The organism is Streptomyces sp. NPDC046909, from assembly GCF_040644695.1.
Taxonomy (GTDB): Bacteria; Actinomycetota; Actinomycetes; order Streptomycetales; family Streptomycetaceae; genus Streptomyces.
This window is the reverse complement of record NZ_JBEYXC010000031.1, coordinates 1-57,671: the sequence shown is the minus strand read 5'-3', so window position 1 is coordinate 57,671 and position 57,671 is coordinate 1. Positions and strand designations below refer to the sequence as shown.

The window sequence follows — 57,671 nt, the reverse complement described above, 5'->3', positions numbered from 1 at the left end:
CCGCCGGTTACGAGAAGGAGGCGGCATCGCTGCTGCGCGGCACGCTCGCGGCGGGCGAGGCCTTCGGGCACCGGCTGCCCGAGATGTACGCGGGGGAGCAGCGCACGGACGGGAGCGCTCCCGTCCCGCATCCGGCGGCGTGCCGACCGGCCGCCACCGCGGCGGCGGCCGGCGTACTGCTGCTGACCACGCTCGCCGGGATCCGCCCCGACGCCCCCGCCGGGACGGTCACCCTGCGCCCCATGCGCAGCGCACCGCTCGGCGAGCTCGTCCTGACCGGGCTGCGAGTCGCCGGCGCCCCCTTCTCCGTGCGGGTCAGCCGGCTCGGCCTCGCCATGGTCGAGGAGGCCGCCGACGGGCTGCAGCTGGGAGCGTGACCTCGTACGACGAGCCACCGCACGACGGCCGGGAGCACATGGTGAGACCTGTACCGGACCGCAGTGGATCAGCCACCGTTGCGACCGACGAAGGGAGTGTTTATCGTCAGGCAGACGACTATGATCGCCGCATGCCCTACGACCCGTCAGCCTTTCCGCCCTTCGCCGTCACCGTGGACTTGGTCGTGCTGACCGTGCGCCGCCATGCCCTGTGCGCGCTGGCGGTGCGCAGGGGTGAACCGCCGTTCCAGGGACGCTGGGCGCTCCCCGGCGGGTTCGTACGGGCCGACGAGGACCTGTCCCAGGCCGCCGCCCGCGAACTGGCCGAGGAGACCGGGCTGCGCGCCCACGAACCGGCCGCCCCGGCACAGGACAACGGTGCCCATCTGGAGCAGCTCGCGACGTACGGCGATCCCAAGAGAGACCCCCGGATGCGCGTCGTCAGCGTCGCGCACCTCGCGCTCGCCCCCGACCTGCCCGCGCCCCGGGCGGGCGGTGACGCCAGCAACGCGCGCTGGGCGCCGGTCGAGGAACTGCTGCAACAGGGCGGATACGGGCGCGACGGCGAACCGGTGGCGCCGCTCGCCTTCGACCACGCCCAGATCCTGTCCGACGGGGTGGAGCGCGCGCGTTCCAAGATCGAGTACTCGTCGCTGGCCACGGCGTTCTGCCCCACCGAGTTCACCGTCGGCGAGCTGCGCCGCGTCTATGAAGCGGTGTGGGGCGTGGCGCTGGACCCGCGCAACTTCCATCGCAAGGTGACCGGCACGCCGGGCTTCCTGGTGCCCACCGGAGGTACGACCACCCGCCAGGGCGGCCGCCCCGCGCAGCTCTTCCGGGCCGGCGGCGCCACGCTGCTCAACCCGCCGATGCTGCGGCCCGAAGTGTGACGGTCACTCAATCTCCCTGGACGTGCCCCGAGATGTGATGCCGCTCCCCGGAACGCGGGCGGACGGGACATGAGCAGCGGAGGCGAACACGGGTCCGTCCGGGCCGACTGCCGCCCGCCGAACGGGCCTTGCGGTGCCCGAAAAAACGGACATAGCGCGCTATCTTGCTTCGGGTGATCCAGGCCTTCGGACTGACCAGCAACCCCCGCAAGGAGCTTCCGCCCGCCGTCGACGACGTCTCCTTCGAGGCACACGCGGGCCGCGTCACCGCGCTGCTCGGCGCGCCGGGGGCGGGCAAGACGACGGCACTCAGACTCCTGCTCGAACTCCAACAGGGCCGCGGGGTCGCCTACTTCAGAGGCCGCCCGCTGCATCGGATCGCCCATCCGGCGCGTGAAGTCGGCGTGCTCCTCGGCGATGTCCCGGGCCACCCGGCCCGTACCGTCCGCGGCCATCTGCGCATGCTGTGCGCCGCTGCGGGCGTTTCGGTGCGCCGGGCCGACGAAGTGCTCGAAGTCGTCGGACTCGTGAGTCTGCGCGAGGAGCGCCTCGGCACCCTCTCGCGCGGCATGGACCGCCGCCTCGGCCTGGCCTGCGCCCTGCTGTCCGACCCGCACACGCTCGTCCTCGACGACCCGGCCGACGGACTCTCCGCCCGCGAGAGCCGCTGGTTGTACGGCATGCTGCGCGCCCACGCCGGGCAGGGCGGCACGGTCCTGATCACCACGGCCGACCCCAAGGAGGCCGCCCGTACCGCGGACCGGGTCGTCACGCTGGAGGAGGGCAGACTCGTCGCCGACCAGGAGGCCGCCGACTTCTCCCGCACCCGGCTGCGCCCCCGCGTCGCCGTCCGCACCCCGCACGCCGGCCGCCTCGCCGCCCTGCTCACCAAGGAGGCCCGCACGGCACAGCGCTCCGTCGAGGTCGTACGGGAGGGCGGCAACCGCCTCTCCGTGTACGGCAGTACCTGCGCCGACGTCGGCGAGACGGCCTTCCGCCACGGCATCCTCGTACACCAACTCGCGGACGAGATCGGCGACATGGGGCCGGGAGCGCGGGAGGCGGCGGAGGAACCGTGCACCACAGGCGCACTGCACGGGGCCAGTACGGCAGTGCGGGCTACGCCCGGGGGCCTGGACACCGATGGCGGTCCAGAGGCGCAGGCGGACCCGTCCCGTCCATGCGACGCTGACGCCGGGCCGCAAGCCGACGCAGCGCAGCAGCCGGGCCTTGGCCATGGGAGTGCACTCGAAGCGCACCCCGAGGGCTCGGACCTCCCTGTCCGTGGTTCGGGTGCAGCACAGCGACCCGCCGAGTCCGCGGTCCCCACCCCCACCCCTGCCCCCGCCAATCAACCCCTCGCGAGGAACCCCCGCCCCGCGCGAGCCGTCACGCTCGACGCCCTCCCCGAGCTTCCGCCCCCCATCTCCGTCCGCCCCGCTCCCAGCCCCCTGCGCCCGCTGCGGTATGAGCTGCGGCGTGCCGCCGGCATCGGGACCGGGTTTCTCACGGGGGCCGCCGTGCTCGTCGTCTCCGCCCTGACCGCCGTACTCCTCGCCCGCGTCGGGCACACCCCGCAGCACCGTCTGCTGGCCGCGTGGCCGCGGGATCTGCCGCTGCCGCCCGCTGCGCTCGGCGCGGGGCTGCTCGGGGCGCTCGCCTTCGGTGAGGAGTTCCGCCACCCCGCCCTGGCGGCGGACCGCGGTACCGTGCCCCGCCGACTGGGGCTGCTCGCGGCCAAACTCGTCGTCGCCGCGGCCACCGCGCTGCTGCTGGCGTTCCTGACGGTGGGCTGTGACGCCGAAGTGCTCTATCTCCTCTACGGACGGGAGCTCGCGCAAGTTCCCGCCGACTGGCTTCCGGTGAGCGCGAGTTGGATCGCACTCGTGGTCGGGTGCGCCTGGGCCGGCGTGCTGGCGGCCGGCGTCTTCCGGTCCACCACGGCCGGGCTCGCGGCGGTGGTCGCCGTGCCCGTCGTCGTCGTACCCCTCGTACAAAAGGCCTTGGAGGGACCGGCTGTGCGGACGGCGGCCGGATTCCCGATGCGGCTGCGTGAGGTGTTCCTCCTGCAGTGGCCGTTCGGTGGAGAGCGCTATCTGGCGGCCGCGGCGCGCATGATCGCTCAACCCGTGGGTGGAGCGCTGACGTTGTCGTTGATGGCCCTGCTCTGCGCATATCTGCTCACGACCCTGCGAAGCAGGGTCCGATGACGACCGTCCGCGTCCGTCCGGTCCCGCTCTGCGCACAACTCCCCGTGGAAAGCCCATTTCTTTCCGATAAGGCGTCAATTGCGACGGGGTGAGCGATCACCCTTTCGTGTGCTTTTCACCAAAGACCTCAAGGCAGTTGAGGACGGCGCCGACAAAGGATCCGTGAGTACCCTTGCGCACACCATGATGACCGCCGCCCGCTCCGCAGACTCCGGCCTCGCCGGCCCGGGCGAACTCGACCGCTACCCCTACGCCGAGGCGCCCGCCGCCGACCGTGTCGGGGTCTCCGCCTGGGACGCCGCGGACCCCGAGCTGGGCCGCGTGGGCCGGCGCGCCGCGGGCAGCCGTGGACGCGGACTGCACGGCCAACTCGTCCAGCAGCTGGGCCAGATGATCGTCTCGGGCGACCTGGGCGCGGACCGCCCGCTGGTGCCCGAGGAGATCGGCCAGCGTTTCGAGGTCTCCCGCACCGTCGTCCGTGAGTCCCTCCGTGTCCTGGAGGCCAAGGGCCTGGTCAGCGCCCGGCCGAACGTCGGCACGCGCGTGCGCCCCGTCAGCGACTGGAACCTCCTCGACCCGGACATCATCGAGTGGCGGGCCTTCGGGCCGCAGCGCGACGACCAGCGCCGCGAGCTGAACGAACTGCGCTGGACGATCGAGCCGCTCGCCGCGCGCCTCGCCGCCGGGCACGGGCGCGACGACGTCCAGCAGCGGCTCTCGGACATGGTCGAGATCATGGGGCACGCCATGGGGCAGGGTGACGCGCTCACCTTCTCCCGTGCCGATGCCGAGTTCCACTCCTTGCTCATCCAGGTCGCGGGCAACCGGATGCTGGAGCACCTCTCGGGGATCGTGTCGGCCGCCCTCCAGGTGTCCGGCGGTCCGGTCACGGGCTGTGAGCGGCCGAACGAGGCCTCTCTGGTGCAGCACGGCAGGATCGTCGACGCCCTCGCCACCGGTGACGGGACGGCGGCCGAGGCGGCCGTGCGCCAGCTGCTCACCGTCCACCCCGAGGTGGAGCGTGTGGTGCCGGCACCACGCGAACACTGACCGCGCACCGCGGGCGGCAGGGCCGGAGGGTGCCTCCCCCTCCTGGGTATCGTCCGGCCGGCGAGCCGTCCCCCGTCGGACCCCGCAGGATCCTTCGGAATCCTGCGGGGTCCGACGGTGCGACCAGGGTGGCTCCTCCCTCGAAGCGCCCGCTGCTTACCTCCTCTGCCCGTGTCTGACCGTTTTTGAGCGCTTACGGGGTGTGACTCGGGCCACGCAGATTGGGCGTAACGCTCGTGGAAACAACGCGATGACCTAAGAGGTGACAGCCGCGGAGGGAATACGGACGCCATGAATGGCGCTGTGCATCTTCCCGGCCCCCGCCCGCACCGTCGGCCCATCTCCACGGCCGGTGGTCGGTTCCTGTCCATCCCGGACGGGGCCGGAAGCCGTTTTCCAACGTTCCGAGAGGTTGTTCGTGTCGGCCAGCACATCCCGTACGCTCCCGCCGGAGATCGCCGAGTCCGTCTCTGTCATGGCTCTTATTGAGCGGGGAAAGGCTGAGGGGCAGATCGCCGGCGACGATGTGCGTCGGGCCTTCGAAGCTGACCAGATTCCGGCCACTCAGTGGAAGAACGTACTGCGCAGCCTCAACCAGATCCTCGAGGAAGAGGGTGTGACGCTGATGGTCAGTGCCGCGGAGCCCAAGCGCACCCGAAAGAGCGTCGCAGCGAAGAGTCCGGCCAAGCGCACCGCCACCAAGACGGTCGCTGCGAAGACGGTGACCACCAAGAAGGCCACCGCCACCGCCACCCCGGCGGCACCCGCCGCCGAGGCCTCCGTCGAGGACGAGGCGCCCGTGAAGAAGGCCGCCGCCAAGAAGACGACGACCGCCAAGAAGGCCGTCGCGAAGAAGACCGTGGCCAAGAAGACCGTGGCCAAGAAGACCGCCGGCAAGGACGACGCCGAGGTCGTCGAGGACGAGGTTCTCGAGGACATCAAGCCCGGTGAAGAGGAAGAGGAGGGCGGCGAGAGCAAGGGCTTCGTCCTCTCCGACGACGACGAGGACGACGCGCCGGCCCAGCAGGTCGCCGTCGCCGGCGCCACCGCCGACCCCGTCAAGGACTACCTCAAGCAGATCGGCAAGGTCCCGCTGCTCAATGCCGAGCAGGAGGTCGAGCTCGCCAAGCGCATCGAGGCCGGTCTGTTCGCCGAGGACAAGCTGTCCAACGCCGACAAGCTCGCCCCCAAGCTCAAGCGCGAGCTGGAGATCATCGCCGAGGACGGCCGCCGCGCCAAGAACCACCTCCTGGAGGCCAACCTCCGTCTGGTGGTCTCCCTGGCCAAGCGCTACACCGGCCGCGGCATGCTCTTCCTGGACCTCATCCAGGAGGGCAACCTCGGTCTGATCCGCGCGGTCGAGAAGTTCGACTACACCAAGGGCTACAAGTTCTCCACGTACGCCACCTGGTGGATCCGTCAGGCGATCACCCGCGCCATGGCCGACCAGGCCCGCACCATCCGTATCCCGGTGCACATGGTCGAGGTCATCAACAAGCTCGCGCGCGTGCAGCGTCAGATGCTCCAGGACCTGGGCCGCGAGCCCACCCCGGAGGAGCTGGCCAAGGAACTCGACATGACCCCGGAGAAGGTCATCGAGGTCCAGAAGTACGGCCGCGAGCCCATCTCCCTGCACACCCCGCTGGGCGAGGACGGCGACAGCGAGTTCGGTGACCTCATCGAGGACTCCGAGGCCGTTGTCCCGGCCGACGCGGTCAGCTTCACGCTCCTTCAGGAGCAGCTGCACTCCGTCCTGGACACCCTGTCCGAGCGCGAGGCCGGCGTGGTCTCGATGCGCTTCGGTCTCACCGACGGTCAGCCGAAGACCCTCGACGAGATCGGCAAGGTGTACGGCGTCACGCGCGAGCGCATCCGCCAGATCGAGTCCAAGACCATGTCGAAGCTGCGCCACCCGTCGCGTTCCCAGGTGCTGCGCGACTACCTCGACTAGGTCGAGGTCGTACGACGTCGAAGGCCCGGTTTCCTGCAAGGGGAGCCGGGCCTTCGTGCTGAGCGGGTGCGGGCCGCCCCACCGTGGATCACTCTGGGTTTCCCATGACCACCCCAGAGTGAGGAGCGTGCATGCGCCGTCCCTTTGCCCGGGCGCTGACCCGGCCGTTGGTCCTGGCGGCCGCGGCGGGAGCCATACCGCTGGCGTCCGCCGCCCCTGTGGCCGCCGACAGCATCGTCGTCGGCGGTTTCCCCGTCGACATCTCCGAGGGTCCCTGGACCGTCGCACTGTCCAGCCGTGACCGGTTCGGGGGTACCCGCGCGGGGCAGTTCTGCGGTGGTGTCGCCATCGGCCGGACCACGGTGCTCACCGCGGCCCACTGTGTGGGCGAGGACGTCCTGGGGACGCCGCCGAACCAGGTGCGCGATCTCAAGGTCATCGCGGGCCGCACGGACCTGCTGTCGGACCAGGGGCGGGAGATCCGGGTGCGCGACATCCGGGTGAACCCGGACTACGACCGCGTCACCAACGCCGGAGACTTCGCGGTGCTCCGTCTCGTCAGGCCGCTGCCGCGCGGCTCGGCCATCGCCATGGCGCCCGCCGGAGACTCGGCGTACGAGCCGGGAACGGCGGCGACGGTCTACGGATGGGGTGATGTCTCGGGCGGCGGGGACTACGCGCAGAGCCTGCGGGCGGCACGCGTGCACGTGCTCTCCGACGCCCTCTGCGAGCGGGCCTACCCGGGCAGTGCCGACGGCACCTATCTCGCCGACACGATGCTGTGCGCCGGGGAGGAGGAGGGTGGCGTCGACGCCTGTCAGGGGGACAGCGGCGGGCCGCTGGTCGCCGAGGGGAAGCTTGTCGGGCTCGTGTCCTGGGGGAGCGGCTGCGCTCTTCCGGGGAGTCCTGGCGTCTACACGCGCGTGTCCGACGTCGTGCGAACCCTTGGATGGAGCGGCGGGCCGGGAGGACCGCACTCGGGCTCCTGACGGGGCCTGAGAGCCCGTTACGGGCTATGGCACGGGCGGCCGCCCCTGGGAACAGGGGCGGCCGCCCGTGTGCCGGCCTGTGCCGGCGCTGGCTCGTCGTGGATGCGAGGTGTCAGCGCTCTTCTTCGGAGGCGGATGCCGGAGCGGTCGTCAGTCGCTCCGTCTCGTCCTGTATCTCAGCGGCGATCTTCTTGAGTTCCGGCTCGAACTTGCGGCCATGGTGGGCGCAGAAGAGCAGTTCACCGCCACTGAGCAGGACGACGCGCAGGTATGCCTGGGCGCCGCAGCGGTCGCAGCGATCGGCGGCCGTCAACGGGCTCGCGGGGGTCAGAACAGTAGTCACGTCGCCTCTTCTCTAGCTCGACGAGCTGTCGTACCAGGGTCAACATCCAACCAGCCCTAAAACGTTCCCGCTCGGGGCTTTCCCTCGAAAAAATCTTTCGAGTCCGGCTGTCTGCTGCCGGTTGGCGGCGAATGTGCCGTATTGCGTGTCTTTGTGTCTTACGGGTTCGCTCTTGCTGTCAATGTCCGTCCTCCCGGCTGGGTTGCCGGTTGTTCATGAGGACGTGCCCGGAGCCTAAATGGTTCATGCCTCGAAGGGAACGTGATATGTACTTCACTCCATCGAGGGATCGAACATGCATGCGACTCTGGACTATCGTGAGTTCAGACGAGGGTGGCGTTACAACGGCTCTACCAGGCCTCGGTACCCTCTTGGCGGCGACCGAAGCCGCGCCCTTACCCACAAGGGCGACATCTGAAATTCAGCGAGGAGCGAACCGCGTGACCGCCGAGACGTCCGTGCCGTCCACAGCGCTGCTGGCAGGAGCAGACCGGGACGGTTCCAACTACACCGCGCGGCACCTGCTCGTCCTCGAGGGGCTCGAGGCCGTGCGGAAGCGCCCGGGCATGTACATCGGGTCGACCGACAGCCGCGGTCTGATGCACTGCCTCTGGGAGATCATCGACAACTCCGTGGACGAGGCCCTCGGGGGCTACTGCGACCACATCGACGTCATCCTCCACGACGACGGATCGGTGGAGGTCCGGGACAACGGCCGGGGCATCCCGGTCGACGTCGAGCCCAAGACCGGTCTGTCCGGCGTCGAGGTCGTCATGACCAAGCTGCACGCCGGCGGCAAGTTCGGCGGCGGCTCCTACGCCGCCTCCGGCGGTCTGCACGGCGTCGGCGCCTCCGTGGTGAACGCGCTGTCCGCGCGGCTCGACGTGGAGGTGGACCGGGCCGGGAACACCCATGCGATCAGCTTCCGGCGCGGCGTCCCCGGCGCCTTCGCAGCGGCCGGTCCCGAGGCCAAGTTCGAGACGGGCGGCCTGCGCAAGACCAAGCGGATCCCCAAGACCCGTACCGGCACGCGCGTGCGGTACTGGGCCGACCGGCAGATCTTCCTCAAGGACGCCAAGCTCTCCCTGGAGCACCTGCACCAGCGCGCCCGTCAGACCGCGTTCCTGGTGCCCGGACTGACCATCGTCGTCCGCGACGAGTTCGGTCTCGGCGAGGGCGGCAGCAAGGGCGAGGAGTCCTTCCGTTTCGACGGCGGAATCAGCGAGTTCTGCGAGTACCTGGCCACCGACAAGCCCGTCTGCGACGTCCTCCGATTCTCCGGCCAGGGCACCTTCAAGGAGACGGTTCCGGTCCTGGACGAGCACGGGCAGATGACGCCCACCCAGGTCACCCGGGAGCTCGACGTCGACGTCGCGCTGCGCTGGGGCACGGGCTACGACACGACCCTGAAGTCGTTCGTGAACATCATCGCCACCCCCAAGGGCGGCACCCACGTCGCGGGCTTCGAGACGGCCGTGACCAGCACCATGCTCGAAGTGCTGCGCGCCAAGAAGCTGCTGCGGGTCGCCGAGGACGACATCGTCAAGGACGACGCTCTCGAAGGCCTCACCGCCGTGGTGACGGTGCGACTGGCCGAACCGCAGTTCGAGGGCCAGACCAAGGAGGTGCTCGGCACCTCGGCCGCCCGTCGCATCGTGAACACCGTGATCTCCAAGGAGCTCAAGGGGTTCCTGACCTCCACCAAGAGGGACGCTGCGGCCCAGGCCCGGGTCGTCATGGAGAAGGTCGTCGCCGCCGCCCGTACGCGTATCGCGGCCCGGCAGCACAAGGACGCACAGCGCCGGAAGACGGCCCTCGAGTCCTCGTCGCTGCCCGCCAAGCTGGCCGACTGCCGCAGTGACGACGTCGACCGCAGTGAGCTGTTCATCGTCGAAGGCGACTCCGCGCTCGGTACGGCGAAGCTGGCCCGGAACTCCGAGTTCCAGGCGCTGCTGCCGATCCGCGGCAAGATCCTCAACGTCCAGAAGTCGTCCGTGACCGACATGCTCAAGAACGCCGAGTGCGGCGCGATCATCCAGGTCATAGGAGCGGGGTCGGGCCGGACCTTCGACATCGACGCGGCCCGCTACGGCAAGATCATCATGATGACCGACGCCGATGTGGACGGCTCCCACATCCGGACCCTGCTGCTGACCCTGTTCCAGCGCTACATGCGGCCCATGATCGAGGCGGGCCGAGTGTACGCGGCGGTGCCGCCGCTGCACCGCATCGAGCTGGTCCAGCCCAAGAAGGGGCAGGACAAGTACGTCTACACGTACTCCGACCGCGAGCTGCGCGACAAGCTCATGGAGTTCCAGACCAAGGGCATCCGCCACAAGGACTCCATCCAGCGGTACAAGGGTCTCGGCGAGATGGACGCCGACCAGCTGGCCGAGACGACCATGGATCCGCGCCACCGCACCCTGCGCCGGATCAGCCTGACCGACCTGGAGGCCGCCGAGCAGGTCTTCGATCTGCTGATGGGCAACGACGTGGCGCCACGCAAGGAGTTCATCTCCAGCTCGGCGGCGACGCTGGACCGGTCGCGCATCGACGCGTAGCCGCCGCGCCGGGCTCGGGCCGGGTTTCGCTCCGCGAATGCGTGGGGCGAGGCCCGGCCTCGTCGGTTCCCGCCGGGCCGCTGGCGATGTTTCTCCACCCGTGGGTGGATCCCGCGGCACTCGCGTATCCACCCACGATCCACCCCTGCTCCGATCTCCTGACCTGCGAATTTCCGTAGCTTCGAAGGCGTCGGCAGCACTCGCTGTCGGCATCGTCCTTCTTCGCTCACGGAGGCTCTGATGTCCGGGCTGGTCGACGCCTTTCTGATCGTGGCCGTGGTCGCCCTGGTGATCGCGCGCCAGTTCCGCGCGCAGCAGTTGGACACGGCACGGCGCTGGTGGGTGCTGCCCGTCGTCCTCGCGGTCGTCGCCTGCCGCGAGCCCGGCCTCGTCGACGCGCACCATCACACGGCGTCGGTCCTGCTGCTCGCCGCGGAGCTGCTCATCGGTCTCGCCACCGGAGCCGCCTGGGCCTGGACCACCCGCATATGGACGGAGCCGGACGGAGCGGTGTGGAGCAGGAGCACCAGGGCGAGCGGGCTCGTCTGGTTCATCGGCATCGCCCTCCGCGCCGGCCTCTACGGTCTCGGCGCCGCGCTGGGCATCCACCAGGACTCGTCCGCCCTGCTCCTCGCCCTGGCGGCCACGCTGCTCGTCCGCTCGGGAATCCTCGCCTGGCGTGCCCGGTCCTCGCACCCGGCCTCGGTACGGAGCTGGGCATACGGTGACGGCATGCCCCGGCCCGCCTGGAAGGAGCGCGTGTGACGGAGAACGCCTGGACACGCTGGCCTCCCCGGGAGGCGCTCGGGCGCGAGGGGCTTTCCCGACCCCGGCGCCTGATCGCCTGGGCCGTGCGGCTGCTGGTGCTCGGCCTGCTGATGTGGGGTGCGTTCACGACCGGCACGACCAGCGGCTGGAAGGTGCTCGCCGGCCTCGGCGGTGTCGTCCTCGCGGGGGTGCTCGCCTGGGGGTTCTACCGCACCACGTTCCACCACCGGCTGTGGCCGTCACTGGTCTGCCTGGCGCTGCTGCAAGGCATCGCGATCGTGGGCCACGCCTCTGGATTCCGGGTCCCCGCCCTCGTGATGTGGTGCGGCGTCGGCATCTCGGCACTGGAGCGGCTGCCCCTGGCTGCCGCCCTTCCCGCCGCAGGCGTGGCGCTCGGCTCCTACGGGGCCGTCAGCGACGACGCCGTGCTGACGGCGGCGGTCACCGGCCTCGGTCTGGCCCTGGCCGGGTACACCCTGCGTCTGGACGCCGAGGCACGCGGCAACGCCCAGCGTCTGCTCGCGCAGGAGCGGGCCGCACGGGCCGCCGAGGCGGAGTCGGCGGCGCTCGCGGAGCGGGCCCGGATCGCCCGGGAGATCCACGACGTGCTGGCGCACAGCCTCTCGGCGCAGCTCGTGCACCTGGAGGCCGCCCGGCTGCTGATCGAGCGGGGGGCCGAGCGGGACCAGATCCTCGAACGGGTGGTGGCGGCACGGGGCATGGCGCGTGACGGGCTCGCGGAGACCCGGCAGGCACTCTCCGCGCTGCGGGGTGAGCTGACGCCGTTGGAGGAATTCCTGGCCCAGCTCGTGGACATCACCGCCGGTGCCGAGGTCACCATTACGGGTGAGCGCAGGGTCCTGCCGGCCGAGGCGTCGCAGGCGGTGCGCAGGGTGGCACAGGAGGCCCTGACCAACGTCCGCAAGCACGCCCCGGGCGCCAAGGTGCGGCTCCGCCTGGAGTACGGCGAGCATCAAGTGACCCTGGCCGTACGGGATTCGGGGGGCTCGCCGGGCGAACTCGCGGCAGAGGGAGGCGGGTACGGTCTGCTGGGCATGCGGGAGCGTGCCGAACTGCTCGGCGGTTCGCTGGAGGCCGGGCCGGACGAGGAGGGGTTCGCGGTGACATTGAAGGTGCCCGCATGACGGAGGAGGGGCGGCGCGAGCCCGCGCGGGTGGTGGTCGCGGACGACCAGACCGTGGTCCGGGAGGGCATCGTCATGCTGCTGGGGCTGCTGCCCGGGGTCGAGGTCGTCGGCGCTGCCGGAGACGGGGACGAGGCGGTGCGGCTGGTCGCGGAACTCGCCCCGGACGTGGTGCTGATGGACCTGCGCATGCCCCGCTGCGACGGGGTCGAGGCGACCCGGCGGATCCGGACCGAGCACCCGGGTACCCAGGTCGTGGTGCTGACGACGTTCGCGGACGACGATTCGCTGTTCCCGGCGCTGAGAGCCGGGGCGCGGGGCTATCTCACCAAGGACGCGGGAGGTGACGAGATCGTGCGGGCGGTGCACAGCGTGCTGTCCGGGGACGCCGGGCTGTCGCCGAGTATCCAGCGGCGGCTGCTGGAGCGGCTGTCGGACCCCGAGCCGCGGCCGGCCGAGCCCGCGGAGGCGCCGGACGGGCTGACAGGGCGGGAGACCGAGGTGCTGGTGCTGATCGCCGACGGTCTCAGCAACCAGGAGATCGCCCGCAGGCTGCATGTCTCCACCGCGACGGTGAAGACCCACATCAACAACCTGTTCGCCAAGACCGGGCTCAAGGACCGTGCGCAGGCGGTGCGTTACGCCTATGCGAAGGGGCTTGTGCGGCCTCCGACGGGTTGAGTCACCTGATGGGGTGAAGCGAGAGGAGAAGAAGAGTCGGGGATCTTCCCGTTCTGTCCATCCTTGGGCATGCAGTCAAGCAACGGTCGTCCCCGCGGAGACGGGGGTGGTCCCGAAAGTGCGGCCGAACATCACGACGGTCACGCCCCGGCGCTCACCGAGGCGGCCGGAGCCGTGAGGTACGACGACCCCTGGTACGACGCACTCGCCTCCGGCTGGGGCGAGTTGGGCGGTGCGGGCGTGCCCGCGCCGGTGCCCGTCGCCCGCTCCGGGCGGGCGGAGCACGAGGACGCGGCCGCGGAGGTGTACCTCCAGGTGCAGCGCAGCGCGGCGTTCCAGGAGGTGCGCAGCCGGTACCGGAGGTTCGTCGTGCCGGCGTGTGTCGTGTTCTTCGGCTGGTACGTGGGGTACGTCGTGACCGCGACGACCGCGCCCGGGCTGATGGCACGGCCGGTGGCGGGCGCGGTGAATGTGGCGATGCTCGCGGGGCTGGGGCAGTTCCTGACCACGTTCGTGCTGACGTGGGCGTACGCCCGGCACGCACGACTGCGCAGGGACCGGGCCGCGCTGGAGCTGCGCTGGGACACCCAGGAACTGACGCGGGGCATCCGGGGCGGTGCTTCGTGACGGGCGACCACCAGACGCTGGCGTTGCTGCTGTTCAGTGCGTTCGTCGCGGTCACGCTGGGGATCACGACGTGGGTGAGCCGTAACCGGCATGGTTCGGCGGAGGAGTTCTACGCGGGCGGGCGGCTGTTCTCGCCGATGGAGAATGGTTTTGCCATCGCGGGCGACTACATGTCGGCGGCGTCCTTCCTGGGTATCTCCGGGCTCATCGCGCTCTTCGGGTACGACGGGATGCTGTACTCGGTGGGCTTCCTCGTGGCGTGGCTGGTGGTGCTGTTCCTCGTCGCCGAACTGGTGCGCAACTGCGGGCGGTTCACGCTGGCCGACGTGGTGGCGGCGCGGATGAACGAGCGGCCGGTGCGGATCGCGGCGGGAACCTCCTCGGTGACGGTGTCCGTTCTGTATCTGGTGGCGCAGATGGTGGGCGCGGGGAGTCTGGTCGCCCTGCTGCTCGGCGGCACCGGCGAGGCGGCGCAGACATGGACGGTCATCGGGGTCGGCGCGCTCATGGTGATCTACGTGTCGTTGGGAGGGATGCGGGCCACCACGTGGATTCAGATCGTGAAGGCGGTCATGCTCCTCGGCGGCACGATCGTGCTGACCGTGCTCGTCCTGGTGCGGTTCCACGGCGACTTCGACCAGTTGCTGCTCACCGCGGCCGACCGCAGCGGGCACGGGGAGAAATTCCTGGCGCCGGGGCTCAAATACGGCGAGAATTGGACGGCGCGCTTCGACTTCATCAGCCTGGGACTCGCGCTGGTGCTGGGCACGGCGGGGCTGCCGCACATCCTGTCGCGCTTCTACACCGTGCCCACGGCCAGGGCCGCGCGGCGTTCGGTCGTCTGGTCGATCGGGCTCATCGGCGGCTTCTATCTGATGACCATCGTGCTCGGCTTCGGGGCGGCCGCGATCGTGGGGCCGGAGGCCGTGCGCGGATCCAACGCGGCCGGCAACACGGCGGTCCCCCTGCTGGCCCTGGACCTCGGCGGGGGCGCGAACTCCACAGGCGGAACGGTTCTGTTCGCGGTCGTCGCGGCTGTCGCCTTCGCCACGATCCTCGCGGTGGTCGCCGGGATCACGCTCGCCTCCTCCGCGTCCGTCGCCCACGACCTGTACGCGTCCCTGCGGCGCCGACGCTCCAAGCCGCGCAGTGAGGTCGCCGTGGCGCGGGTCGCCGCCGTCGGCATCGGGGTGGTGGCGATCGGACTCGGTCTGCTGGCCCGCGATCTCAACGTCGCGTTCCTGGTGGGCCTCGCCTTCGCGGTCGCCGCGTCCGCGAATCTGCCGGTGCTGCTCTACTCGCTGTTCTGGCGCGGCTTCACCACCCGAGGGGCGGTGTGGGCGGTGTACGGCGGGCTGATCCCGGCGGTGCTGCTCGTCCTGCTGTCGCCGGTGGTGTCGGGCAGCCCCGCGTCACTGTTCCCGGGCGTCGACTTCCAGTTCTTCCCGCTGCAGAACCCCGGTCTCGTCTCGATCCCGCTGGGCTTCATCGCGGGCTGGCTCGGCACGGTCACCTCCGCCGAGATGCCGGACGAGGCCAAGCATGCGGAGACCGAGGTGCGGTCGTTGACGGGGGCGGGGGCCGCGTAGACGTACGGGCGGCGCCCTGACCGTCGTACGGGCTCTTCATCGTCGTACGACCGGCGGGCCGCGAGCCGGGCGGCTAGGGCGCCACCCATGCGTACCGGTGCTCGGGGCGGCCTGTGTCGCCGTACTTGAGGGAGAGGCGGAGGCGGCCGGCCTGTTCGAGGTGGCGGAGGTAGCGCTGGGCGGTGGAGCGGCTCAGGCCGGTCTCGGCGGCGACCTCGTGGGCGGAGAGCGGGTGGTCGGCGCCGTGCAGGACGCGGCAGATCAGGTCGGTGGTCGGTTCGGAGTGGCCGCTCGGGAGGCCTGGTGACGGGGGTGCCGGGGTGGTGCGCAGGGCGCCGAAGATGCGGTCGACCTGTTCCTGGCCGGCGATGCCGCGGCCGCCGCCGACGCGGTCGACGGTGCGGCGCAGGGCGGCGTAGGAGTCGAGGCGGGTGCGGAGCGCGGCGAAGGTGAACGGTTTGACCAGGTAGTGCAGGGCGCCGAGGCGCATCGCGGTCTGGACGGTCGTGACGTCGCCGGCGGCCGTGATCATGATGACGTCGGTGCCGTGGCCCTGTTCCCGCATCCGGTGGACGAGTTCGAGGCCCGTCTGGTCGGGCAGGTAGTGGTCGAGCAGGACCAGGTCGATGGTGCCGCGCTGGACGGCGGCCAGGGCCTGTGCGGCGGTGTGGGCGCGGGCGGCCACCCGGAAGCCGGGAACCTTTCCCACGTACTTGGCGTTGATCTCGGCGACACGGAAGTCGTCGTCCACGACCAGGACGTCAATCATCGGGCCTCTTTCCGCGGCGGCCGGGCGGGTGTTGCGCCCGTGTTTCGGCTCCGTTGTTGTAGCGCGCGCAAAACGAGCACAACAGGCTGTTGCAAGCAAAAGAACGGCATGCGCCCAGAAGGCTGATGCCGTCTCCCGGGTCGCCTCTACCGTCCCCGGCCATGAGCGCAGAAACCAGCCCCGCCATTGAGCTGCGGGGCGCGAGCAAGACGTTCAGGACCCCGTCGGGGGGCCTGCACACGGCGGTCCTGGGGCTTGATCTCACGGTCCGGCGTGGCGAGTTCGTGGCGGTCGTCGGGCCCACGGGATGTGGGAAGTCGACCACACTGACCCTGGTCAGCGGTCTTGAGGAGCCGACCGAGGGCGAGGTCATGGTCGCCGGGGCGCCCGTTCGGGGGGTCGGGGACAAGGTCGGGTTCGTCTTCCAGCAGGACGCCACTTTTCCTTGGCGCACGGTGCTGTCGAACGTGATGGCGGGGCCGCGCTTCCGTGGCGTGCCCAAGGCGGAGGCGAGGGGGAAGGCGCGGGAGTGGCTGGCCCGGGTCGGGCTCTCCGCGTTCGAGGACCGTTATCCGCACCAGCTGTCCGGCGGGCAGCGCAAGCGCGTCGCGCTCGCCGCGACCTTCGTCAACGATCCCGAGATCCTGCTGATGGACGAGCCGTTCTCGGCACTCGACGTGCAGACCCGGGCCCTGATGTCGGACGAACTTCTGGAGCTGTGGGAAGGCACGGGCGCCTCCGTCGTGTTCGTCACCCACGACCTGGAGGAGTCCATCGCGCTGGCCGACAGGGTCGTGGTGATGACGGCAGGGCCCGCCACCGTCAAGCACGTCTTCGACATCGATCTGCCGCGCCCGCGCAAGGTCGAATCGGTGCGCCTGGAGCCGCGGTTCATCGAGATCTACCGCGAGATCTGGGAGTCCCTCGGCGAAGAGGTCCGCATCACCCGCGAGAGGGGTGCCGCCCATGCCGCCTGAAGTGCTCAGTCAACCTGTGGTCAACACGGTCAAGGCACCGGACCGCGCGCACTCACGCGCGCGTGCCGCCCGTAGACGCAAGGCCGTCGTCGCGGCCTCCCGCGTGCTGCTCCTGGTCGCCGTCCTGGGGCTGTGGGAGGTGCTCGCCCGCGCCGAGGTCATCGATCCGTTCAACTTCTCCATGCCCACGAAGATCTGGGACCAGATCTGGACCTGGGTGACGCACGGGACCGCCCTCGGTTCGCTGGGCGAGCAGATCTGGTACACGCTCCACGAGGCGCTGCTCGGCTGGGTGATCGGGGTGGCGGCGGGTGTCGTGTTCGGTATCGCCCTCGGGCGGATCACCTTTCTCGCCGATGTCCTTGGTCCATACATCAAGGTGCTCAACTCGATACCCAGGATCGTCCTGGCGCCCATCTTCGTGATCTGGTTCGGGCTGGGGCCCGCCTCCAAGGTCGCGTCGGCCGTCGTCCTCGTCTTCTTCCCGGTGTTCTTCAACGCCTTCCAGGGCGCCCGCGAAGTCGACCGCAATCTGGTCGCCAACGCACGCATCCTCGGGGCGAGCGACCGCAGGGTGACGCTTCAGGTCGTCATCCCGTCCGCCACCTCGTGGATCTTCACCAGCCTCCATGTCAGCTTCGGCTTCGCCCTCATCGGCGCGATCGTCGGCGAGTACATCGGGGCCACGAAGGGCATCGGGCTGCTCGTGGCGCAGTCGCAGGGCACGTTCAACGCGGCCGGTGTGTATGCCGCGATGGTCATCCTCGCCGTCGTCGCGCTCGTCGCCGAAGGGCTGCTCACCTTCGCCGAGCGCCGCATCTTCCGCTGGAAGCCGACGAGTTCGGACAGCTGAACGCCGCGTTGGGACGGCCGGCGTCGAGTCCGGCCGGTTGACGTTCCGTTCGGACGGCTGACGTCGCGTTCGCCCGGTTGATGTCGAGTCCCGTCATCTCTCCCCACCCCGCTTTCACAAGGACGTGAACCCTCATGCGCAAGACCGCCAGACACCTCGCCCTGGCCGCCGCCGGCCTTCTCGCCCTCTCCTCGCTCACCGCCTGTGCCAATGACGCGGCCACCACCGCCTCCTCCGGCAGCAAGGGCGACGGCAAGGGGACGAAGGTCAAGATCATGGTCGGCGGCCTGGACAAGGTCATCTACCTGCCAGCGATGCTCACCCAGCGGCTCGGCTACTTCGACGCCGAGGGCCTCGACGTCGAGCTGCTGAGCGAACCCGCCGGTGTCCAGGCCGAGACCGCGCTCGTCTCCGGCCAGGTCCAGGGGGCCGTCGGCTTCTACGACCACACGCTCGACCTCCAGGTGAAGGGCAAGCACGTGGAGTCGGTCGTGCAGTTCTCGCACGCGCCCGGCGAGGTCGAGATCGTCTCGAACAAGGCTGCGGGCGACATCACCTCGCCCAAGGACTTCAAGGGGAAGAAGCTCGGCGTCACCGGCCTCGGCTCGTCGACCGACTTCCTCACCAAGTACCTCGCCGTCAAGAACGGTGTGAAGGTCAGCGAGTTCACACCGGTCGCCGTGGGCGCGGGACCCACCTTCATCTCCGCGCTGGAGAAGGGCGCCATCGACGGCGGCATGACCACCGACCCGACCGTCGCCACGATCCTGGACAAGAAGGCGGGCCACATCCTTCTCGACATGCGCACGCCCGAGGGGTCCCAGGAGGCGCTCGGCGGTCCGTATCCGTCGTCAAGTCTGTACATGCAGACGGACTGGGTGAATGCACACAAGGACACCGTCCAGAAGTTGGTCAACGCATTCGTCAAGACGCTCAAGTGGATGTCCACACACAGCGCGCACGAGATCGCGTCGAAGATGCCCGCCGACTACTCGCAGGGCAACAAGATCGTCTACGCCTCCGCCATCGAGAGCACCCTGCCGATGTTCACGGACGACGGCGTGATGCCCACGAACGGCCCCGAGACCGTCGAGAAGGTGCTCAAGGCGTTCAACCCCGCCGTCCAGAACGCCGACGTCGACCTGGACAAGACCTACACGACCGAGTTCGTGGAGAAGGCCACGGGCTGACGGCCCGGCTGACATCCCCGGCGCCGCCATCCGTATAGAGGGAGGGCACGGTTCCCTTCCCCCGCCCCCATGGGCCGTGCCCTCAGGCGCGGGTCGCCCACACGTAACGGTGTTCCGGGCGGCCCGCGTCGCCGTACTTGAGGGTGAGACGGGCCCGTCCCGTGCGCTCCAGGAGCTTCAGATAGCGTTGGGCGGTCTGCCGGCTCACCCCTGTCCGCTCGGCGATCTCCTGGGCCGACAGCGGGCCTTCGGCGTTCATCAGGGACTGCCGTACGAGCTCCGCGGTCGTGGGGGAGTGGCCCTTGGGCAGGTCGGGCTCCGACGGCGCGGACAGGGCGCCGAAGATGCGGTCCACCTCGGCCTGTTCGGCCTCGCCGCCGCCGTCGAGGGTGCGGCGCAGCTCGGCGTACGCCTCCAGCTTGGCGCGCAGGCCCGCGAAGGCGAACGGCTTGACCAGGTACTGGAGCGCGCCCTGCCGCATCGCCGCCTGCACGGTCGTGATGTCACGGGCCGCCGTCACCATGATCACGTCGGTCTGGTGGCCGCGCCGGCGCATCTCCTGGACGACCGACAGGCCCGTCTCGTCGGGCAGGTAGTGGTCCATGAGGACCAGGTCGAGCCGGGGCAGCAGCTCCACCTGGCGCAGCGCCTCCGCCGCGCTGTGCGCCTCGCCCGCCACATGGAAGCCCGGCACCTTCTCGACGTAGGCGGCGTTGACGCGCGCGACCCGGGTGTCGTCGTCCACGACCAGGACCTCGATCATGACGACTCCTCCTCGACGGCGTTCCTTGCAGTGTCCTCGCCGGCGGACGGCACGGTGAGCGCCGGTTGCAGATCCGGGCCGGTCAGGGCCTCGGGCAGGACGACGGTGAACTCCGCGCCCCCGCCGACGGCCTCGGTCACGGTCGCGCTGCCGCCCTGCCGCTCGGCCAGCCTGCGCACCAGGGAGAGCCCGATGCCGCGCTTGCCGTGCGCAGGCGGCTTCTTCGTGGACCATCCCTCGGTGAAGACGAGCTCACGGTGTTCCGCGGGGATCCCCGGCCCCGTGTCGCGCACTCTGAGGACGGCGGTACGTCCCTCCGCGCGCAACTCGACCTCCACGCGTGCGTGCGGTGTGCCCGCCACGGCGTCCAGCGCGTTGTCCACCAGGTTGCCGACGACCGTGACGATGCCCCTGGGGTCGATCAGCCGGTCCGGGAGCCGGGTCCGGTCCGAGATCCACAGCGCGACCGCGCGCTCCGCCGCCACGGTCGCCTTGCCGACCAGGAGGGCGGCGAGCAGGGGGTCCTCGATCTTCTCGGTGACCTGTTCCGCGGTGGCGCGATGGTCGCCGACGACCTCGCCGACGAAGTCCACGGCGTCGTCGTACATCTCCAGTTCGAGCAGCCCGAGGAGCGTGTGCATGCGGTTGGCGTGCTCGTGGTCCTGGGCGCGCAGGGCGTCGATCAGACCGCGCGTGGAGTCGAGCTCCCGGCCCAGCTGCTCCAGCTCGGTGCGGTCGCGCAGGGTGGCGACGGCGCCGCCGTCGTCGGTGGGCATGCGGTTGGCGATCAGGACGCGCTGGCCGCGGACGGTGAGCAGGTCGGTGCCGGTCACCCGGCCGGCCAGGACGTCGGCGGTACGGCCCTCGCCGAGCGCCTCGTCGAGGGAGCGGCCGACGGCCTCGTCGCCGATGCCGAGGAGGCGCCGCGCCTCGTCGTTTAGGAGGCGGATCCGGCCGCCGCGGTCCAGGGCGACGACGCCCTCCCTGATGCCGTGCAGCATCGCCTCGCGCTCCGCGAGCAGCGCCGAGATGTCGGAGAAGGCCAGGTCGCGGGTCTGTCGCTGGACCCGCCGGGAGATGAGCCAGGCGGCCAGCGCGCCGACGGCCAGGGCGCCGCCCGCGTAGGCGAGCAGTCCCGGGATCGCGTGGATCAGCCGGGCCCGGACGCTGTCGTACGCGATGCCGACCGAGACCGCGCCGATGATGTCCCCGTCGCTGTCGCGCAACGGCACCTTGCCGCGCGCCGAGCGGCCCAGGGTGCCCTCGTCGATCTCCATGACCTCCTCGCCGGCCAGCGCCCGCGCGGGGTCGGTGGAGACGATCCCGCCGATCTGCTTCGGGTCGGTGTGCGACCAGCGCACGCCCTTGGTGTTCATGATCACGACGTACTCGGCCTTGGTGGCCTTCCGGATCCGCTCCGCCTCCACCTGCACCGGCCCGGTCACCGACGGTGACGTGCTCTTCAGGTCGGCCGCGATCTGCGGCTGCTCGGCGGTGGTCTGCGCGATGGCGAGGGCCCGGCGCATCGCCTGGTCGTCCAGCTGGTTGCTCAGCGGCGCCAGGAACAGGCCGGTCGCGAGCACCGTGACTCCCGCGGCGATCGCGAGCTGCATGAGCAGCACCTGCGAGAACATCCGCCGCGGCAGGCCGAGGCGGAGGCGTCGGGCGGGGGGAGTGGGGCTCATACCCATGACGGTACGCGGACGGGTGCGGGCTGCCGAAGGGGTGTGGCATGGATCTCTTGATCAGCGGTATGGATCTGTTGATCAATGGATCTGGGTCTTACGGCCGTCAAGGCATGGACGCCCTCACACGCGCGTCGACGGGCGCCGCCGTCGGCTCTTCAGCTCGCCAGTGCCGCAGGCCGCGTCAGCTCGCGCACCGCCACCACGTCCATCCGCGCGGGCGAGCCCAGCACCGACGCCCCGCAGCTCTCCGCGCGCGGCGGCAGGGACCCGCCCTGGGCCACGACGACGTGCCAGCGGCGTCCGTCGGCGTGCGCGACGGTCACCTCCCAGCGCGGTGCCGCGCCGTCGGTCCGTACGACGCTCAGCGCGTCCGCCGCGTATTCGCCCGCCGCCGTGCGCACGGCCAGCTCCGCCGCCTGCCCGGGCCGCTCCCAGGCCGAGCTGCCCCTGCAGCCCTCCACGACGATCCGGGCGTCCCGGACGCTCCGCAGGATCTCCTTGACGGCGGGGGCCCCGACCCGGCCGTACGCGTAGCCGTAGGGGAGGACGAGCAGCGTCGGCGAGAAGCGATGTCCACCCAGATGGGTGACCTCCCAGACGCCCTCCGCCCCGGAGGCGGCGAGCTCCGCGGCGAGCGGGCGGCCCAGGAGCGCGCAGCAGCGGTCGCGCTTGCCGTTGGTGCAGACGAGCGCCAGCGGGTCGCCCGTGTGGGGCCGTCCGTCGAGCGCCGCGTCGAAGCTGTGGTGGTCGCCCGCGCCGAGCGCGGCGAAGTCGAGGGCGAGCAGCCGTTGCGGGTCGCCGACCTCGGCACTGCGCAGCCATACGTTCCCGGGGGCCGTGTGGGAGGCGTACACGCGGCGTACGAGCGGGGCGCCGCCGTCGGCGTGCCGACCGGGGCGGCGGATGAGCGCGATACGGACGCCCGTGCCCTTGGCCGCCCGTTCCAGGGCCCGGCCTAGCACGGGGTCCAGATGGCTCGAAGTGAGCGCATGCGCGCCCCACGGACCGGGCTGTTCCACGAGCAGCCAGGTCTTCGCGGTGGCCGCGGTCCCCGAAATGGGCTCGTCGAGGTCGCGGGAGACGGAGGAACACGTACTCACAGAGGTGAGCCTAACCTGACTTGCCTCGGGGCGACTTCCAGCCGTGCTCGTGTCCCGCTATGGCAGGGGTTGAGGGGGCTTGGAGCCCACGTAGAGACCGCTGGGCCGCATACGCAGCGGGCGTTCCGCGTACTCCTCCAGGGTGTGGGCGATCCAGCCCGCCGTCCGGGCGACGGCGAAGATCGTCTCGCCGGCCGTGGCGAGCATCCCGGAGGACGCGGTGAGCACGGCGAGCGCCAGGTCGGCGTTGGCGTGCAGCGGGGTGTGGCGGGCGGTCGTGGCCACCACGTCGCGCGCCGCGGCGAGGGCGGGAGCGGCGCGCGGGATCTCCTCCAGGAGGCCGAACAGGGCACGCGCGCGTGGGTCCTCGCCCGGGTAGAGCCGGTGGCCGAGCCCGGGAATGCGGCGCCCGGCCCGCAGTTCGTCGGCGATCACGGGTCCCGCGTCGCCCTGCTCCAGGACGTCGTGCAGCAGCCGGTGGGCGAGGCCGCTGGCAGCGCCGTGCAACGGGCCCTCGAGGACGCCCAGTCCGGCGGAGACGGCCGCGTAGGCGTGGGCGCGGGCCGAGGCGGCGACCCGCACCGCGAGGGTGGAGGCGGCCAGGTCGTGGTCGACGAGCAGCCCCAGGGCGGTGTCCAGGGCGCGCAGGGACGCCTCGTCGGGCTTGTGGCCGCTGAGCCGCGCCCACAGGCGCTCGGCCAGTGAGCCCCCGTCGCGGTGGTCCCTGCGCACCGGCGGCAGGGCGGCGACGAGGGTGGGGATGAGGATGCGCGCGGTGCCGAGCACGGCCTCCTCGGACAGGTCGAAGCGCAGCGGGTCCGCGGTCGCGGCGGCGATCGCCGCGACCCGCAACCGGTCGGTGGGCGCGGTGTGTTCGGGCAGCGCGTCGACCGCGCGCCGGGCGACGGCGACGGAGGTGTCAGGCGCCGTGAACGTCGTGCCGGGGCGCATTCGCCCGGTCCACAGCCACTCGGCGATCTCCTCGTAGGAGTGGCGCGCGGCCAGCTCGGTCGCGTCGACGCCCCGGAAGTAGTACCGGTCGGTGTCGATGAGCGTGATGCGCGTCCGTACGGACAGCTCGCCGCCGGAGCCCGGACTCCCGCCGCTCTCCCGCCTGTTGCGCCGCGCGAGCGCCTGCACCTCCTTGACGTCGAAGGTGCTGCCGCGGCCGCCGGGTACACGTCGGCTGCCGAGCTGACCGCGGCTCACATAGGCGTACACGGTCTCGGGCTTCACGCCGAGCAGTTCGGCGGCCTCTTTGGTGCTCAGCCGCCGGTCTTCGTGGTCGGGGGCGGTTTCGTGATCGCGCATGGGGTCACCGTATCCGCGTTGAGTGAGCATTGATTCAATCAATATTGACAGCAATCGAGTCAATCATGGACAGTCGAATCAAGTCCAGGGAGGAAACATGTCCGTCAACAGGACCACCGCCACCCTTGTCGACGTGCCGCGAGGACTCGCGGGCGTCGTCGTCACCGACACCGAGATCGGTGACGTCAGGGGGCTGGAGGGCTTCTACCACTACCGCCAGTAAATCTGCCGCACCCTTTCTGACCTGGGCTTATGAGGGTCAAAGCGGCTGTGACCTGCTAGGACGGGTTGCAGAGGCGATCGGAGGCAGTCAGAGGAAAACGCTCTGATTCGACCCCGGTACGACCCGGGTCGCTCAGAGGCAGTCAGAGGGCAAACTCTCTGCAACCTGCTTCTGGGAGACCCGCGTTGGCCGGATGGATCAGAAGCGGGGACCTCGACGGCTCTCCGCTTTTGCCTTGGTCGAGTTGCGGTGGGGACGCCTGCCTCCAGAGCGGGGCCAGGCATACGAATGCCTCCAGGACGGCAATCCTGGAGGCATCGCTGGCACCGATCGGAGGTCGGTTCCGGGCATCACCCGTGGTTTTAGCGGGCCTGGGTGGCGCCCTTGCTCTTTGCGAGACGACCTCACCGTGGCACACCACAGTCATCAGGCAGAACCACAGCGGCAGATCCCTCACCCGTTCGGCCGACTGGGCCTTCACCACCTTCGTCCGGCTGCGGCCGAACTCGTCTTGCTCGGGGATCTCACCGGCCGGTACGCGACGGGCAGTTACAGCAGGCTCGGCTCCGACGGCCGCACCGTAGCCCTACGCCAGGACCGGCAGGGCGCGGCCGAGCACGGACACCGCGTCACAGCGGCGATCGCCTGCCACGTCGCCCGGGCCGGCGGCACCGACGACGAGCTGACCCGGCTGCTGCTGCACCCCGACCACGAGGGTGGCCGGCACGCCCGGCACATCGCCCTGCGCTCGGGGCAGGCACGCGCCCTGGACTACATCCGGCGGGTGTGGGCGAGCGCGACGGCTGTGGTCGCCAGCACACGAGTGCTGGATTCACGTCACCACGTCTACGAGGCCCTGGCAGCCCTGCGGGACCGCATCGAGACCACGTCCTGGCGCGGTGAGCGGGGACGGACCGCGCTGCGGGTGCTGCGGGCGCATCTGAACTTCGCCGAGATTGCCGGTGGCCCGCTGCATCACGCCAGCGAGCGGCAGACCGCGGAGGAAGCGGGGATCTCGCGGACGACGCTGCGCGTGGTCTACGAGACCGTTCTCAAGCCTGGGGGCTGGCTGCGGCGGCTGCGGGTCGGGCATGGCCGGGAGGGCTCCACCTGGTACCTCGACCACGGGAGCACCGGCGGCCGTCGTGCCTGCGGTTCGCTGTCTCGTTTCTGGACCACTCAGTACCCCCCCGACCTGGCACTTGAGGAGTGGACCAGCCCTGAGACGGGCCTGACGGCCGACATCGACTCCACCGTCATCGCCCGTCTGATGGGCCACGACGCCTTCGCCCACCGCGGCCTCGGCAGCTCCGCCCTCATGGTCATCGGGGCGCTGCACGTACGGCCTGCTCAGACGGTCAGCGATCTTGTCGGTACGGCCTCCGTGTCCCGCGCCACTGCCTACCGGACCCTGCGGCGCCTGGCCGACCACGGTCTCGTGCACCACGAGGGCGAGACCTGGACTCTCACTCCCCGCGCCGTGGAGGGCTTCGGCGACAGCTCTCAGGACGCCGCCACGGAACCGGGGACACGGCCGGCTGAGGGCTGGGACGCCATTGCCCAGTGCTACGGCACATCGGGCATCGCGGTCCGGCGCAGGACTCTGCATGCGGTCCAGCGGGCGGCATACCAGGAGGCGCTGGACCGGTTCGCGGAGCACCGCAGCAAGGCCGTTGTGATCGTCCGCGACGGGCGCCAGGTCCTGGTCCCGGCACCGCGGCCCGATGAGATCCCGTCCGCGTGGCAGACCCCGGGCGGGAGCGTCCTCGACCCGGTCACCGGTCGGCCTGCCGCCGACTGGCGCCTGGCCACCGACGGCCGACTAATCCTCATCACCCCTGCTGACCAGCGCAGTTACGACGAGCTGGCCGCCGCCCATGCCGAAGCTCTCAGGGAATGGAACTCCGCCGCGTGACTCCACAACCTCCACCCGCCGAGGCCGAGAGCGCATCGATCACTCCTCAACGCCTGCGTGAACAGTACGAGTTGGGCGCCACGGTCGCCGAACTCGTCGCCACGAGCGGGCTGTCGTACGGCACGGTCCTCAACCGGCTGCACGAGGCCGGGACCGTGATGCGTACCTCGTGGCAGACCCGCAGGCTGCGCGACGGGCAAGCCCGCCGCAACCTCGCGGCCCGTCTGCGCCGCCTCTACGACGAACAGGGCGCCACCCTCACGGAGTTGGCCGTCGCAGGGTCCGTGACTCGACGTGCCGCTAAACGGCTGCTGATCGAGGCCGGGGGCACGCCGCGGACCACCCAGCAGACACTGCGCATCCGCTCCGCTGCCAATACCGCACGGCGCATGAAGCTCGCGGAGTCCTTGCGGGCGCGGTACGAGGCCGGCGCCACCGTGCCGGACCTCGCCGAGGAGTGCAGCTACTCCGTCGGCACCGTCTACCGGCTCCTACACCAAGCGGGCACCCGCATGCGGCCCAAGCACAACCACGGCCCGGCCCGCGCCCCCAGGAAACGGTCATGAGCGCCCCCGTACGGGTCCCCGGCCGGGCCCGGCAGGGGACGGGACCGATGACAGGCCATCCCGAATACAGCGCTGCTCGGGGTCCTCCTTCGCCCGCGCTCAGCAGCCACCGAACGTCGGTCTGCTCGCCGACGCCTGCACGTCAACGCACCTTTCCGATTCAGGAGATCAAGCACTCGTGAGTGAGAACACCCGTACCAAGACCCTGGCCGCGGCCACAGAGAGCGTCTGGGACGCCTTCGTCATCGTGGTCGGCATGCTCAAGGGCGGCACCGGCAAGACCACCTCTGCCTGGTTCATCGCCCTCTACTACGCCGTCGTCCTCGACCTGCCGACGCTGCTGCTGGACGCGGACGCGACCAGCCAGTCCGCCTACGACTGGTTCAAGGTCGCCCAGGCCGCCGGCTTCGAAATCCCGGCCAACCTGGTCGTCGAGCGGTACCCGTTCGATGACATCGCCGAGTACATCCGGGCCAAGCGTGCCGAGTTCGGCGCGATCGTGGTCGACGCCGGCGGCGGCAGCGCCCGCATCTTCCACGAGGCTGTCACCGAGGCGAACCTGCTGCTCGTACCGGTCGCCCCCACCAAGATCGAGCGCCGCAAGCTCGTGGCCACCTTCGACGAAGCTGAGCGCGCCGCCGCCCGCAACGAGCACGACGTCACCGCCCATGTGGTCATGGTCAAGGCCGACGACCGCACCAGCCTGCCCAGCCGGGCCAAGGAGCAGCTGCTGGAGCCCGCCGAGGGCGAGGGCATCGGACCGGACCGCGACGAGCCGTTCCCGCTCGCCGAGACCACCATCCACTCCTGGGTGCACTACATGGAGGCCTTCGGCGAGATCCCGACCGAACTGAGCGAGTACGCCAACCTGGTGAAGGAACTCACCGCATGAGCGAGAAGAACGAGAGGCCGAAGCCGCCAGCCCGCCGCACCGGCGGGCGTGCCCTGGGCGGAGCTAAGAAGACGACCCCGCCGCCCCCGCCGCCGACCGCCGAGCTCACGCCAGAGCAATTCGCCGCCGAACAGGGCGAAGACCGTCCTGCTACGGGTGAGTTCGACGCCCAGCCCTCTTCCTCGGCTCCTGCGGAGACTGTGACGCAGGGAGACCCGAGCGAGATGGTTTCCGTGGGTCCGCTGCCCGAGGCCCCGCCGACCGCCGACGTCGCACCGAGCGGTCCCGGTCAGGCTGCGGTTGCGCATCTGGCTAGTCCGGCCGCGGTAGATACCGTGGTGCAGTCGGTTCCCTCGGGTCATTTGTCGCAGGGGCACGAGCAGGTCGTGGCCCGGGCTGCCGAGTTCGCGGTACCTCCGGCTCAGGCCAGGCCACTGGTTGAGCCGGTTCCGCAGGCAGGCCCGTCCTACGCCGGACCCGCGACCGCTGGGGTGTCGCCAACCGCTGAGGTCGCCGTGCGGCCGGTTGTTTCTCCGGTCCTGGGCGGTACGGCCTTTCCGTTGAGGAGCGATGTTCCGGGGCCGCACCAGGAGCAGAACACGCGGGTGGAGGCAACTCCGAGCGGGGGAACCCCGTGGGCTCAGGGGCCCGGCCGGCCCAAGGACATTCCCGAGACGGCCGCCGTTCTCAACCAGCGCATCATCACGCGCGAGAGCCTCGATTCCTCGGTTCCTGCCGCGCTGAAGCTGAAGAAGCGCATCAAGCGCTTCGCCCTGGACAACGAACTCGATCATTTGCCCATCGGCGACATCGTCTCTGTCGCGTTGGACGAGTGGCTCACCGCCCGCGGGTTCTGAACGCAACTTCATTGCACGGGCGGCCGCTTCCGTAGGGGTGCGGCCGCCCCTGCCGACTATTCCCATAGCCCGTTAGGCGGCTAGCTAGTCGCCTAGCCGGACCGACCGGAGAAGCCCTCGTGCCTGACTCCTCCCCCTACGTCCGCCGACTACGTGAAATTGCTGACGCTCTCGACTCGGAGCTCCAGCCAACAGACGACTTCCTTACACCGCACCCGGACACGCTGGACGTGATCCGTAACCGGCACACAAAACGCGGACAGCTCAACTACGCCGTCCCCGACCCTCTTCAACTCCAACGGCGCATCCGCCGCTGCAACGCCGACACGGACATTCCCCACGGCGACATCGTCGCCATGGCTCTCGACATCTGGCTCCGCGCCAAGGGTTACCCTCCACCAGCCCTGTCCCTGGGTGAGGCGGAAGCGCCATAACCCGGCTGTCCGGGGCGAGTGCGTCGGCTCCGGGCAGATCGGCCCAACGGGGTGCGGTAGCGGGCTGCCGGGTGTATATCGGGTTAATCCCTACTGGCGAGTCTCAAGGGGCTCGACGGTCGGGTGAGGGCACTGGGGCTACTGCGCTGCCAGTCCAGGCTGGTGAAGGAACAGGAGCTCTTATGCACGTCGCAACCAGCAAGGTGTGGGCCCAGCGGATTGCGTTCGCCCGCAATGAGATCCGCCAGTTGCTCGTGCCGTCCGGGAAGTTGGAGGTGGTAGAGGGAGCCAACGGAGTGGAGGTTGCCAGTGTTCACGGCAGATGGCCTGCGGTACGGGCCGGAAGTGGGGAACCTGAGCAGCTGACAGCTGTGATACCCACCGTCAGGACAAACGGGCGTGTGGGGTGGGCCGGTGACATGGTGCTTCGCTCGCCGCAGACAGTGCTGGCCTCGTTCGTTGACGGTATCGGGTTCCGAGACCACACCGAACCTCACGCGCTGCGACGTCCGCAGATAGGTGCCCTGCATTCGGTTATCGGCTACTGGGCCTCAGGTGTGACCACTCCGGGAATCGTGGTGATGCCCACCGGAACGGGCAAGACGGAGACGATGCTGGCACTGCTGGTGGCCGCCCGGCCTGAGCGGTTGCTGGTGCTTGTACCGACCGCCGCGCTCCGTGATCAGATCGCGGCGAAGTTCGAGTCGCTCGGCATCCTGCACGCACACCAGATCGTCACCCCGGGCGTGATGCGGCCTGTGGTGGGGAAACTCCAGCACGGCTTCCATGACTCTGCCGATGCGGCGGCATTCGCCGCCGCCTGCAACGTGGTGGTCACCACACCCCAAGCACTCCAGGCCTGCGAGCCGGAGCCTCGCGATGTGCTGCTGGCCGCATTCAGCCATCTAGTGGTCGACGAGGCCCATCACGCACCGGCGCCTAGCTGGTCGCGCGTGGTCGACGCATTCGCCGACCGGCGTGTCCTGCTGTTCACCGCCACTCCGTTCAGGGAGGACGGGCGCCCCGTACCCGGCCGGACGATCTTTCGGTTTCCGCTACGAGAGGCCCAACGGGATGGGTACTTCACCTCCATCAACTACCGGGCTGTGCTCAGCCTGGAGGACACGGACCGTGAGCTCGCCCAGCTGGCGGTAACGCAGCTACGCGCTGACCTGGCCGCTGAATTGGATCACATTGTGATGGCGCGGGCGAAAACCATCGCCCGGGCCAAAGAGCTCGGCGAGCTCTACCGAGGTCTCGCGCCGGATCTGAAGCCCACCGTTCTGCACGAGAAGGTGGCGGCCAGAGCGCGACGGGCAGCGTTGGCATCCCTGGAAGATCGGTCATGCCGGATTGTGGTCTGCGTAGACATGCTTGGTGAAGGCTTCGACCTGCCGGCGTTGAAGATCGCCGCGCTGCACGATGTGAAGAAGAGTCTCAGCCCGATGATCCAGTTCATTGGGCGATTCACCCGCTCCACTTCCGCGAATTCCGCGATCGGGACAGCCTCTGTGTTCGTGGCCCGCGATCCGTCGGTGGTTCTTTCGCCCCTGCGTGAACTCCTGCGCGAGGACGCTGACTGGGACACGATCCTGCACGACATCACCGAGCGTGCCACAGCCAGCGTGGAGGAAATCAGCGACTTCGAGGCGTCCTTCACCGATGTTCCCGAGGAGGTGTCGGTCACGGTGCTGGAACCCAAGATGAGCGCTATCGCGCACCGAGTTCCGGGGCGTAGCTGGACTCCCGAACGGGCCTTGGAGGTCTACGGTGAAGGACGGGTCCTGGACAGCACCATCGCGGTCAACACCACCTCCACCGTGGCCTGGTTCGTCGTGGAGAATCGCAGCGGCGTCCGTTGGGGCGCCCCGCAAGCCCTGGAGCAGGTCACCTACGAGCTGATCGTCATGTACTTCAGCCGCACCCAAGGCCTGCTCTACATCCATGGCTCGAACAACACGGGTGACTACCGGGAACTCGCCCAGGCCGTCCTGGGTGTGGACTCCCGGCCGGTTGCCGGTATGCCGACCTTCCGGGTGCTGGGCCACATGGAGCGCCTAATCCCCACCAATGTGGGCCTGCTGGATTCGCGGGATCACTTCAACCGGTTCTCCATGCACGTGGGAAGCGACGTATACGAGGCGCTGACCACCGCAGACCGGCAGGGCAAGAGCCAGACCCACATCGCCGCCTCCGGATTCCGCAACGGCGAGAGGACCACTATCAGCGCGGCACTGTCCGGGCGGTTCTGGTCGATGCAAACCGCCCCCAACCTCAAGGCATGGACCGACTGGTGTGACGAGCAAGGCGCCAAGATCACCGACGCCAGCATCGACTTGGCCAGCGTCATGGAAGGGTTCATTTTCCCCGAAGATCTCACCGAGCGGCCCGATGGCGTACTCATCGCTGCCGAATGGCCCTGGCAGCTATTTACCGGCAACGGGCCCGGCCCACAGATCTCCTATGCCGGCACCACATACCCCGCCGTCGATGTCGCCCTGGAAGTCGCAGACCACACCCCCACAGGGCCCTTCCGGATCCGCCTGGCGACTCCCGCCTGGAAGATCGGCTACACCGCCGACTTCACCGTCAACGGCCTGACCTACACCCCCGACGAGGGCGACGGACATGTCCGCTCGGGAATCCATGAGTACGCGCTACAGGAATGGATCAACCGGAACAAGCCCACCCTGTTCCTGGCAGGCGACAAGATGATCACTGCGGAGGACAGGCTGCTCGCCCCACGCAAGGATCTCGACCCCTTCGACCGCAGGCGCCTGACCATCCTCGACTGGACCGGGGTGAACATCCGGAAGGAGTCCCAGTCCCCCACCCGTGACCCTGACTCCATTCAGGCCTACGTCTCCGCCCACCTGCAACAGGCAGACGCATTCGACGTCCTCATCGACGACGACCGCGCCTACGAAGCGGCAGACCTGGTCGGATTGAAGATCCAGGGGGACGAACTCGTCGTCACCCTGGTGCACTGCAAGTACTCCTCCGAGCCGACCCCCGGAGGCCGCTTGGACGATCTGTATGAGCTGTGCGGCCAAGCCGTTCGGGGCGCGAAGTGGAGACAGGACCACCTGCGCCCGCTCCTGAATCACCTGGACCGGCGTACCCGAAGCTTCCGGGCTCGCACCGGAGTATCACCCTTCGAAGTCGGCAGTATCGAGGAGTTGTACCGGATCCGCGAACTTGCCCCCCAGCTGCGGCCACGCATCCGCACAGTGCTCGCGCAGCCCGGGTTGTCGGCGGCGGCGTGCACGGAGGAGCACCTGCGCCTGCTGGCAGGCGCCGAGACCTACGTCCACGCTCTCACCCGGGGCGCCTTCGTCGTGTACTGCAGCTCCTGACCGGGCAAGGCCAGGAAGGCTCGCGCCTCAGTGGCTTTCCTCCACCCGCGGCACGCTACTGCGGGGCACGTTTAGCAGCGTGACCTTCTCCCAGATGATTGATGAGCTCGCCGGGTGCGACATCAAGTGCCACCGCGATGTCCACGAGAGTCAGAACGCTGGGATTGCGCTGCCCATGCTCAATGTAGATGAGACCGCGAAAGCTCAGCCCGCTGTGTTCTGCGAGCTCCTCCAGGCTGTAACCACGTTCCTCTCTGTGGCGGCGGATCTGCATACCCAGCGACAGGAGTCGCGGGTCGGGCGACGGTTCACGATCTGGCACACAGCGACACCACCGGTGCGCCAACCAGAAGGCCATGAACAGATGTGCATAATCGGGCCGGGTGCAGGAAATGCTGATGCTGTACAGCAAGCAGGCCACACCCCGAGGCGCTCACTGTCCGGACTCGGCGACGTCTCGGCGCCGCTGTCAAGTTGACTCAGCGGGAGTGGTGAGTTCCTTCAAGAGGCACGATGAGAAATGCGTTGCCGTTTGATCGTTGGCATAAGTCATATCCGAAACCACACTGCGGCGACGTTCCCTGTAAATGTGGAACCAGGAGCCGCCCCCTCTATCCTTCAGCCGATCACGGACGAGGGCTCCGGTGGCAGGCCCGCTACGTTGATCACCTCGGGCGGGAACGTCGTGTCTCGTTCAGGGAATGGCATGAAGCACACGGTCACCTGAATCAACACTCGTTGCCTGGGCAGGAGGAACGAGAGAGAGGTCAGGCGCACCGCGGCCGTAATGTCTCCTTCTATGCGGCCCAGATGATCGGGAGGAAGAGGAGTCGGGGGAAAAGGAGGAGCACGGTAGACCTGTACGATGGGCATCTCCGCAACCATATTCTGCCGTTCGCTGGTGACCGTCCCGCAGCATTGCTGCGTCGGAGTGATTCCACGGCATTCGTCGACCATCTCCTGCGTACCCCGAGCCTTCGGTCGCCACGGTCGGTCGTTCAGGTTTTCAAAACATGGCGAATCCTTATCAACTACATGATGGACGAGGATGTTCCGCTACCCGTAAACACTGTCTCCCGCATCGAACTCCCCGAGGTCTCCTGCAGTACTGAAGTGGCCCTGACACCCGATCGGGTAGCTGCGGTAGCGGCGGCAATGCGACAGATCGAACCGCACTATGAAATTGCGGTGTGGCTGGCTTCCTGCGCCGGACTGCGCCGCGGAGAAGTGCTCGGGCTGAAATGGGAGCATATCGACTGGGAGCGGAATCTCCTGTGCATCAGGGAGCAGCGACTGCGCGGACAGGACGCGCCGCTGAAGACTAAGGCGAGTTCTGCCACCCTGCCCGTCGATGCCTTCCTGATCGGGCAATTGGCAAGACACCTGGCGCGGTTCGCTCCGCCCGGGGCCGAATCCAGACTCCTTCATACGAAGGGGAGGGACAGGGCGGCTGTAGAACCAGGGGGCCCCGGCCTTGTAGTGACGAACACTCATGGCCAGCCGGTCCGGTTGTCTCACTTCTACCGTCGCTGGCATCAGGCTCTGGAAAGGGCAGGTCTCCCTCCGCGAACGCGCTTCCACCAACTGAAGCGCTTTTACACTTCCACGCTCGCCATGTCAGGAGAGCACGACCCCAAGACTGTGCAGCTGCTGTCCCGCCACGCCAGATTCTCCGAAACCTGGGACACATATGCGCAACCTCCGCGGGCTGCCGCAGGGCTGAGGGTCAACGTTTTCAGTAGCGCATTCAGCGTGGCGAGCTGACGCCGCATGGCATTCCGAGCGACGGGGCCTGCCGGAAGGACCCTCCCCGGGGTGCCGTGGTGCCTCTCAGGCCTCAGCCCCATGACAAGGCCTCTGTCCCGTACGGCAGAAGCACCGCAGGCGATGGCCCATGGGTGGAGGCCGCCGAGATGTGACGTGGGTGTCCCAGGGAAGGAGCACGGCCGATTCCCTACCGCAACGGCCGGATGATTCTGGCCATTTCCTGAATGCCGTCTGGCGTTGCCGAATGGCCGACGTCACTCTCATGTCTGAAGAGGTACGTCCGGGTGTTCAGGGGGAGGGACTGCCGTGAAGGACGCTCTGAGTGCTGCGCAGATACTGGAACGTCTCTTGGATTCGGTTGTGGTCGCTGCGGATTCCAAGAACGCACTGATCGGCAGCGTGGAAACAGCGGCTCGCGCCGAGGACAAGAAACGGCAGCGGAATCAGCAGAAACAGGCCGAGGAAGCGGAGCGGGAGGGCCGGCCCCGCAAGGAGGCGCCGCCGGAGCTGCGCCGCAAACAAGGGTTGCGTGCGCTGCCCGGCTCCGAGCTGGGTGCGTCCGTGCAGCTGCCGTACATCGCGCTGCTGCACCACCTCGCACGAGGTCTGTCGCTCACCCAGCGCGGCGCGGCTCGCGGGCTCGCCGAACACTGGGGCAGCCTGAAGTACATCCAGGCCTTGCAGGCGGGAAAGGGCACGTTCCTGTGGCTTTCTGGGGAGGGCAAACGCATCGCCAAGCACTACAAGACACTTCAGTCGGAGGAGCTGGGCCAGGCGTTCGCTCTCACGCTCGCCGAACGCATCCTGCGCAGCCGCTATCCGCATCACCACGTCTCCATCCTCCACTCGGACACGGTCCTGCGCGCAGGATGGGCTCTGACCAGCGCGGAAAGAGAGAACAAGGACAACAAGAGCGTGAGCGTCGGTTACCGCTACCGTCCGCAGTACCTGGCCGAGGTGTGGAAGCCGGACCAACCGTCGATGATCTTCCCGATCGCGTGCAAGGGCAACCACAGCGGGGCGTCCGTCTCACACACGCAGCTTGCTGCCTGTGCGGCGTACGTGGACGGCGTTCACATCGGGGCCTGGAACGAGACACCTGGCTTGGTTTTCAGCACCGAGCTTCCCCTCGACGGGCCGGTCACCGTCCATGCCCTGCATGCGCCAGGACACGGATCCGACCTCAGCCTCAGCGGAGGTGAAGGCAGCCGTGAGGTGGACTTGGACCAATCCCCGCGCCAACTGGAACAGTTCCCGGGGATCGAGCGCCCCGCCGAAGCGGGGCGTCACGTGCCTTTCGAGCCCGGCTGCCAGGTGAAGCCTGATCAGTTCACGTGGTTTCAGCAGACCTTCGCCCACACCGACGCCGCGGGGCTGATGGCATTCGCCGGAGCGGGCCGCGCCACCGCAAGGCTTCTGACGAAGCGGCAGGGCCGAGAGTTCTTCGAGGCTTTCGAGCATCCGGCAGCAGGCAGCGTCCAGGACATCACCTGCACGCTGCTGGGTGACGAATTCGCCGGTACCGACCACATCTTTCGCCTCAACGGCGACCACGTGGAGGCCTTCTCCGGAGTCCAGGCAGACCTCTTCCGCCATCTGGCCAGGGGCACACAAGCCGGCGACGACAGGGCGGAGCGAGCACAGGTGTCGGCATGGCGCAGCACCCTTCATGAGCGGAGGAAAGCCTGGCCCCGCACCGACTGGGACGATGAGTGGGGTGGGCCGGTCTCCATCCGCGAGGACGGCACAGTCCTCGCCCTTCGCAGGGTGAACGTGAAGAAGACAGGCAACTGAACTCGGGCCGGTCTTCCCTCGCAACGGCGGTCATGCCGATCAGGCGGGAAGCCGCAGCGATTTCAACCCCGTCCGCCCCTCGCCGATGGCCGAATGCCGCCCTGCCCGCTGGTCGTCGAGCTGTGCCAGCGGCACCTTCATGCCAAAGTCATCCCACGTGACGGCCCGATAGCAAGGAGTGGTGAATGCAGGACGGGGGGCGCCAGTGGCGGCTCGTGGTGCCGGCCGGCGGGGATGCGCTGCGGCAGGAACGGCTCACGCGTGATCTGTACGCGGCACTGCACGAGGCGGAGGGGGTGGCCGTCGGGTTCGCCGATGCCGACCAGCCCTCGGAGCCTGGTCACAAGGGCACCGGAGTCGGCGAGGTCGCGCTGTGGGCTGCCACGGCTACCGCCATTGCGCGACCCGCCTCACAGGTCCTGATCACCGCGATCAAGGAATGGTGCGCCAGGGACCGGCACCGCAAGGTCGAGGTCACCTACGACGGACATTCCGTCGCGATCACGGGCCGGCCGGACGCCGCCCAGGAGCGCGTGGTCCGCGAATTCCTGGACAAGGTGGGTGACGCCCCCTCCGGCGGGCCGGAGGGCGGCGGCGAGTGACCCGACTGGTCAGACGCCGTGCCCTGTTGATCGGCAACGAGCACTACGACGACGGCCGCTTCCCGCCCCTGCCGTCCACACAGGCCGACACCTGGGGCATGGAACAGGTCCTGCAGCACCGCAACATCGGCGGGTTCGTCTCCGTCACCTCCCGGGACAACCTGGCCGCCGATGACATGCGGGAGGTCATCAGCGAGTTCCTGGAGGCTTGCGAGCAGGACGAACTGGCCCTCGTGTACGTGTCCGGGCACGGCGCTCGACTCGTCCGGGACGGCGGCGAGTTCTACTTCATCGCCACGGACACCGACTTCGACCGGATCACCGAAACAGCGGTGAGCGCCGGCTTCGTCAACGAACAGCTCGAACAGTGCTGGGCCTCGCAGAAGGTCATGATGATCGACTGCTGTCGCAGCGGCGGCTTCGCCGTGGGCCTGCGCACCTCCGACCGGCAGTCCGCATCGGTGGCGAAATCGGCTGAGCAGCCCCTGCTGACCAGCCGTGGCACGTACGTGCTGTCATCCTCACGCGCCGGTGAGGACTCGTACGCCGATGTGGCGAGCACCGCCGAGGTCCGGCCGTCCGACTTCACCGCCGAGGTCATCGAAGCCCTGCGCACGGGCAAGGTGAGCAAGGACGGCAAGGGCGATGTGTCCGTAGAGGACCTCTTTCACCACGTCAACCGGCGCATGCGGGCCCAGGGAGCCCGCCAGGTACCGGTGAAGTCCGCGTTCGGCGTCGATGACCGCATCGTCCTCGCCGACTGCCCGCTCGGAGCAGCCCCGCTGCTCGTGCCGCTGACCCGTCGGCCGGTCTCGTCACCCGGACAGGCAGAGCAGACCAGCCCTCGCAAGTCCGCGCAGTCTCAGCCAAGTTGGCCCCGTCTGCTCGACTACTACCGCGAGTGCGTGCTGTCCGACGAGACCGATACACCGCTGATGTCCGTAGGCGATCGGGACTCCTCCTATGTCTGCCTCTCCGGCTCGGAGCGCCTTCTGTCCGGCGATGTCGACGACGACGGCTGTATCCCCGTCCCGGCAGAGGCCAGCCCTCTGATCGAGTCCGCCACCGAACAGGAGGCCGAACTCTGGGCCGGCTACCCGGCCGTGGTCGTGACCGGACCGCGTGGCGGCCGCCCGTGGCGGCACCCGAAGTTCGCTCCGTTGCTGATCCGCCGCGTGGAGATCGTCTCCGAAGGCGGCCAGGTGCGGCTCAAGCCCTACGGTCCCGTCCAGCCGCACCCGCAGCTGGCTCGGGACTGGCTCGGCGAGGAGGAGGCCGCACAACTCGCCGACACCTTCCAGCCCACCTGGCATCGCGGCCAGCACGACCGTATGGCCGTCGAAGCGGGCAAACTCCTCATGGAGGAGTTCGAGCTGCCGTGCGTCCAGGAACTCCACCCCGATCAGCTCGCCGACCGGATCGACACCCACACGCCCAGTCACGGCGCCCGCAATACCGCCGTCCTGTTCGCGGCACTCCCCGACACCGCCTACACGAAGAAGCTCCTCGACGACTTCGCCGACATCGCGGGAAAGCCGGAACGCATCCAGGCGACCGCACTCGCCGCCCTGTCACCCGACGTGGCGGAACGCACCCGCGCACTGGCAGCGCCGGAACCGGAGCCACCACGGCTGGTCACGCCGCTGCCCTGCAACGAGGCCCAGGCCGCCGTGCTGCGCTCCGCGATGACCCGGCGCCTGACCGTCGCCACCGGACCGCCCGGCACCGGAAAAAGCCAGCTCGTGGCCAATCTCGTCGCCACAGCGATCACCAGCGGCCAGAGTGTCCTTGTGGCCTCCAACAACAACGAGGCCGTGGACGAAGTCTGGCGCCGCTGCGAAAACCTCGTACCCGGAAGCGTCATACGCACCGGCTCGGCCCGCGCCAAGTCCGGGAACTACGTCGAGACCGAGGCGAAAGGCCTGGACACCCTGCGCACAGCGCCGGAACCCGTGCCCAACGTGACCACGGCCGCCATGAACGTCGACATCGCCCTCAGCCACCTGAACCAGGTCCGCCAAGGCCTCGCCCACATCGCGAAGAGCGAGAAGGACCAGCTGCAGGCCGGCGGACTGCGCGAGCAGCACGCCGAGCAACTTGCCCTGTCCGTGTCCGAACTCACCGAAAAGCTCCCGCAGACAGAGCGTCTGGACCAGCTGGAAGCCCGTGCCCGACGCCTGGCTCACGCACGGTTCCTCGGCTCTTGGCGCCGCACCCGCTTCCTCCGCAAGATCGGACTGGCACGCTTCGACGGCGACCGCGCGGAAGGCTGCCTCTCACTCGCCGGCTTCGCGGCCGCGCACGCCTCCTGGCACAGCGGATACGCACAGGTTGCCGAGGTCGATGACGCGGCACTGGCCACGACACTCGACACCGCCGAGGCCGACGTACAGAACACCTCGCATGCCCTCCTCCAAAGCGCGGTGCGGACCAACGCCCGCGCCGGCCGTCAACGCATCCTCAACCTTCTCAGCGCCCGAGACAGCGACCGCACCGACTGGCCCGCCATACGCGAAGTACTCCCCGCGGCCCCCGGCTGGGCCGTCACCAGCCTGTCCGCCCGCCGCTTTCCGCCCGGCCCCGCCCTCTTCGACCTGGTCGTCATCGACGAGGCCAGCCAGTGCGCCATCCCGCACGTGCTCCCGCTGCTGTTCCGGGCAAAGCGTGCCCTGGTCATCGGGGACGCCATGCAGCTTCCGCACATCGCCAATATCGGCCCGGAGCGCGAGGTCCTGATCCGCCGCAACAACGGCCTGCGCTCCGCCTGGCTGGAGAAACACCGCCTCGCCTACCGCCGCCACTCCGCGTTCCACGCGGCCGAGCGGGCCGCCGGAGGCACGCTTCTCCTCGACGAGCACTTCCGCTGCCACCCGGACATCGCCGCCGTGTCCAACGAACTCTTCTACGAACAGGGCCTGACGGTCCTCACCGACACCCGAGGCCGGCCGTCCCTGCCGAGGCGATCCATCTTCTGGTCCCACGTTCCCGGACGAGCTACCCGGCCCCCGCACGGCAGCTCCTGGGTGAACTACGACGAGATCAGACAGGTGCACAGCTTCGTACACACGCTGCTGGAACAGCTTCCCGAGGACGCCACCATTGGTGTGGTCACGCCGTTCAAACCGCAGGCCGACGAACTCCGCGACAAGCTGCGGCAATACGACCAGCAGCGCGTGCGCGTCGGCACCGTACACACCTTCCAGGGAGGGGAACGCGACGTCATGGTCTTCTCCCTCGTCGCAGGCGAAGGCATGCACGCAGCCGCCATCGGCTGGGTCCACCGCCAGCTCAACCTGTGGAACGTCGCCATCACGCGCGCCCGCAGCCACCTCATCGTGGTCGGAGACATGAACCTGTGGCGCGAACGGGGCGGTGTCGCCGCCGAACTCCTGAACGCCGCCACCACAAACGGCCCCCGCACCGACGACCGCGAGACAGGCGACCTGGTCCGGCGCCTCTACCAGACCATGTCAGCACAGCCCGGAACGACAGTGGCGCTCGGCGAAAGCATCAACGGGCACCCGGTCGACGTACTCGTGCAGCCCCCGGATGCTGCCGACCCCCACGCGGTCCTGCTCGATTCCGGACCGGACGACGGCGCTGACGAAGCGCGCCACCTGCGCCTGATGCTGCGCCGCCGCGAACTCCTGGACAGCGCTGAACAAGGCGGCCAGGCCCGGCGCTATCCGGCATGGAGGCTCTACGACACCAGCACCGGCTGACCCAGAAGCGCTCCGGCCCTACGGGCTACCTCCCGTAGGCCTGCTTCCAGCGTGCCCGGTGACGGGCGTCCCCCTGGCCGTGACCGTTCACACTGCCCAGCGAGAGCAGGGACGCGCCGTTGTTCCACAGGCCAAGGTGATCGCGGTGCACGGTGAGAATGCCATGCTCCACTGCGAACTTCTCCGACGGCCCGCTGAACCTGGTGGTCGTCACGAACACCGCCACATCGGCCTGGAAGTGCACCTTGGCGCCCAGCAGGTCACGCAGCTCACGACTGGCGATGGTGCTGGTGGGCGCGTACCGCTTGCACTGGACCACCATCGTCCGACCATCCGGCAGACGCCCCACGACGTCGGCACCGTTGTCGTGCGAACCACCGACCCGGCGTACCGCGGTGCACCCGTCCCGCCGGCACAGCGTGGCGACCAACTCCTCGAACTCGGTCCCGGTCATGGCATCCACCTCTGCCAAGGTCCTTCGTCCGGCCTGCACCGCGTCTTCGTGGCGCCACCGACCGTCCCTGGCCCGCAGCCTCCTGTCCGTACGCCACAACCACCAGCCCACGAACCCCACACCGCACAGGACCGCGAGTGCCGTGGCATAGGGCCACACGGCTGTCCAGAAGACCGCTAACGCGATCAGCAGCCCGCCACCACCGAGCGCGACCGGCTTCACTGCTGACGTTCGCCAGCGACGTGTAGTCGAGCCCTGTTGACGCCTAGCAACCATCGCCGCCTCCCCCTCAACCATCCCTGTCGTGAAGTCTGGACAGCCCAGGACAAGCTGAGAAGAGCACGACTCGGCCACGGCGGATTCCGCGCTGTATTGGGCAAGGCAGTCCGGGCTCACTCGGCAGCTCGTCGGCCGAACGCTGTGGCCGCGGCCGACGGGCCGGGTCTCGTTGGCGGCTCCTTCTGCGGGAGGGCGGGTGTGAACGACGGCATGACCGACCCGAATAGCGCGCCGCGGTCCTGCGCATACGACCACGGCCAAGTACGCTGATTTCGTCGTGGCCTGGCGCTGGATCACCCAACGTCATCCACTGCCGAAGTGCGCGGAAGACTTCGGCAAGGTAGCCAGCTAGCCCGGATGGAGGCGGCGGCGTGACCGACTTCGCGAAGCTCGACGTGGGGCTCCTCATGGTGTTACGTGCTTATGAGTCTGAGTCCGGGACCCCCGGCGGCGCGACCTCCCAGGGCATCAGCGTCCGGATCACCCACACCGGGGACCTCGCCGCGATCGAGGCCGCGGGGTTCGACCTCGGCGAAGAGGGCGACGGCCATGCCTACGGCATCGTGCTGTTCCAGGACCTGCCGCGGCTCACTCAGCTCGACCAGGTGGAGTGGATCTCGTCGGGCGCGCCACGCGGCATCGATCTCGACACGGCCGTGAAGGACATCGGTGTACGGGCGAGTTCCGCCGCGTTGGCCGACGGGCTCTGGCACGCCGTCACCGCGACCGGCGCCTTCACCGGCGGGGCCGACGCGACGGGAGCCGGGGTGATCGTCGCCGTGATCGACACCGGGATCGACTACACGCACCCGATGTTCATGAAGCGGCTGGTCCCGACCAAGCAGACCCGGATCCTGCGCATCTGGGACCAGGGCCTGACGCCCGCCGCGGCCACCGACTGCCCGGCCCTCTCCCTGCTCGCGTCCACGCAGCGCTACGGCGTGGAATACGACGACACCGAGATCGAAGCCTCCCTCAACGGCGGTCCGCCGCTCCGCCACCGCGACTGCGACGGCCACGGCACGCATGTCGCGGGGATCGCGGCCGGGGGCAACCAGTTCGTCGCAGGGGCGGACGCGGCGGTCATGGGAGTGGCGCCCGAGGCGGACATCATCGCGGTGAAGATGCTCGACACCCCGTTCCCGATCCACTACTTCACCGGACCACCCGGCGTGCAGGTCGGCCCCGACGACCAGTTCCGCGACGCGATCCTCTACTGCCTCCGCACAGCCCGGGCGTTGGGCAAGTCGATCGTCATCAACATGAGCTTCGGCTCCCCGCTCGAGCCCGGCGACGGACTTGACGCCGATGCGGTCTGGGTCGACGAAAGGCTGGACCCGGCCCATGCCGCGGATCCCACCCACTTCCCCACCGGCGCGATCGTCGTCAAGTCGTCCGGCAACCACGGCGACGACAGCCGCCGTGCGGTGGCACGGATCGAGGTGCCCGCGAGCGGCGAGGTGACTGTCCCGCTGCTGCTCACCGACACGCGCGGAGCGTTGCAGACGAAGTACACCAACTGCCTGCCGGGCCTCTTCAAGCCCCCGATCGGCTTCAGGTTCTGGTATCGCCGCGCCAACCCGTTCACCGCCGTCTCCTTCGCGGTGCGCCTCCCCGAACGGGCCGCGTTCACCGGTGCCATGTCCGTGGGCGGCTTCCTCGACGAGCACTACGGGATACGGGTCGGGCCACCCCGCCTGCTGGTGAACCTCGCGCCGGCGGCGAACGCCCACCACGTGGTCGCCCTCCACGGCGGAGAACCCACGGTGGGCCACCCGGACGGCGGGAGCCTGCGTCGGCACAGCTTCGACCTGAACGTCTTTCCGCGCACATCCGGCGGCACGATCAGCTACCTCACCGGTGCCTACGAGGTGAAGATCACGGCTCCGGCGGGAACCGAGCTGTTCCTGATGTGCCGCAGGCAGAGCTGGGCCCTTGGGAAGTCCGTCTCCTTCAAGGTCGCCGACACCATGACCAATGGTCTCCCGCTCGACGCGGCAATCGATGTGACCAGTGAGTTCTCGACTGTCGACACGTTCGGCCGGCACGTGTTGACCGTCGCGGCGTACGACGACAAGGATGGCGACACCACGCATGCCGACTACCGCGCCATCGCCTCGTTCTCCTCACGCGGCCCGCTCCGGGACTTCTCCGATCCGGCCGCCCCGCTGGCGGTGATCGCGGAAAAGCCCGACATCGCGGCACCCGGCGTGAAGATCGACTCGGCCAAGAGCCGTGACTCGGACCCGGATGCCTTCCACCTGCCCGACTGGCATGACGGCAACCGCTTCGAGAAGCTCGGTGGCACCAGCATGGCCACACCGATGATCACCGGCGTGGTGGCGCTGATGCTGGACAAGAAGCCGGACCTGAACACGGCGACGGCGCGCCCGCTGTTGGCGGGCGCCGCGCGGGCGGCCGTCAGACCGTCGGTGCCACCGGCGAGCACCCGTGCCTACGGTGCGGGGCTGGCGGACGGCAAGACGACCCACGACAACGTGACCTGAGCGAGCCGTGACCTGGAGGGGGCGCTGTGGCAGGTGAGGAGGTCTACCTGGCCCGGCTGGGCATCTGGATCGCGCAGGCGCTGGGAGACACCAGCGGGCTGGCAGCGGATCTCGACACCGATGGGATCGGCTTCCAGTTGCCCGATGCGATCGTGTCCGATCCGTCGGTCACCGGTGCCGGGCAGGCGCTGGGGGATGCCGGGGCCCAGCTGCGGGAGGCGGCCGGCGAGCTCGACGCGGCACTGACGGCTGCCGATGACGACGCGCTCGCGGCCGGGCTCGTGCATCTGGTCGAGGCGTTGTACCGGTTCGTCAACGCCCTGATCGCGATGATCGACCGGATCGCGGCCAGGGGCGCTGCCCTCGGCGGCCCGGAAGGCGATGCCGTCGAGGCGTTCGCCGGGGTCATGGTCCGCAAGGCCATCGACTACGCGGTGATCACGCTCCTCGAACAGCGGCTCCCGATGTCCCTCCACATCCTCAAGTTCCTGGGCCTTGTCGACTGGGAGGTCGTCGAGGAGAGCGGCGCGATCAACACCCCGCGCTTCATCCGCAAGGACCTGCGTCTCGACCGGATCGAGTCGCTGTTCACCGACCCTGCCGCGCACTTCGCCGACGCCCACGGATGGGGACTTGCGACGTTCGACCCGGAGGAGCTGCTGCAGAGCGTGCTCGACTTCTTCCCGGAGGAGTCGAGCGCCGAGGCCGGCAGGCAGGGCGGTGACGCCTTTCTTGTGACCGGACCGGCCCGTTGGAGCCGTGACAGCAACGTCAGCCCGCCCGGAATCCTGCTCGACTACTCGGCCCGGCTGGCCCACTCCTTCAGCGAACGCGTCACGTACAGCCCGAGCTGGGGCAGCGACTTCACCGCGGACCTCGCGCTCGAAGGTGGCTTCGTCTTCCGGCTGCGGCCGCCGTTCCAGATGTCGATCGAGCCCAAGACCGGCACAGCCAGCGGCGCGTTCAGGTTCGTCACCAACCGCAACGCGGCCGCACGCGGCTTCACCATCGTCGGGGGCAACGACCTGGTGCGGCTGGAGGCCGAGGACTTCGGGATCGGCGCCGAACTCGTCGTCGGTGCCAGCACGACCGGCGCCGTGCGGGTCGACCCGGGCGTGCTCGTCGAGCTCACCGGGCTGACGCTGTCCCTGGGCAGCGAGGAGTCCGACAACTTCCTCGCCTCTCTGCTCGCCGAGGCGGAGGTACGGGGCGTCTTCGACCTCGGCCTATCGTGGCGGCTGTCCGAGGGCCTCAAGGTGAGAGCTGCCGGTGGGCTGGAGATCGCCGTTCCCATGCACCAGTCCCTCGGTATCGCCACGTTCGAGACCCTCTACCTCATCCTCAAGATCCGTGACGACGGCTCGTTCGCCCTGGAGACCTCGGCCGCCGTCACTGGTCATCTCGGACCGCTGACCGCCAGCGTGGAGCGGATGGGCGTCGAGACGGTGCTGTCCTTCTCCGAAGGATCCGACGGATCCGGCGCAGCGGACAAGGCGCTCGGTCCGGTCGACCTGACGGCCGCCTTCAAGCCTCCCAGCGGTGTCGGTCTGGCGGTCAACGCCGGGGTGGTCAAGGGCGGCGGCTTCCTGTACCTCGACCATGACAAGGGCGAGTACGCCGGTGCGCTGGAGCTGACCTTCACCGGCCTGTTCGCGGTCAAGGCCATCGGCGTCATCCAGACCAGGATGCCCGACGGCTCCGACGGCTTCTCACTGCTCATCATCATCACCGCGGAGTTCGGTACGCCGATCCAGCTCGGCTTCGGGTTCACACTTGTGGGCCTCGGCGGTCTCATCGGCCTGAACCGGACGATGCGGCTCGACGAGCTGGCCGAGGGCGTGCGCTCCGGTTCGGTCGAGAACATCATGTTCCCGCGCGACGTGATCGCCAACGCGCCCCAGATCATCTCCGACATGAAGCGCTTCTTCCCGCCGCTGGAGGGGCACTTCATGATCGGCCCGATGGCCAAGCTCGGCTGGGGTACGCCGACCCTGGTCACCGCGTCGCTCGGCGTCATCATCGAGGTGCCTCCCGGCAACATCGCGATCCTCGGCGTACTCAAGTGCACCCTGCCCGACGAGGAAGCGGCACTGCTCGTCCTCCAGGTCAAGTTCATCGGCGCCCTCGAGCCGACGAAGGGCCGGCTGTGGTTCTTCGCCTCGCTCTACGGCAGCCGCGTCCTGTTCCTGACCATCAGCGGCGAGATGGGGCTGCTGATCGCCTGGGGCGACGACCCGAACTTCGTCCTCAGCGTCGGCGGCTTCCATCCGCGGTTCACGCCCCCGCCGATGCCGTTCCCCAGTCCGCAGCGGGTGTCGATCTCGATCCTCAACGAGTCGTTCGCGCGGATCCGGGTCGAGGGCTACTTCGCGGTCACGTCCAACACCGCGCAGTTCGGCGCCGCCGTCGAGCTGTATTTCGGCGTCGACGCCTTCTCCGTCGACGGGCACCTCGGGTTCGACGCGCTGTTCCAGTTCTCGCCGTTCTACTTCGTCATCAGCTTCTCCGCGTCGATGTCTGTGAAAGTATTCGGCGCCGGCCTCTTCAGCGTACGTATCCGCGGCGAGCTGGAGGGGACGTCGCCGTGGCACGTCGATGGAGAGGGTTCGATCTCCCTGCTCTTCTGGGACATCAGCGTGCCCTTCTCGCACACCTGGGGCGACAGCGCCGACACGGTGCTGGACGGCGTACCCGCCCTGCCGATCCTCGTCGCGGAGCTGGAGAAGAGGGAGAACTGGATCGCGGTGCCGCCCACCAGGGCGCCGATCTCGGTCAGCCTGCGCGAGATCGACCCCACGGCGGAGCTGGTCCTCCATCCGGTGGGCACGCTGCGGGTGGCCCAGCGCGGGGTGCCGCTCGACCTGGACATCCAGAAGATCGGCAACAAGGCCGTCTCGGACGTCTCGCGGCTCGCGCTCACGGTCGGCGGCACGGGCCTGGTCGAGCGCGTCAAGGCGCGCGAGTCGTTCGCCAGCGCGCAGTACCGCGATATCGACGGCGCGGCCAAGCTGTCCGCACCCGGCTACGAGAAGTTCGACGCCGGCACCGAACTCTCCGTCGCGGCCGGCGACACCCGCACCAGCCACGCGGTCAAGCGGGTCGTCCTGCACGAGCTGATCGTCATCGACGACAACTACAAGCAGCACCAGTCGCGGTTCTTCAACGCCGGCCTCGGGTGGTTCGAGCAGCGGTTGAGCAGCAACGCGACGGCGCGTTCGCCGCTGTCACGGCACACGGCGAGGCAGCAGGCGCCCTTCACGGAGAAGATCAAGGCGAAGGAGGGCGGCTTCGTGATCGCCTCGGCCGTCGACAACTCCCCCTGGGCGGACGGGCGCAGCTTCGCCTCGCAGGCCGAAGCGGTGGACGCGCTGAAGCGGCATGCTCGCAGTGCCCCCAAGGCGGCCGCCGACCTGCATGTCATCCCCACCGCGGAAGCGAGCGTGGCCGTATGACCGAGCCGCTCGGCACCTACACGTTCCTGCCCTGGATCCGCAACGGCATCGCCAACCGGATCACGGCTGTGAGCGGCCGGCGCGCCACGGTGCCGGTCTCCCTGACCGTGAACGGGACGAAGATCGGTGGCGGGACCGAGAGCGCAGCCGTCGCACGTGACGTCGAGCTCTACGGGCCCGGCGACATCATCGGCATCGACACCGCCCAGATCAGCCGTCTCGAACCGGCTGACTGGGTGACGAACTTCGAACCGAACTACCTCGCCGCCATCGAGTTCTACGACGAGGACTTCCCGTGGCGGTACACACCGGCAGCGCCCGCCGGCAGGAAGCTGCTGCCCTGGCTGGCGCTTGTCGTACTCGAGGAGACCGGCGAGTTCGACGAGGGCACCGGCACAGGACAGCGGCCGCTGCCCTACATCAAGATCACCGCCCCCTTCGGCGGTATCTTCCAGCCGGCGGACGAGGGGTGGGCCTGGGCGCACGTCCACGCCAACGCCGACTTCTCGGCGAACGTCGTGGAGACGGACGCCGACCTGGCCTCCCGCAAGGCACAGGCGCTGATCAGCAGCCAACCCGACCGGGCCTGCTCCAGGCTGCTGTGCCCGCGGAGGCTGAAGCCCCGCACCGGCTACCACGCCTTCCTCGTGCCGGCGTTCGAGAGCGGCCGGCTCGCCGGCCTCGGGATCGAGCAGTCCGGCCTGTTCGACAACCCCGCCAACGCCCTGACCCCGACGTCGTCGGCCTGGGGCGCATACGCGACGGCGGCGAACCGCCCCGACCCGAACCACTTCCCCTTCTACCACCGCTGGTTCTTCCGCACCGCCGAGCAGGGCGACTTCGAATCGCTGGTCCGGCTGCTCACACCGCGCACGGTGGACAGCAGAGTCGGCCACCGCGAGATCGACGTCAGCCAACCGGCACCGAACGTGTCGGGGATCAACGACCCGCCCTTCAACGGCGTCCTGCGCATGGGGGGCGCCCTGCGCGCCCCGCTCTCCGTCCTCTCGCCCGAGGAGCTGGCAGAGCGGGGCACCTACGAGAACTGGGCCCAGCCCTACCCGCACGTCTTCCAGCGACAGCTGGCGGCATTCGTGAACCTGGCGGACAGCTACCAGGTCCAGGGCCCTTCGGCCAACACCGATCCGGCGCTCGACGACAGCGTCAACGACGACCCGGACCCGATGCTCACCCCGCCTGCCTACGGGCGGTGGCACGCGCTGACCGAGCGGCTCCTCGACGCGTCGGACGGGACCCCGGTGCCTCATCGCGAGAACTGGGTGCACGACCTGAACCTCGACCCGCGCTTCCGTTCGGCGGCGGGCTTCGGCACGGCCATGGTCCAGAAGGACCAGGAGACGTACATGGAGGGCGCCTGGGACCAGATAGGCGACGTGCTGGAGGCCAACCGTCGCATCCGCCTGGCCCACTTCGCCCTGCACGCCGGCCTGCGCACCCATCTGCGCCACTTCCGACCTCTGGCGTCAGCGGCTCCCGGTGGCCTCCTGCTGCTGCAGGCACCTGCGGCGGCCCGGCTGTTGTCCGGCGGGGTCACCGTGCGCCATCAGGTCAAGCGGAGCCCGATGAGTGCCGCGATGGGCTCGGTCGCCCTGCGGCGCCACCTGCGTCCGGGCGGCAAGGTCGCCAGGCGTCTGGGTCTCACCGACCCGCTCGACGCCGGAGAGGTCGTCACGCGCGCCAATGCGGGCGAGATCACCGCGACCCCTGACAAGCTCCCTCCGGACGGCATCCTGACCCCCGACGATCTCGCCGCCGCCGCGACGCCGCCTCGCGGTGTGCTCGACCGGGTCGGCGACTGGCTGTTCGGTACGCCGGTGAGGTGGCCGGCGTGGCTGGGCGTCCTGGTGCTCGCCCTGGTCCTCCTGTTCGCCGGGCCGGTCGGCTGGGCGCTGCTCGCTGTCCTGGCCGTCAGTCTGCTCTGGCTGTGGCTCCGCCACCGGGGACGTCGACATCCAGCAGCGGTGCCGCCTCTGGGCGAGGACGCGCAGGTCCCCGGCATGACCGAGCAGCTTCCCGAGTCGTCCGGCTTCGTGTTCACCGAGGTCCCGGACCCGCGCAGGGCGCCGGATCTGCCGTCCGCGCCGCCGCGCGGGCCCGACAACGAGGTGGCCGCCGGCTTCAAGTCGGCACTGGAGGACCAGTTCCGGGTGCTCGGCCTGAGCCGCGCGCTGGGCAAGGTCCCCGACAAGGTGCCGCTCGTGGTCGACGAGGTCGCCCGGGACATCGTGACGGGCCTCGACCCGGCGCGTACCGTGCCGCGCTGGACGCTGGCGGGCATCGACATTCCGCAGCGCATCCGCGACCAGATGGGAGAGTCCTTCGTCGAGGCGATGGCCTATCCGGAGTTCGACATCCCGATGTACGAACCGCTGGCCAAGGCCGACCCCGACGCGTTCGTCCCCAACATCCACCTCGTGGAACCGGACAGCGTGACCCTGCTCGAGACCGACCAGCGGTTCATCGAGGCCTATCTGGTCGGCCTCAACCACGAGTTCGCCCGCGAGCTGCTCTGGCGCGAGTACCCGACGGATCAGCGGGGCAGCTACTTCCGGCAGTTCTGGGACGTACGCAAGAAGATCGCCGAAGCGCCGGACCCGGCGGCCGCCCGCGAGCGGCTGAAGGATGTGAAGCCGCTGCACCTGTGGCCCGGCGCGAGCGACCTGGGCGACCACGACAACCGCGAGGCAGGAACCGGCGCCGAACAGGAGCTGGTGCTCGTCGTACGGGGCGAGCTGCTGAAGAAGTACCCCAACACCGTCATCAGCGCTCAGCCCGCGAAGTGGCAGCCCAAGAGCGACGGGACGCCCGACAAGGCCAAGGAGCGCCAGCTGGACGACAGCACGACCCCGATCTTCCCGCTCTACGAAGCGCGCGTGGCGCCGGACATCTACTTCTTCGGCTTCGACCTGACAGCCGAGGTCGCGCGCGGCGACGACACCGTCGACGACAGGCCTGGCTGGTTCTTCCGTATCGAAGAGGTCCCCGGCGACGCCCGGTTCGGCTTCGACGTCTCCCGCGCGGCGGGTACGGCGGTCAACGTCTGGAACGACCTGAGCTGGGCCGACGTCGCGCCGGGGATGGCCGAGGGCAAGCCCCTGTCGGTCGCTGCCATCCCGCCCCGGACCCTGGAGGAGCCGCTCGACCCGTCCCTCCAGGAGAAGCGCGTCCAGTGGGAGTTCGACCGGCACGTGCCCCTCGACGCGGGGCTCAGCGCGGCGGAGCTGGCCTACATCGCGCTGCAGACGCCCGTGATCATGTCGGTGCACGCCTCGCAGCTGCTCCGACGGGAGGGGTAGCGCCATGACGGAGTTCTCCGAGTCGAAGGCCGGCTACCGCACCGCCGCGCGGGCATGGGACGAGGGCCGGGACGCCGTCGTCGCCGCGGCCGAACGGGTCAAGGCGCTGGAGAGAGCCCTGCGCGAGGCCGCACGGCGTCCCTCCGACATCGAAGCCGAACTCCAGCGTGCGCTGCGCCAGGCGCGCGCGGACGCCGGGGCCGCGCGCAGGCGACTGGTCGGGGCCAAGGCCGCGATGGGCGAGGCGATGGGGGCGTTCTCCGGTTTCGCCGACCCCGTCAAGGGCGTTCAGCACCTCACCGAGGACATGCCGATCGCGTTGTTCCCGCTCCGTCTTGAGACCAGGTACAAGCAGGTTCCGCACGGCGACGGCACCGAGCACCAGCAGCTCTGGGTCCGGGCCTTTCCCGACGACATCCTTGTCGACAGCTTCCAGCCCGAGATCTCGCGGGCGGAGCTCGACAACCTCCGTATCTACTGGACCCATCGGTGGCGCGCCGGCGGAAACCCCCAGGGTCTACGGGCGGCCTGGCTGGCTCTTGCCCGCTCGCACGGCGCCGGACGCGCACAGTGGCTCCTCGGCCGGTACACGCCGGTCAACGCGGCCGACGAGCCCGTTGCGGCGGAAGGCGACCACCTCCTGGTGATCCGCACCGAGACACCGGTGCCCGCCGACCAGCTCGACGAGATCGGCGCGTACTGGGCGCGCGTCTGGTCCAGCGGCGGGGCCGAGGCTCAGGAGGCCTACGACGACCTGAGGGACCGACTGGGACGGGCCCGCGCCGACGAGGTGGTGTCGACGCTCGTACCCGTCAATCTGCACGACGTCGAGGTGCGGCCCGACGAGTCCACCACCCCCCGCGTCGTGGTGTTGCACCTGCCGGATCCGTCCGGGCTGCCCGTATCCGCCGAGGACTGGACCCGCGGCGCGCGTGCCTGGATGCTGCCCGAACGCCTGGTGGTGGTGGGGTTCCGCGCCGGCGGGGAGGTCTTCAGGCAGGTCGGCCTCCCTATTCCGCCCGACCTGGGGGTCGGTCCCGATCCTTCCGATGCCGAGGAAGGGCAGATCAAGGCCGATGGCACGGACATCACGGCCTCGGACGCGATCGACTGGACCGTCGACTTCCGGGCGGCGGTGGACAAGGGCATGGGCATCGTCGTCGACCTGACCGAACGAGGCGTCGTCGACCCCCGGCTCGACCGGCTGTTCGTGCTCGGCCTGCGACTGGCCAGTGACGCCGCGGAGGGCGCGGCCGAACTGGAGACGCTGATCGGCCACCATCAGGCCGGCCGCCAGGGCTTCACCCTGCTTCGTCAGGGCCAGGCGACCAACAACACCGAGGAGTCGCGGGCCGGTTACAGCTGGTGGGAGGACAACAACGCCGCCTACGACCACTTCCATCCGGACAGCCCTCCCGCCGACCCCGCCGACGGGCGCGAACGGCGTGACGGCGCATGGCTCGCCGGACTCCTGGGGATCGATCCCGAGGTCCTGAAGGGCTCGCCGGGCTATTTCGGCAGCGAGCAGTCGGAGGCCAGGGCGATGAACGTCGCGCTGTGGCCCGCCACCCTCGGCTACTTCATGGAACAGATGATGGAGCCGGTCTTCTCCGACCGCACCGTCGAGCGGACCCGGGAGTTCTTCTGCCGCCACGTGATCGGGCGGGGGACGACTCCGTTGGTGCGCGTCGGCAGGCAGCCGTACGGATTCCTGCCCGCGACGGCGTGGTCGCGCATGGCCTTCGCCGGCCGGGACCGGAAGGGCGCCGTGCGCGGCGATCCCGGAGCGGCCTACCTGACCCGGTTGCACTCCCTGGTCGAACGGGCGGTGCGCATCTGGTCGGGCCTGGCCGCCGATGTGTCGCACGTCGGCGGCCCCGGAGCCGATCCGCAGCAGACGCTGCTCGACCTGCTTGGCCTGCACCCGGTCTCGGTCGAGTTCTTCCAGCGCTACTCACAGAGCTTCACCCAGTACTACAACCTGCTGGGCCTCGCGAGTGAACCGGTCGGCGCCCCGGTCACCGACCGGGCCCGCCGCCAGGTGGAAGAAGCCCTGGCCGCCCTCGCCCAGCTGGGCTGGGCCATCCCCGCGGAGAGCGACCTCCCCGCACTGCTGGACAAGGTCTTCCTCGCGAGCGCCAACCTGCTCACCGGCGATCTGGTCAGCGTCGAGCTCTCGGAGACCGAGGGGCTTCCCGTCGAGCGCGCGGACGGGCTCGATTACATCAAGTGGCTGCTGCGGGCGGCGCGCACCTCGCACGACGCGTTGCGCAAACAGGAGGGCTTCCTCGACGGCGTGCCGACGGCGTTGCTCTACCAGATGCTGCACCACTCACTCGACCTCGGATACGTCGACTGCGGGCTCGTGCTCCGCCGTGAGGCCCTGCAGTGGGACGACGTGACCTTCCGGGCACAGCGCAAGGAGCCGATCCATCTCGCCGTCACCGAGTCCGGCGCGGCGGCCAGCCGATGGGCGCCGCTCTACCGCGCCGAAGAGGCGGTCACCGGTGACCCCGGCCGCCGACTCGGCGACTTCATCCCGTCGGTGATCGAGCCGCGAGGGCTCTTTCTGGCCGAGCAGCTGCGAGCGCTCGACCTGCTCGACGGCGTACCCACGGCGCGGCTCGAGCGTGCGCTCGTCGAGCATCTGGACTGCCTGAACCACCGCCTCGATGCCTGGCGTCTGGGCCTGTCGTCGGTCCGGTTGGCCCAGCTGCGCCAGGAGAGCGACGAGGGCTTCGCCAGGCGGGGCATCCACCTGGGCGCGTACGGCTGGCTGGAGGATCTCGCGCCCAGCCGGGCCGGACATGAGCCGGTCGAGCTCGACCGGGATCTTGCGGCGGTCTTCGACGGGACCGAGCCCCTGGTGCGGGACGACGACAACCTCGGCCACGTCCACGCGCCCTCCCTCGACCAGGCGGTGACGGCGGCGATCCTGCGTGCGGGGCACCTCGCCCATGGCACGCCCGGCGCTCCCGACCTGTTGGCGATCGACCTCAGCTCCGAACGGGTCAGGCTGGCCGAGGAGGTGATCGAGGGGATGCGTGACGGGCAGTCACTCGGGGCGCTGCTCGGTTACCGCCTGGAGCGGGCGCTGCACGACGAGCCGTCGCTGTTCCTCGACCGGATCGTCTACGGCCTGCGCCGGGCCTTCCCTCTCAGGGGCAACCGCAACCGGACGACGCGTGTCCCGACCCTCACCCGGATCCAGCAGGTCGAGGCCCGCAACGTACTCGACGGTGCGGCCCTGTCGAGACACATCGACGAGAAGGGTGTCGAGACCTACCCGTACGACGTGGACGGTCTCCCCCCGCTCAGCGACTTCACCGGCCCGGGGCTGCCGACCGAGGCGGAGATCGGTCGGCTGGTGGACGACAAGGTGGCGTTGATGCGCAGCATCGCGGACGCCGTGGCCGACCTGGCCGTGGCCGAGGGCGTCTACCAGATGGTGCGCGGGAACCACGACAAGGCCGCCGGCAGCATGGACGCGTTCTCCAAGGGGAACTACCCACCCACGGTCGAGGTCGCCACCACCCCGCGAAGCGGCCGTGCACTGACGCACCGAGTCGGCCTGCATCTGGCGGCGGGTCTCCTGCCGGGCGCCGGCGGGCTCACCCATCCCCGGGAGCAGGGCGAACCGGCGCTGGCGCAGTGGGTGTCCGATCAGCTCCCCGGCCCCGCGTCGGTGACGGCCAGGGTGAGCTGGTCGCGTCCGGGTGGTACGACGAGCTCTCTGGACGTGTCGATGCAGCAGCTGGGCCTGGCCGCCGTCGACCTGTTCTACCTGATCGACGCCGCGGGCGGACGGGAGATGTCCGCCTTCGACGAGCTCCTCATCGACTACGCCTGCGCGCACGCGCCCACCGCCCCGCACGACGACGCGGTGTTCACCCTCCACTACCGGCTGCCGGGTATCGGCGGGACCACGCTCTTCGAGATCGCCCCACTCGTCCGGGCCCTCCGTGGCTTCGTCCTGGGCTCGCGGCCCTTGCGGGCTACGGACCTCTCGCTCCAGAACGAAGCATCGCGCGCCGATGACCGCGTCCTGGTCCCCCGTACGGACAAGGTCACCGCCGTGCGAGACCTGCTGAGCGCCCAGCAGGCGCCCATCGAGGACTTCATCACGACCCTGGAGGCCGCGGTCGGCGACGAGGCCGACGTACAGACCGCGTGCGACGCCGCCCGCGACTCCGTGGACCAGTGGGTCGCCGACTACAGCGACCGGGTCCGCCCGCTCGTGCCCTTCGGGCTGCGGGCAGGCGGGCTTGCGGCGCCGGTCGAAGGCCGACGGGCGCGGTACAGCGCGATGCAGCAGGCCCTTGGCGGGCTGGCTGATCGCTGGACCCGCTACGCTGGCGAGTTCGACGCCGTGATGGCCGACTACGCCGCGCTTCCCGGCACGGCGACCGACGACGACCGCAGGGCACTACTGCTGCGTGCCGTCTCGCTCGTCTCGACCGCGGTCATCGCGCCCGTGCCTGTGGGCATCTCCGACCTCGAGGACCGGGTCGCTCTTGTACGGGGCGACTTCGACTCTGCTCGGTCGGCACTGGAAGCCCTGCGCTCGGGCCACGAACACTGCGGCGGCCTTCTGCGGGCGATCACCGGCTTCCGTACGACAGTGGCCGCCCATGACCTGACGCCGTTCGACATCGAGCCGTTCCGCCGGTCGGTGCTGGCGCTGGCGCGGGACCTGCTCGCCCGGACCCGGCAGCTGAGCGACGATGTCGACACCCGGCTGAAAGAGGCAGACAAGGCGCTGGCCGACGCGTCGCTGGTGCAGGGCGACAAGGCGCATCAGGCCCTGGTGCGGGCGCAGCAGGCCGTGCTGGGCCAGGACTTCGTCCTGCTGCCCGAGTTCGGGCTGCCTCCCGCCGTACGGGAGGAGTGGCGGCACGCGTGGGCCGACCGGTCGGCGATCCTGGAGCATCTGACGACCCCGGCCGACGGCACGCCGTTCCCGTTCGACGACTGGCTCAACGGCGTCGCGCGCGTGCGCGAGCGCATGCGCCACCTGGAGACGGCCGCCATGCTCGGGCCGGTGCTGGGCGCCGGCTCCCTCGAACTCGCGGGGGTCCAGTTCCCGTACCTGGCCGACGACGTCTGGCTCGGGCTCGACTTCCCCGGCACCTTCCGCGGCGGTCGGCCGTTCGCGTTCGACAGCGACAAGCTCCTCTACACGGCACACTTCGCGACGGGGGCCCTCATCGACCCTGACGACCCGGCGCAGAACCTGTGCGGGCTCCTCGTCGACGAATGGGTGGAAGTCGTGCCTGGTACCGCCGAGACGACGGGGCTCAGCTTCCACTACGATCGCCCGGGCAGCGAGGCACCCCAAGCGGTGCTCCTGGTGACACCACCGGTGCCAGGAGCAGCCTGGCAGTGGCAGGACATCGTCGACACTCTGCACGAGACCCTCGACCTCGCGCGGCTCCGCGCGGTCGAGCCCGATCAGCTGGCGCAGACCCCGCTCGGGCCGCTCCTGCCGGCGGTCCTCGCCTCGGTGACGCTGTTCCCGATCACGGCGTCGCGGAACTTCGCGGTCAACAGCGAACTGCACCTCGTACTGGCGGAGGATGACGATGAATAGGTACGTCGTCGCCGAGGACCTCGACCTCGTCATCGCCGGCAAGGTCCGCCGGCCGACGAACGTCTTCTGGAACCGGCTCGAAGGACGCCCCCGGCGCGACGACTTCAGCCGGGCGCTGCGTGCCGAGCTGCGCGACCCCCTGTGGCTGCTGACCCGCCAGTGGCAGACCGGCGAGTTCATCGGCGAGGACGCGGGTTCGCCGGTCACCGCGAAGCTCGCATGGACGACCGACCAGGTCAGCCAGGTGCGGGACCCGGAAGGCCACACAGCCGGATACGACGGGTCTCAGCCGCTCGAAGCGGTGGTGGAGGCGCGTCCGCTCGACCTCACCCGCAACGGCCGGCCGCATGACGCCCGACTGGGCGCGCAGTTGGGCCGCCGCTGGGAGCGCATGCTCACTGCCGCCGGACTCGGTGCGCACCTCGCGTTCTACCGTACGACTTACGAGTTCGTCCGCCCCGACCCTGATCGGAAGGAGCAGTACGAGCTGACCGCCTCGGCCTCGACCTGGCAGTTCCTCGACGCGCTGGCCGGACGGCTGACCGACGGCGGCGCACTGTACGCCCACCTCAAGGACGCAGGCAGGGCGTCGGACGGCCTCGGGCTCACGGGCGCGGCGGCGGACCAGGTCGACGGCATCGGCGACCAGCTGGTCAGCTGGGTCGACAGGACCTTCTACCAGAGCGAGGACGGGCTGGAGAACTGGCTGCCCGGCCACCTCGAGTACGGCCTCGGCCTCAACGCACCCGTCGGGGCCGAAGGGGCGTCCCTGCGGGCACCGGAGTACCACGGCGGGCGGCTCGACTGGTACCACTTCGACGCGGGCGGCGAGGCGATGGACCCGGGCCCGTCGCCGGCGGAGCTGCGGGCCACCAGCTTCCTCCCGACGCCTGTCCAGTTCGACGGCATGCCGAACACGCGCCACTGGGCCTTCGAGGAAGGGCTGGTGAACTTCGGCGACATCAAACCCGACACGACCGACATCGCCAAGCTGCTCCTCATCGAGTTCGGCGTGGTGTTCGCAACCGACTGGTTCCTGCTCCCGATCGAACTTCCCGTCGGGTCGCTGACGAGCATCCGCGGGCTCGTCGTGACCAACGTGTTCGGCGACCGGACCTGGATCGAGCCCGCGGTCGACCCGGCCGGGCCGGTGCGCAGCTGGCAGATGTACCGGCTGTCGGACAAGGGCAGGCGGGACGGCCGGCTGTTCCTGCCGGCCACCACGCCGACCGGTCTGGAGAGCGAGCCCGTCGAATCGGTCGACCTGATCCGCGACGAGGTGTCGAACATGGTGTGGGCGATCGAGCAGACCGTGCAGCTCGCCGACGGATCCTCGCGGCGCGGCCGGGAGGTGGCCCTGGAGGTGCACGCCCGCTTCCAGGCGGGCGTGGCGCCGACCCCGCCGCCGACTCCGCTTTCCAACGATGCCGGACTCGCCTATGTGCTGATGACGTCGGTGCCGGAGAACTGGATCCCGTTCATCCCGGTCCATGTGCCGGACGACAACCGGGAGATCCAGCTCCAGCGCGCGTCGATGCCCCGCCTGCTCGAAGGCACGCAGGGCGTCCTGCCGGAGAAGGTGAAGCCCGTGACGAGGCTCGTCCGTGAGGGACTCGACTGGCCGGTGCCGACGGGGTATCTGCTGGCCGAGGAGGAGGTGTCGCGAGCGGGGGTGCGGCTGGAGAGCCGCTGGCAGCGTTGCCGCTGGCTCGACGGCAGGGTCGTCACCTGGTTCGGCTACCGGCGCCGGACGGGTGCGGGTGGCGAAGGCAGCAGCGGTCTCGGGTTCGACCAGCTGGTGCCGAAGGCCCCCAGCTGACAGGGCTGTTGTAAAGTCTTTCGATCTCGCGGGAGCGCTGGTCAGGGTAGGCCGAGGAGGTCCAGCCGTCGGTGGAAGCCGTCGTAGGACATCTCGCGGAGCCGGCTGGCAGTTGTCGCAGCCAGCAGACACCCGGTCGTCGGGTTCCAAGTGGCCTCGGTCCACCCATTTGCGCTGAGGTCACTCACTGCTCAGCCCTCCCCCCGTTATGTTCTTCGCGGTCCTGCAAGAGGGCCGCTGGCCTCCGGGCCCGGTATGACTGTTCCCCCCTGTCGAACGGATGACCTGGGGGGT

Annotated in this window: 37 protein-coding genes and 1 pseudogene (1 of these 38 running past the window's edge); 30 read left to right on the top strand and 8 right to left on the bottom strand. The window is 69.5% G+C overall.

Annotated elements, in window-relative coordinates:
* The 6 genes from ABZ928_RS51360 to ABZ928_RS51335 all read left to right on the top strand — a co-directional run.
* Positions 1-377, top strand: the 3' end of a protein-coding gene (locus tag ABZ928_RS51360) for a glycogen debranching N-terminal domain-containing protein (protein ID WP_361536377.1). It extends 1,534 nt beyond the left edge of the window; only the last 377 of its 1,911 coding nucleotides appear in the window; the start codon falls outside the window, past its left edge; the stop codon is at positions 375-377.
* Between the two features lie 131 nt (positions 378-508).
* Complete coding sequence (locus ABZ928_RS51355) at positions 509-1,267, top strand: NUDIX hydrolase (protein WP_059198565.1); 759 nt, start codon at positions 509-511, stop codon at positions 1,265-1,267.
* Positions 1,268-1,440: 173 nt separating this feature from the next.
* Entirely contained in the window at positions 1,441-3,477 is a 2,037-nt protein-coding gene (locus tag ABZ928_RS51350; RefSeq protein WP_361536374.1) for an ATP-binding cassette domain-containing protein, read from the top strand.
* Positions 3,478-3,639: 162 nt separating this feature from the next.
* A complete protein-coding gene (locus ABZ928_RS51345; RefSeq protein ID WP_361536372.1) occupies positions 3,640-4,527 on the top strand; it encodes a FadR/GntR family transcriptional regulator in 888 nt (295 codons plus the stop codon).
* A gap of 418 nt (positions 4,528-4,945) precedes the next feature.
* On the top strand, positions 4,946-6,478 hold the full coding sequence (locus tag ABZ928_RS51340; RefSeq protein ID WP_361536370.1) for an RNA polymerase sigma factor: 1,533 nt from the start codon (positions 4,946-4,948) through the stop codon (positions 6,476-6,478).
* Positions 6,479-6,609: 131 nt separating this feature from the next.
* Positions 6,610-7,467: a serine protease gene (locus tag ABZ928_RS51335; protein WP_361536368.1), complete on the top strand. Its 858-nt coding sequence runs from the start codon at positions 6,610-6,612 to the stop codon at positions 7,465-7,467.
* 112 nt (positions 7,468-7,579) lie between these two features.
* On the opposite strand, the gene ABZ928_RS51330 is transcribed toward ABZ928_RS51335, so the two are convergent.
* Positions 7,580-7,810, bottom strand: coding sequence for a hypothetical protein (locus tag ABZ928_RS51330; protein ID WP_097269750.1), 231 nt, complete (start codon positions 7,808-7,810; stop codon positions 7,580-7,582).
* 440 nt (positions 7,811-8,250) lie between these two features.
* Here ABZ928_RS51330 and ABZ928_RS51325 point away from each other — a divergent pair, with 440 nt between their 5' ends.
* The 6 genes from ABZ928_RS51325 to ABZ928_RS51300 all read left to right on the top strand — a co-directional run bounded on the left by ABZ928_RS51325 (position 8,251) and on the right by ABZ928_RS51300 (position 15,180).
* Positions 8,251-10,371 carry a DNA topoisomerase IV subunit B gene (locus ABZ928_RS51325; protein WP_361536366.1) on the top strand — a complete coding sequence of 707 codons (2,121 nt, stop codon included), beginning with the start codon at positions 8,251-8,253 and terminating at the stop codon, positions 10,369-10,371.
* 240 nt (positions 10,372-10,611) lie between these two features.
* Positions 10,612-11,136, top strand: a complete 525-nt coding sequence (locus ABZ928_RS51320; RefSeq protein WP_361536364.1) for a DUF1453 domain-containing protein — start codon at positions 10,612-10,614, stop codon at positions 11,134-11,136.
* The gene (locus tag ABZ928_RS51315; RefSeq protein ID WP_361536362.1) at positions 11,133-12,284 is read left to right on the top strand and encodes a histidine kinase; all 1,152 of its coding nucleotides are present in this window, start codon (positions 11,133-11,135) and stop codon (positions 12,282-12,284) included. Before ABZ928_RS51320 ends, ABZ928_RS51315 begins: the two co-directional genes overlap by 4 nt.
* Positions 12,281-12,964: a response regulator transcription factor gene (locus tag ABZ928_RS51310; protein ID WP_361536360.1), complete on the top strand. Its 684-nt coding sequence runs from the start codon at positions 12,281-12,283 to the stop codon at positions 12,962-12,964. The genes ABZ928_RS51315 and ABZ928_RS51310 overlap by 4 nt, the downstream gene beginning before the upstream one ends.
* Before the next feature lie 69 nt (positions 12,965-13,033).
* Complete coding sequence (locus ABZ928_RS51305) at positions 13,034-13,591, top strand: DUF485 domain-containing protein (RefSeq protein ID WP_361536358.1); 558 nt, start codon at positions 13,034-13,036, stop codon at positions 13,589-13,591.
* Positions 13,588-15,180: a cation acetate symporter gene (locus ABZ928_RS51300; protein ID WP_361536356.1), complete on the top strand. Its 1,593-nt coding sequence runs from the start codon at positions 13,588-13,590 to the stop codon at positions 15,178-15,180. The genes ABZ928_RS51305 and ABZ928_RS51300 overlap by 4 nt, the downstream gene beginning before the upstream one ends.
* 73 nt (positions 15,181-15,253) lie before the next feature.
* Here the strand turns inward: ABZ928_RS51300 and ABZ928_RS51295 are convergent, their stop codons facing one another.
* Complete coding sequence (locus ABZ928_RS51295) at positions 15,254-15,949, bottom strand: response regulator (protein WP_361536354.1); 696 nt, start codon at positions 15,947-15,949, stop codon at positions 15,254-15,256.
* 161 nt (positions 15,950-16,110) lie between these two features.
* Between ABZ928_RS51295 and ABZ928_RS51290 the strand changes: the two genes are divergently transcribed.
* From ABZ928_RS51290 to ABZ928_RS51280, 3 genes are all read left to right on the top strand, one after another.
* Entirely contained in the window at positions 16,111-16,926 is an 816-nt protein-coding gene (locus ABZ928_RS51290; protein ID WP_361536352.1) for an ABC transporter ATP-binding protein, read from the top strand.
* Positions 16,916-17,779, top strand: a complete 864-nt coding sequence (locus ABZ928_RS51285) for an ABC transporter permease (protein WP_361536350.1) — start codon at positions 16,916-16,918, stop codon at positions 17,777-17,779. Before ABZ928_RS51290 ends, ABZ928_RS51285 begins: the two co-directional genes overlap by 11 nt.
* A gap of 134 nt (positions 17,780-17,913) precedes the next feature.
* Positions 17,914-18,969, top strand: coding sequence for an ABC transporter substrate-binding protein (locus tag ABZ928_RS51280; protein WP_361536348.1), 1,056 nt, complete (start codon positions 17,914-17,916; stop codon positions 18,967-18,969).
* A gap of 82 nt (positions 18,970-19,051) precedes the next feature.
* Here ABZ928_RS51280 and ABZ928_RS51275 read toward each other — a convergent pair whose 3' ends face one another.
* The 4 genes from ABZ928_RS51275 to ABZ928_RS51260 all read right to left on the bottom strand — a co-directional run bounded on the left by ABZ928_RS51275 (position 19,052) and on the right by ABZ928_RS51260 (position 23,831).
* A complete protein-coding gene (locus ABZ928_RS51275; RefSeq protein ID WP_046257064.1) occupies positions 19,052-19,732 on the bottom strand; it encodes a response regulator in 681 nt (226 codons plus the stop codon).
* Complete coding sequence (locus tag ABZ928_RS51270; RefSeq protein WP_361536346.1) at positions 19,729-21,417, bottom strand: sensor histidine kinase; 1,689 nt, start codon at positions 21,415-21,417, stop codon at positions 19,729-19,731. Before ABZ928_RS51270 ends, ABZ928_RS51275 begins: the two co-directional genes overlap by 4 nt.
* Positions 21,418-21,575: 158 nt before the next feature.
* A complete protein-coding gene (locus ABZ928_RS51265; protein ID WP_361536344.1) occupies positions 21,576-22,520 on the bottom strand; it encodes a sucrase ferredoxin in 945 nt (314 codons plus the stop codon).
* Positions 22,521-22,577: 57 nt separating this feature from the next.
* Entirely contained in the window at positions 22,578-23,831 is a 1,254-nt protein-coding gene (locus ABZ928_RS51260; RefSeq protein WP_361536342.1) for a citrate synthase, read from the bottom strand.
* Positions 23,832-23,928: 97 nt separating this feature from the next.
* Between ABZ928_RS51260 and ABZ928_RS51255 the strand changes: the two are divergent.
* From ABZ928_RS51255 to ABZ928_RS51230, 6 genes and pseudogenes are all read left to right on the top strand, one after another.
* Positions 23,929-24,051, top strand: a pseudogene (locus tag ABZ928_RS51255) (citrate synthase/methylcitrate synthase); the annotation flags it as partial.
* A 514-nt stretch (positions 24,052-24,565) separates the two neighbouring features.
* Complete coding sequence (locus ABZ928_RS51250) at positions 24,566-25,969, top strand: transcriptional regulator (protein WP_361536340.1); 1,404 nt, start codon at positions 24,566-24,568, stop codon at positions 25,967-25,969.
* Positions 25,966-26,535 (top strand): helix-turn-helix domain-containing protein, encoded by a 570-nt coding sequence (locus tag ABZ928_RS51245; RefSeq protein ID WP_361536338.1) that lies wholly within the window; start codon positions 25,966-25,968, stop codon positions 26,533-26,535. Before ABZ928_RS51250 ends, ABZ928_RS51245 begins: the two co-directional genes overlap by 4 nt.
* Positions 26,536-26,713: 178 nt before the next feature.
* Positions 26,714-27,427, top strand: a complete 714-nt coding sequence (locus ABZ928_RS51240; protein ID WP_361536336.1) for a ParA family protein — start codon at positions 26,714-26,716, stop codon at positions 27,425-27,427.
* Positions 27,424-28,284, top strand: coding sequence for a hypothetical protein (locus tag ABZ928_RS51235; protein WP_361536334.1), 861 nt, complete (start codon positions 27,424-27,426; stop codon positions 28,282-28,284). Before ABZ928_RS51240 ends, ABZ928_RS51235 begins: the two co-directional genes overlap by 4 nt.
* An 853-nt stretch (positions 28,285-29,137) precedes the next feature.
* Positions 29,138-32,074, top strand: coding sequence for a DEAD/DEAH box helicase family protein (locus tag ABZ928_RS51230; RefSeq protein WP_361536332.1), 2,937 nt, complete (start codon positions 29,138-29,140; stop codon positions 32,072-32,074).
* Positions 32,075-32,129: 55 nt separating this feature from the next.
* On the opposite strand, the gene ABZ928_RS51225 is transcribed toward ABZ928_RS51230, so the two are convergent.
* Positions 32,130-32,486, bottom strand: a complete 357-nt coding sequence (locus ABZ928_RS51225; protein ID WP_361536330.1) for a helix-turn-helix transcriptional regulator — start codon at positions 32,484-32,486, stop codon at positions 32,130-32,132.
* Between the two features lie 101 nt (positions 32,487-32,587).
* Between ABZ928_RS51225 and ABZ928_RS51220 the strand changes: the two genes are divergently transcribed.
* From ABZ928_RS51220 to ABZ928_RS51205, 4 genes are all read left to right on the top strand, one after another.
* Positions 32,588-33,838, top strand: coding sequence for a site-specific integrase (locus ABZ928_RS51220; RefSeq protein ID WP_361536328.1), 1,251 nt, complete (start codon positions 32,588-32,590; stop codon positions 33,836-33,838).
* A 309-nt stretch (positions 33,839-34,147) separates the two neighbouring features.
* Positions 34,148-35,635 (top strand): hypothetical protein, encoded by a 1,488-nt coding sequence (locus ABZ928_RS51215; protein ID WP_361536326.1) that lies wholly within the window; start codon positions 34,148-34,150, stop codon positions 35,633-35,635.
* Positions 35,636-35,820: 185 nt separating this feature from the next.
* A complete protein-coding gene (locus ABZ928_RS51210; RefSeq protein WP_361536324.1) occupies positions 35,821-36,237 on the top strand; it encodes a hypothetical protein in 417 nt (138 codons plus the stop codon).
* A complete protein-coding gene (locus ABZ928_RS51205) occupies positions 36,234-39,959 on the top strand; it encodes an AAA domain-containing protein (protein WP_361536322.1) in 3,726 nt (1,241 codons plus the stop codon). The genes ABZ928_RS51210 and ABZ928_RS51205 overlap by 4 nt, the downstream gene beginning before the upstream one ends.
* Before the next feature lie 25 nt (positions 39,960-39,984).
* Here ABZ928_RS51205 and ABZ928_RS51200 read toward each other — a convergent pair whose 3' ends face one another.
* The gene (locus ABZ928_RS51200; RefSeq protein ID WP_361536320.1) at positions 39,985-40,413 is read right to left on the bottom strand and encodes a restriction endonuclease; all 429 of its coding nucleotides are present in this window, start codon (positions 40,411-40,413) and stop codon (positions 39,985-39,987) included.
* A gap of 650 nt (positions 40,414-41,063) precedes the next feature.
* On the opposite strand from ABZ928_RS51200, the gene ABZ928_RS51195 reads away from it, so the two are divergent.
* The 5 genes from ABZ928_RS51195 to ABZ928_RS51175 are packed head-to-tail and all read left to right on the top strand — an operon-like array spanning position 41,064 to position 57,377.
* Positions 41,064-43,199: a S8 family serine peptidase gene (locus tag ABZ928_RS51195; protein ID WP_361536318.1), complete on the top strand. Its 2,136-nt coding sequence runs from the start codon at positions 41,064-41,066 to the stop codon at positions 43,197-43,199.
* 26 nt (positions 43,200-43,225) lie between these two features.
* On the top strand, positions 43,226-46,651 hold the full coding sequence (locus tag ABZ928_RS51190) for a DUF6603 domain-containing protein (RefSeq protein WP_361536316.1): 3,426 nt from the start codon (positions 43,226-43,228) through the stop codon (positions 46,649-46,651).
* Positions 46,648-49,968 carry a hypothetical protein gene (locus ABZ928_RS51185; protein WP_361536314.1) on the top strand — a complete coding sequence of 1,107 codons (3,321 nt, stop codon included), beginning with the start codon at positions 46,648-46,650 and terminating at the stop codon, positions 49,966-49,968. The genes ABZ928_RS51190 and ABZ928_RS51185 overlap by 4 nt, the downstream gene beginning before the upstream one ends.
* A gap of 4 nt (positions 49,969-49,972) precedes the next feature.
* A complete protein-coding gene (locus ABZ928_RS51180) occupies positions 49,973-55,558 on the top strand; it encodes a hypothetical protein (protein WP_361536312.1) in 5,586 nt (1,861 codons plus the stop codon).
* A complete protein-coding gene (locus ABZ928_RS51175; RefSeq protein WP_361536310.1) occupies positions 55,551-57,377 on the top strand; it encodes a hypothetical protein in 1,827 nt (608 codons plus the stop codon). The genes ABZ928_RS51180 and ABZ928_RS51175 overlap by 8 nt, the downstream gene beginning before the upstream one ends.
* Positions 57,378-57,671: the final 294 nt, after the last annotated feature.

Excerpts from the sequence above, each read along its gene's own strand:
- ABZ928_RS51235 (WP_361536334.1), top strand. The coding sequence starts at position 27,424 with ATGAGCGAGAAGAACGAGAGGCCGAAGCCGCCAGCCCGCCGCACCGGC.
- ABZ928_RS51270 (WP_361536346.1), bottom strand. The coding sequence starts at position 21,417 with ATGAGCCCCACTCCCCCCGCCCGACGCCTCCGCCTCGGCCTGCCGCGG.
- ABZ928_RS51320 (WP_361536364.1), top strand. The coding sequence starts at position 10,612 with ATGTCCGGGCTGGTCGACGCCTTTCTGATCGTGGCCGTGGTCGCCCTG.
- ABZ928_RS51210 (WP_361536324.1), top strand. The coding sequence starts at position 35,821 with ATGCAGGACGGGGGGCGCCAGTGGCGGCTCGTGGTGCCGGCCGGCGGG.
- ABZ928_RS51220 (WP_361536328.1), top strand. The coding sequence starts at position 32,588 with ATGAGAAATGCGTTGCCGTTTGATCGTTGGCATAAGTCATATCCGAAA.
- ABZ928_RS51185 (WP_361536314.1), top strand. The coding sequence starts at position 46,648 with ATGACCGAGCCGCTCGGCACCTACACGTTCCTGCCCTGGATCCGCAAC.
- ABZ928_RS51285 (WP_361536350.1), top strand. The coding sequence starts at position 16,916 with ATGCCGCCTGAAGTGCTCAGTCAACCTGTGGTCAACACGGTCAAGGCA.
- ABZ928_RS51295 (WP_361536354.1), bottom strand. The coding sequence starts at position 15,949 with ATGATTGACGTCCTGGTCGTGGACGACGACTTCCGTGTCGCCGAGATC.
- ABZ928_RS51280 (WP_361536348.1), top strand. The coding sequence starts at position 17,914 with ATGCGCAAGACCGCCAGACACCTCGCCCTGGCCGCCGCCGGCCTTCTC.
- ABZ928_RS51305 (WP_361536358.1), top strand. The coding sequence starts at position 13,034 with ATGCAGTCAAGCAACGGTCGTCCCCGCGGAGACGGGGGTGGTCCCGAA.
- ABZ928_RS51260 (WP_361536342.1), bottom strand. The coding sequence starts at position 23,831 with ATGCGCGATCACGAAACCGCCCCCGACCACGAAGACCGGCGGCTGAGC.
- ABZ928_RS51275 (WP_046257064.1), bottom strand. The coding sequence starts at position 19,732 with ATGATCGAGGTCCTGGTCGTGGACGACGACACCCGGGTCGCGCGCGTC.
- ABZ928_RS51310 (WP_361536360.1), top strand. The coding sequence starts at position 12,281 with ATGACGGAGGAGGGGCGGCGCGAGCCCGCGCGGGTGGTGGTCGCGGAC.
- ABZ928_RS51200 (WP_361536320.1), bottom strand. The coding sequence starts at position 40,413 with ATGACCGGGACCGAGTTCGAGGAGTTGGTCGCCACGCTGTGCCGGCGG.
- ABZ928_RS51335 (WP_361536368.1), top strand. The coding sequence starts at position 6,610 with ATGCGCCGTCCCTTTGCCCGGGCGCTGACCCGGCCGTTGGTCCTGGCG.
- ABZ928_RS51230 (WP_361536332.1), top strand. The coding sequence starts at position 29,138 with ATGGTGCTTCGCTCGCCGCAGACAGTGCTGGCCTCGTTCGTTGACGGT.
- ABZ928_RS51175 (WP_361536310.1), top strand. The coding sequence starts at position 55,551 with ATGAATAGGTACGTCGTCGCCGAGGACCTCGACCTCGTCATCGCCGGC.
- ABZ928_RS51180 (WP_361536312.1), top strand. The coding sequence starts at position 49,973 with ATGACGGAGTTCTCCGAGTCGAAGGCCGGCTACCGCACCGCCGCGCGG.
- ABZ928_RS51355 (WP_059198565.1), top strand. The coding sequence starts at position 509 with ATGCCCTACGACCCGTCAGCCTTTCCGCCCTTCGCCGTCACCGTGGAC.
- ABZ928_RS51290 (WP_361536352.1), top strand. The coding sequence starts at position 16,111 with ATGAGCGCAGAAACCAGCCCCGCCATTGAGCTGCGGGGCGCGAGCAAG.